Here is a 57,671-nt window from a genome sequence, read left to right as displayed (position 1 = left end):
GCGAAACACAGTTCCCGGGCTTAAATGTAACGGTTCTTAGCCCCACCAGTGCTAGTGCCGGAGTCAAAGAATCTTGACGGAAAGCCACGAATTCTCGGGGTGTAAAAACGATTCCCTAAACTTTTGACGCATCCCGACCGGTATTGCCGGTTTAAACCGAACTGTGAGCCTGACAAATGCGATAATAAAACTATGCGTCGCCCAAGTTTATCTCCTCGTGACCCGGATTCTACTCGGGGGGACAAGACTACCTCGGTGCGTTCCGGCTCGGGGGCGAATGCCCCAAAAAGCTCGCGTCCCAGCTCGGGGGCGTTTTCCCGGATGGCACCTCATGACAAGGCACCCCACGACAACACCCCCCACCCCGAACATACCACCGACACCCGGGGCAATTCCCCGCAATCGCGACTCGCGCTACAGCCTCCGCCGCCCGCCGCCCCCGGCTCGACGTGGCTGTCGCGAGTCTTGGTGTTGGCGGTTGTCAGCCTGGCCGTGTTCCTGATGGTGTTTTCCCCGCTGAAATCGTGGATGGAGCAACAGCAGCACGCCCGCGAGCTCGCGGCGGAGATTGCGCGCACCAAGGCCGAAAACGAAGCTCTGGAAGATGAAATCGCGCGCTACCAGGATCCCGAATATGTTTCCCGCCAGGCGCGCGAACGCCTGGGTTTCGTGAAACCCGGCGAGACGACCTATGTGGTTGTCGACCCGCCCGGCCAGACAAAACCCAAGGTCGCCAGCGGTTGGGTCGAGAAGGACGCGAATGACCTGCCATGGTTTGGCTTGATTGTCGAAGGGCTGAAGGTCGCCGGCACCGGCAAGTCCGCCGGAAAATAGCGCGGCGGACACATCACAAGCGGTACGGCGCGGGGCGACACAAGCGGGGCGGTACGGGCGCGGCGGGTTTGTGCGTCTGGTTTTTGGCGCGAATTCACGAGGTGCCATTTGAATTTCTCCCTGTCACTCAAATAGTTCCCTGTCAGAATTCTGTAAGCTGGCAGTGTGGCAGAGATTCGACCGGCAACCGAGGCAGACCTGGAAATCATCGCGGCACAACTGGGGCGTGTCCCGCGCGGGGTGCTCGGTATCGCCGCATATTGCAATTTGACGACTCCACCGAACGCTGCCCACGCGGCACCACATCCAGCGGTAATAGCCACGACCCCGCGTCTGCCTAATGGCGAGCCTTTCCCCACGTTTTACTATCTGACTTGCCCGGCGGCGGTGGCAGCCTGTTCCCAGCTAGAGGCTGCCGGCGTGATGCGCGAGGCCGAGGCGCTGCTTGACGACCCGCAACACCCGGAGTTCCGGCTCGCCTATCACCGGGCTCATCGGGCGTATCTGGCGGCACGCAGGGTGGCCTCACCCGCGCCCGTCCCGGAGATTGCGAATTTTTCGGCTGGCGGGATGCCGGATCGGGTCAAGTGTTTCCACGCCCTGCTGGGACATGCTTTGGCGGCCGGTTTGGGGGTGAACCCGGTGGGCGACTGGGTGTTGGCGCGGCTGCGTGCCGAAAACTTGTGGTCTCCCGAAACCTGTGATTGGCATCCCGAGCCTTGACCCTGGCAGAAATTCAGGATTTTTTGGGGGTGAGCCTCAAATATATCGAGGCTCACCCCCATTTTTTCCTGAATTTCTGCCACGCCCCCGCCTATAGCGCGATTGGCGATAAAATCGGCAGGTGTTGCCTACCAGGGTGGCGCCTCGTGAATCCCCAAAGAAAGGAAACCCATGCGACTGGCAGTAATAGACTGCGGCACCCACTCGATTCGCCTGTTAATCAGCGATTTTGACCCCACTCACCCCGAGGTTTCCCCCCGGGAAGTCCTGCGGAAAACCCAGATTGTGGGGCTGGGGGCAGGCGTGGACAAGACCGGGCATCTGGCTCCGGAGGCTTTGAACCGCACCTTTACGGCGGTCGAGGATTACGCGGCGCGGATTCGCCAGGCGCAGGTCGACCGGGTGCGGATGGTGGCGACTTCGGCTTCGCGTGACGCGGATAATTTCTTTGAGTTTGCCACCGGGGTAGAGGCACGGCTGGGCGTGTCACCGGAGGTTATCTCGGGTCGGGAGGAAGCCACGTTGGGTTTTTCCGGCGCGGTCGCCTTGCATCCTGGTTTGGCCGCGCCGGCGTTGGTGGTGGATATTGGTGGGGGTTCCACCGAGTTTTCTTTTGGCCGGCCGGGGGCGTCGGGGGTGGTTACGTCGTCGGATTCATTAGGTGCCAGCCCGGATATTGAGGTTACGCCGGATTCTGGACTGGCAACTCATGAAACGGTAAAACCTGCCCTGGAGGCGGCGATTTCCATGAATATGGGTTCGACCCGCGTGACCGAGCGGTATTTGCGCCCCGCCGAGGATTCGCGCGGTATTCCCAGCGCGGATGCCGTAGCGCAAGCCAGCGAGTTTATTGACGCTTTGATTGCCGAGGCCGCCGAAACCGTGCCTTTGAGCCAGGCTCGCACGCTGATTGGGGTGGCGGGTTCGGTGACGACTTTAACCGCGCTGGGTTTGGGTTTGGAGACTTATGACCGGTTTCGGATTAACGGCGCGGTGCTGTCCAGCGCGAAACACCGGGAACTGGCGCGGGAGCTGATTGTGATGCCGCGCGCCAAAAAAGCCGCCCTGGGACCGATGCACCCCAAGCGGGTGGATCAAATCGCTGGTGGCGTGCTGGTTTGGGAACGTATTTTGGCGTATTTGGAATCCCAGCCCGACCCGGATTCGGGTGCCGCCCCGCGCGGGTCGTTCCCGGTGTGCACCAGCGAAAACGACATCTTGGACGGCCTGATGTTTGCCCTCGCCGGCACTGCCAGCGCGAGCGCAGGCGGCGCCGTGGAACGCGGCGTGTAAATAAGCTATTCCGCGTGGGTTTTGCGGTAAGAAATCCGGATTTTCAGCGCAATCGCACCGATAATAACCGAAGCAAACGTCCCCATTACCACCCCGATAGACCCGGCCTGAGTCAGCACATTGTCGCCCCTAAACGACAGGTGTGAAATCAGCAGGGCGACGGTGAATCCTATACCGGCCACAAAAGAAATCGGCAAGATATCCGCCAAGCGCACCCCCTTTTCCAGATGCAGGGGCGTGAATTTTTCCATCACGAAGACGCTGCCGAAAATCCCCAGGAATTTCCCCAGCGGCAAGGCCAGCATCACCGCCAGAGCCACCGGGTTGGTCAGCATTTTCCCCACCCCGCCGGGGGTGTCCACAATGTTGACCCCCGCCGCGAAGAAAGCGAAAATCGGCACCGCGAAGGCCGCTGAGATTGGGGAAACCTTCATAGAGAACCGCTCGACCAGATTGTGTACCTCGCCCTCACGGCGGTCGGCGGGCACGACCATGCCCAAAACCACCCCGGCAATCGTGGCGTGAATCCCGGAGGCCAACATGAAATACCAGGTCAGTACCCCTAGCGGAATCAGCAGCCACCATTTCACAATCCGGCGCCGACACAGGAAACTAAAGACCGCCGCGCCGCCCGCCACGGGGATTAACAGCAGCAAATTCGGCGCTGTCCCATAAAACAGCGCAATCACAATAATCCCACCCAGATCGTCGGCCACCGCCAGAGTCAACAGGAAGGTTCGCGCCCCCGAAGGCAACCCGCGTCCGAAAATCTGTAAAATCGCCACCGCAAAGGCGATATCGGTGGCGGTGGGAATCGCCCACCCGTGCCAGGCCGCGTCACCGCTGATGGCGGTGACCGCCGTGTAAACCAGCGCGGGTCCGGCCATTCCGAACATAGCGGCGATAATCGGCATCCCGGCAGTGCGCGGATCGTGCAAGGATCCATGGGTGAATTCTTCTTTCAATTCCAGCCCGACTGTAAAGAAGAAGATCGCCAGAATCCCGTCGCGCGCCCATTCTTCGACGCTCAATGACAGGTGGATGGACTGCAAGAATGACTGTCCGCCGCGAGCCACCGCTTCGCCCAGGCCGGGGTCGAGCATCAGAGTGGCCAAGCCGTGATAAGCCTCGCGGATTGGCCCGTTGGCACACAGCAGCGCCAACACCGCCGCACCAATCAGTATCAACCCACCCACAATATCGTCGGACACAAATCGGGCGAAACGCTGATATACCCCCAGTTTTTTACCCTGAGACCCGGCATCCTGGTCGTAGTCGGTGGGGGCGGGGACGACTATGTCAGGTTCACCAAATATCCCTTCATGAGGTGTTTTCGGGGTTGACGACGTTTCGTTTAGGTTTTTCGACTTGTCTTCGTCCATAATGGAATTCTAGTTGCACTCGTGGCTTTTCCCCAAGTTCCACCTGGCGGGGTTTCGCGACGATTGCAAGGATTTGCCAGGCCCCCGTAGCCCAACGGTAGAGGCAGCTGACTTAAAATCAGTTCAGTGTCGGTTCGAATCCGACCGGGGGTACAGGTAGGCAATGTTGCTTCTTTTTCGCGAGGCGCTCGGGGGCGAAACGGCCGGGCTAGCTATGTTTTGTCCAGTTTTTCTAAGTGACAAGTCGCTAAGAAAAACTCTGGTAAAACATGAATCGCCCTACGCCGTTTCGCCCCTACGAGCGTCTCGAAGCAGGCGCAAGTGATTGCTGGGAAAGAGACAGAAATTTGAATCTAAGCAGATGTTGAACATGGCAGCATGGCAACCCCGAGGGATGGGCTCGGGAAAATATGCAAAACAAATTGGTTAGTTTACGAGGCCGTTTTCATAGGCAAAAATTACGGCCTGCACCCGGTCGCGCGCCCCGATTTTGTTCAAGATGTTTCCGACGTGGGTTTTCACGGTGGTCATAGAAATGAACAGTTTATCGGCCAGTTCCTGGTTGGTCATCCCATGGGCGATTAGTTTCAACACCTCGGTTTCCCGCTCGGTCAGGCTGGCCAACGCCACCGCATCGGCGCTCGTCGCCCCCGCCCCGGCCGCGTCTGCCCCGGCGTTTTCGTCGGGCAGTTGCGGGGCGAACATGTCCAGCATTTTCTTGGTAATCCGGGGGGAAATCGTGGCGTCCCCGGCGGCGACGGCACGGATTGCAGCGACCAGTTCCTCGGGTTTCGCGTCCTTTAACAAAAACCCGGATGCCCCGGCGCGCAAGGCTCCAAAAGCGTATTCGTCCAGGTCGAAGGTGGTCAAAATCAGCACTTTCACCTCGGGGTTTTCCGACACAATCTCGCCGGTGGCTTCAATGCCGTTCATATTGGGCATCCGCACGTCCATCAAAACCACATTCGGTTGCAGCGCGCGCACCATCCCCAGCGCGGTTTTCCCGTCGGCGGCTTCACCCACCACTTCGATATCGTCGCAGGCCTCTAACACCATCCGAAATCCCATGCGTATCAAGGCCTGGTCGTCGACCAGCAGGACTTTAATCTTTTCTGTCTCTTCGCTCATATTTCTTTTCTCTCGGTTTCATGAGGGGATAACCCAGGTTTCAGCTTTATTTTCGCATTGCGCCTCCCAGTGGAGGGTGGCGGACACGCGCCACCCACCCGGGGTGGGACCGGCGGTAACGTGACCGTCATACACCGAGGCGCGTTCGCGCATCCCTACCAGTCCTTTGCCACCCCCCGGGTTGATTCCCGCTAAAGACGTGGCGTTGTACACCGAGATTTCGATGCCATCACAGCTCACTTTCAGGCGTACTTCCACCGCAGTAGAAGAGGGAGCGTGGCGCAAAATATTGGTCAGGGATTCTTGAACTATCCGGTATATCGTCAGTTGCAGCGGGCCGTCGGCAGGGACTTCCCCGCCGCTGATTTCATAGCTTATCGGCAGTCCGGCCGCCCGGAACTGGTTAATTAGCCCGTCGATTTCCCCCAGGTCTGGCGTGGGCGTAAAACGGACTTCTTCGAGGGAAGAGGCCTGGCTGGGTTCCGGGTTGGCGGATAAATCCGTCGGGACTTCGCTGGGGGTGCGTAACACCCCCACCAGTCGCCGGGTCTCGGACAGGGCGTTGCGTCCGGTTTCACTCATGGTTTCCAGGGCGGTTTTCGCTAAATCCGGGTTTTTGTCTATCGCGGCCGCCGCCCCGTCGCTCATGGCAATGATTACGGTCAGGGAATGCGCGACGATGTCGTGCATTTCCCGGGCGATTCGCGCCCGTTCGTCGGCCACCGCCAACTGTTCGGATTGTTCGCGTTCCAATTCGAGCTGCTTGTTACGCAAGGTCAATTCGGCAACACGTTCGCGTCCCATCTGGGCGATTTTTAACAGCAGCATCCCCACTACGACCAGCAGGGATATCAAAAGTACGAGCATCCCCCGGGCTGTCCCCTCGTGATCAGTTTCAAAGAAACCAACCTGGACGACCACCAAAACCCCCACCCCGAACAACGCCAGCAAAGTCACCACCAGCAGCAGGTTCACTACCAAAACCCGCACCGGCCGCACTGACTCTGTTTCCGTCCCTTTTGCCTTATTCCTCATGCTCTTTCGCCTCTCGCCGCTGTCTCGCCTGTTACTTTCACGCGCCCTTCCTCGGCTCGATTCCCACCCCATTGCCTAATTTTTCTCCACTTTACTTAAGTTTACAGATTGCCTTAGACCCAAAATTTCTCTATCTTGCCTCTCGGGATTTACGCCTTCAATCGGTGCCGGGCGAAGCGAGTGCGGGATTACTGCCGCGCGTAGCGAAGGCGCTCGTCGGGGCGCCGGGCGGAAGAAGCACCTCATGAACCCGCAAAATCCCCCTAGGGTAGGAGAAGATTTTAAGGTGAAAAACCACGAATTCCACTAGAATGATGGTGCTATAGATAGAAACCCAAGGAGAAAAATGACCAACCCTGTTTTCACTCGAAACAAAGTGTTCACCGAGCGCACCCCCGCCGGCTACCCCGGGATGCCGGGCTATCAGGTCGGCCAGCCCGGCGCCCCCTCCGCCTCCACCGGCGGGTCGCGCGCCACCTATCCCCCCTCTGCTTATCCCCAGGAAGCCTTTCCCGGCACCCAACCAGAGGCCGCTGCGGCGGGAACCCGCCCGGTAACTTTGGACGACGTGCTGATTAAATCGGTGTTTACCTTCGGTACGCTGCTGGTGGGCGGGGCGCTGGCCTGGTTCGTCACCGCCACCAATCCAGGACTGGGGGCGACCCTGTCGCTGGGCGGCATGGTAATCGCCCTGGTGTTGGGCATGATTAACGCTTTCAAGTCGCGTCCTTCCCCCGCGTTGATTCTGGGTTACGCCTTTTTTGAAGGGCTGATGCTGGGGGCGGTCTCTCAGCTGTTTTCGGCGGCCTATGGCGGGGTGGTTCCCAAAGCGATTGGCGCCACGATTGTGACCGCGCTGGTGATGTTTGTCCTGTTCAAGACGAATATTGTGCGTAACTCCCCAACCTTGATGCGCGTGGTGTTCATCGGTATAGGTTCCCTGTTCGTGTTCTATCTGGTGAACTTTGTGGTTTCCCTGATTTTCCCGGCGGCGAACTTCTATAACGCGACCTTGTTCGGTTTCCCGCTGTGGATGGTGGTTTCCCTGGTGGCTATCGCCTTGGCAGCGCTGTCCTTGGTAACGGATTTCGACTACATCTTCCAGGCGGTGGAAAACGGTGCCCCCGCCGAAACCGCGTGGACTTGCGCCTTTGGCCTGATGGTAACCCTGGTGTGGCTCTACATCGAATTCCTGCGAATTTTCGCCTATATTGCCTCTACGGCTTCCGATAACTGAATTCGGTTTCACCAGGTGCCATTCGGAATTCTAGTTAGGTTCAAATCCTGAACTGGCACCCGATGAACCCACCAAACCGCCCCGCCAAACCGGTAGACTAACACTATGACTGTCAACGTACGCCCCCCCGAGGTTCAAGACGCCGCCGGCATGGGGGTCGCACACGCCCGCATGTGGTTGGCGCTGTATGGGAAGTTCATCGACCCGAAATACCTGGGGCGTTTCGACGAGGCTGTGCTGGTAGACCAGTGGCATCGCCTGCTGACCTCCGACCCGGCCGGAAGACGAATCGCGATTGCGGTGGAACACGGACGGGTAATCGGGATTGCGATGACAGTGCCCACGATTCGCACCGAAAACGTGACCCCGCCGGCGCGTGACCGCGAGGTTTCCATGCATTATTTGATGCCCGAATACCAAGGCCGGGGCATTGGTCGGCGCCTGTTGGAATACGTGATTGGTCCGCGTGAACCCGCGCAACTGTGGCTGCCCAGCGGGTACGAGGGCGAAAAACGCGCCCACCGGATTTACCGGCGCGCTGGGTTTTTATCTGACGGAGCCGTGACCGGACGCGAGGTCAACTATGGTTTGACGCTGAACCGGATGGTTCGCTGATGAAGAACAAAAAGAAACCAGCCCGCCCGGACAAATCACGGCCAAGGTCAGCTTCCAGCGACGCGGGGAATTCGATGGCACCTCGTGAACCCCGCAAAACCGGGATGAGTAAAGCCATCAACCCCACCCACAACCTGTGGCTCGAGATTAAAGCGCGACGCGACGCAAACCACCAGCAACCCGATCTCGACGCGGTAGAGCCGATTGCACCCCCGAAGGTGGAACACGGCGCCCAGGCCGCCGCCGAAGTCTCGTGGCGGGTACGGGTCGCGGCCGCCTGGTCGTGGCGCCTGATTGCGATAGTGATAGTACTGGGCGGGGTGACCTGGGGGATTTCCAAAGTCAAAGTGGCGATAGTCCCGGTGGCGGTGGCACTATTATTGACGCTGCTGTTGGAACCCTTGAATGGGCGGCTGCAAAAGTGGCGTTTCCCCAATGCCCTGTCTGCGGCCGTGTCCTTGATTGTGGGAATCAGCGCTCTGACTGCCGCGATTTGGGTGTCCGTCTCGCAACTGGCATCCGGAGCCCCAGCGCTGGTACGCAAAGCCGGCGGCGGTTTCGGCAAACTGATGACCTGGCTTTCTGACGAGCCGTTGGGGTTAAATTCGGAGGACATTGACCACTACGCCAAGGCGCTCAGTCGGCAGCTCGGTGGCTTACTAGAGAAGTATTCTTCTTCGATTGCCTCCTCGGCGTGGTCGGTGACATCCTCGGTATTAAACCTGGTGGCGGCGATATTCATCTCGGTTTTCTGTCTGTTTTTCTTCCTGAAGGACGGGCGGCGCATCTGGGTGTGGTTTATGCGCCTGTTGCCGGTGCCGTTGCGCGAACCGGTGCACGAGGCCGGGATTCGCGGTTGGATTACTTTGAAAGGCTATATCAAGGCTCAGGCCATGGTGGCCGGGGTGGATGCGGTGTTCATCTCGATTGGTGCCGCGTTTTTGGGAGCGGGTTCGATGACGATTCCGCTAGCATTGCTGATTTTCCTGGCTTCCTTTATTCCGATTGTGGGGGCGGTTTCTACCGGGGCTATCGCCGTCTTGGTGATTTTACTGGATCAAGGCCTGGTGAAAGCCATAATCATGCTGATTGTGATTTTGGCGGTGCAGCAAATCGAGTCCAATGTTTTGCAACCCCTGCTGATGTCCAACGCGGTCAACATTCACCCGCTGGTGGTGCTGTTGGCGATTACAGTGGGCGGCTATTTCGCCAGTATTATCGGAGCCTTGCTGGCGGTGCCGATTGTGGCGTTCCTCAACACGGTGGTGCTGTATCTGACTGGGCACGACACCATGCCGCAGCTAGCCGACCAGCACGACCGGGTGGGCGGTGCCCCCGGCACTATTCACGCCCAAATCCAGGCTTCCTATAAATAAGCCCGCCTCACGCCCCGTCGTTACGCCTTAACTCGGCGTTGATTTCCTCGCAGGCTTCCGCCAAGGTCGGGCCTTGCGCCAACCCTATATGCCACCAGTCCCAGCCGTCGCCATCCACTTCGGTGATGCCGACGGCGAGCCCGGCTTCGCGCGGGTCATCGCATTCGCGCCCTTCCAGAATAATCACGCCACGCTCCAACAGGGTGGCTTGGATTTCGCAGGCCGTCCCGCTGCCGGATTCAACCGTCGCGAAAATCGGGGTGCTTTCCCCGGTTACCTGCGCTATCGCCCGCAGCCCGGCGGGGTCGTGAGCCAGCGGCTCGCCGCTGTCCACAAAGTTTTCTTCGCTCACACTCGCAACGTGGCCGTTTTCGGCGGCGCGTCGCGGCCGGTGGCGCACCCCGGTTTGCTGCCAGGTCGGGGTGCCTTCCGGCGGGGTGGGGCTGGCTTCGAATTCAGCCGCCCCGGCGAGTCGGTTTTGCCTGACCGGGAACAGGGACTGCACGGGTTGTTCTTCCTCGCCGCTGGCGAAGGGCGAGACCGGGGAGCTCTTGGCGGATTCCATAATGGAGTGGCGCGATATCGTGCCGGTTTGCAGTTCGGGTGCCTCGACCGGCGCGGGGTGGTTTTCGGTGGCGGGTTCATGAGGTGCCATTCGGGATTCCGACCCAGAGCCAGAATCTGGGCCGGTCGGGGTTGTGGAAACCGGGCTGGGGGGATTGACGGCGGCACCGGGGTCGGCCAGTGGCGCCTCGTGAATCCCGGAAGAAAAGTCCGCGGCCACACCCGAGGTGAGCACAGGGAGGCGGGCGGCGCGCCCGGACAACAGGTTTGTGTCGCGACTGAACAGCGAGGCGGCGACGCGCTGCACGTCGAGGAAACGGCGGCCGTTAGACATTTCGCGCACACTGACGTGGTGGACTTCCAGGCCAGAAATGGTCAGCGCGTCCAGGGCGGGGCGCACCCCGGGATCGATTTCCGCTGCGACCAGAATCAGGCGCGGTCCGGCGTTCAGGTTCGGGGGCATCGCGTCTCGGAACTGGGTCCAGCCGGAGCGGAAAGCGGCGACCCCACCGGGATAGGCCGAGGCCAGGTCGTTCCACCCCAGGTTGGATACCGCGCCGAGGCGCGCCAGGGATTCGATTAGGGTTTGCGCGTCGAGTTTCTCTATGACTTCCACCAGTACGACTTGGCCGGAGCCGTCCAGAGCGGTGAGGCGTTGGGAAGGGCGCTTGGCTTGCCCGGGTTGCGGGGTGGGGCTGGGCGGGGTCGACGCGTCGGCCTGGGCAGAGTGACCGGGCTGGTTGGGAACATACCCGGGGGCGGCCTCCGGGGGCATTCCGGCGACGGGAATCCCAGCGAGGTCGTTCCAGGTCACCGGAAAGAGGGGACGTGAAATTACCTCTAGGACTTGGTTTCGCACGGATTCCAGGACTTCGCCCTGAGCCTCGCGGCCTACCGCGTGGCCGAATTGGGCGGGAATCAGGTGGCCTTGGTCATACTCGAAAAGGGACATGTCAACCTCTGTATTTTTGTAAGCCCGGAAGCGCCTGGAATCGGTTCACCCCGCCAGACACTGTTTTATCTTCTGTCACTATCATCTCACGTTTTCACTTTTGTTACGTAAAAGTGGCATATTTTTAGCTCACTAATCTGGCTTGGGTTTCGTAACCGGTGCGATATCGGTCACAGGCGCCTATATACGGAAAATGTTGCCAAAATCGCACCGGTTAGGATCGCGCGGGGGCGGAACCCAACAACAATCGTGCCAGGTGTACCCCGTTTCGTCCGGCCAGCTGGCTGGCTTGGGTGCGACAGCTGAACCCATCGGCCAGGAACACGGCATTGGGGTGTTCGCTAAACGCCGGCAGCAAGGAATGCGCCGCGACCCGCTGGGATACCGCCAGATGCCCAGCTTCCATCCCGAAGTTTCCGGCCATTCCACAGCACCCCGACAGTTCGGTGACCTGTGCCCCGGCGCGTTGCAACAGTTCCCGGTCGGCACTCCAGCCCATAACCGAATAGTGGTGGCAGTGTGGCTGGGCGACGACTTCCACGCCGTCCAGGTCTGGCAAATCCCACTGTTCTGGCCCGCAGTTCCCGCCCGGCCCGTAAACCGGGTCGGTCAACAGTTCCGCTAGCGTCCGGGTCGCCTGGGCGATAGCGGTGGCTCGCGAATCGTCGGGCAGCAGACGCTCCAGATCGTCGCGCAGGGTCGCGGTACAAGACGGCTCCACGCCCACAATCGGAATCCCGTTTACGGCCAGCGGCCCCAGAATCTCGCACAGGCGCCGCAGGTTGCGCCGAGCTCGGTTCAGTTGCCCGGTGGTGATATAGGTCAGCCCGCAGCATGCCTGGCGCGGCACGAACACGCGGTACCCGGCCGTTTCCAACAGTTGCACCACTGCTTCGGCACCGTCGGGGTCGATTCCCTCTGAGAACGAATCGGCCCACACCGCCACCCACGGCCTTTCTTCCGGTTCCCTCTGTTTCGCCGCTCGGTTCATTTCGGTCACGCTTTGGTTTCCTTGTTCACGAGGTGCTATTCCGCATTTATTCTTTTCTCGTATTACGGAGCCACCATCGCCTTCGGCAGTGTTTCTTTCGCATGAATCCTCACGAAGACCGTGTAGAAGGCGCGACACGATACGGTGGTCGCGTCGGGGGCGCGACGCAAACGAGAGGCTGAGGGGGAGCTCGCGCTGCAAAGCAGCGCGAGCGGGGGATACTTCCCCCTTTGCCTCTCGTGCGCGCGCCCCAAGCGACAAAGCGGCGCCGCGCCAGACGCTGTGCTGCTCACGACGCAACCATTGCCGAAACGACTGCGTGGCGAAGGTCGCCATTTGCCGCGATGGCGCCAGCCCGAACAGCCTAAATACCAAGCGCCGCAACCAGTCAATCCCAAACAGCCCGTTGGCCAAGCGCGCCCCGCCGGGCACCCGCCGGGCGAGCCGCAACCAAAACGGCAGCCAGCCCAACAGAAAATGCGACCCGGGTCGAGCCCAAAACCGCCCGCGATACGCCCGGAAAAACGCCTCGGAGCGGAAAGCGGACATATCAATCCCGGTGGGGCAGGCCGAGGAACACGCCTTGCACGCCAGGCAGAGATCCAGCGCCCGCAACAACTCGGGGTCGCGGAAATCCCGAATCAACCCGCCGTTAGTGACTTCCTGCAGGGCGCGGGCACGTCCGCGAGTGGCGTCTTTTTCTTTCCCGGTCGCCAGATAGCTGGGGCACATCCACGCCCCTTTGATGTGGCTCATCGCCAGGCACTTCCCCACCCCGGTACAGCGGTGAAACGCGGCAGTCAGGTCTTTATCTTTGGGAAAAGCGAAACCGCTGGGGTCAGGGGCAATGTCCCGGGCGGAGGCCAGGCGCAGGTGGCGGTCGAGGGGGTCGGGGTCAACCAAAACGCCGGGATTCATGAGTCCCCGCGGGTCAAACAAGGCTTTTACCTTAGCAAACAGTGCGATCAGTTCTGGGGAATACATGCGGGGCAGCAACTCGGAGCGAGCCCGCCCATCCCCGTGTTCCCCGGAAATCGAACCGTGATACTTGGCCACCAAATCTGCGGCGCGTTCCAAGAAATCCCGGGCACGCCCGTCATGCGCGGCCGCTCCCAGCGGCAAACTGAGCCGCACATGCAAACAGCCGTCGCCCAGGTGCCCATACAGCATCCCATCCACCCCGGTTTGGCGCATCAACGCGGTGAATTCCTGTAGATAGGCCGCCAGGTTTTCGGGGGGCACGGCGGCATCTTCCCAGCCAGGCCAGGCGGGTTGGTTGCCTTGGGGGTGGTGGTTTGTCATGGCGGATTCACGAGGTGCCATCCCGGAATTCTCGCCAGGCTCACAGTGGGGGGCGGCGCCGGGGTTCTCGGATGGCGCCTCATGAACGGCAACTCCCGAATCCGGCGTAACCTGCGAGACCGGAGTGCGACCACCCAAACCGGCTCCATCAGCGCGGATACGCCACAGCCGGGTGGCTTCGGTGCCGGGCGGATACACCCCGCAAGCGCGCGTGTTGGCAGCGGCGGCCAGGTCGCGGGCGCGCGCCAAGGTTGTTTCCAGGGGCTCGTCGGCACCGCCCATCTCTACCAGCAGCCAACCTTGCCCCGCCGGCAGGTCGGGAATCTGGCCGGCACCAGGCTTGGCGCGCAAAGTATCCACTAGGCGCGAATCCATACCCTCGACAGCCAGGGGTTTAAACGTGTTCACGAGGGGCACATCCGCTGCGGCGGCTATCATGTCTGGGTACCCCAACACCACCAGGACAGGGGCGGCGGGCAGTTGCACCAGGCGCAGTTTCGCCGCAAGTATCGTCACCAGGGTTCCCTCGGTTCCGGCCAGGAATTTGGCCAGGTCACGCCCTTTTTCAGGCAACAGGTGTTCCAGGGAATACCCAGATACTTGCCGGGAAAACCGCCCGCATTCGGTGCGGATTAAAGCCAGGTTATCTTGTACCAAGCGTTCCAATCCGGGCACCGCGTCCAGGGCGCCTTCCCCCCGGCCAGCGGTAAACTCGCGTCCAAAACCATCGATAACCTGCATCTCGATGACATTATCCGCGACACGCCCCCAGGCTTGGGCGTGGGGGCCACAAGCATTGTTGCCAATGGAACCGCCAATCGTTGCCCGAGTCCACGTCGACGGATCGGGACCGAAACGCAGCCCATAGGGTTCCCCGGCCGTCTGAATATCAGCCAGCACCACCCCGGGTTCGACAGTGATGGTGTGCGCCTCGGGGTCTAAATCGATAATCCGGTTACAGCCCGCAGAAGTGTCGACCACCAGCCCCGGCCCAATCGAGTTCCCCGCACACGAGGTGCCCCGCCCGCGCATCGTCAGCGGCGTGCCCGATGCTAGGGCATCCAAAACCACGTCGCGCAATTCGCCCAGATTCGCGGGCTTGGCGACCCGCGCCGGCGGAATGCGATAGTTCGACGCATCCGAGGCGTATATCGCGCGGGTCAGCGGGTCATCGAAGTATTCCATCCGTACTATTTTAACCCGTCCTTCCCTACGTTTTCTCCCACGTCTTTCCTGGCGTGCAGAAACCGCTGCGCGACCCAATCGGGGTGCAACTCCCGTCGCCACACCCGTCCCACTAGCCATTCCCATCTAATCTCCCACAACTTGCGTCTAACCCCATGGGTTCGGCTTCATGAGGTGCTTGCTTGGGTTCTGGGCGTAAGTTGGGGGATGCCAAGCGTGGCTTGGCATCCCCCGTCTCATCTTCAAAATTCTGAAGTCTTGGGCTTACGCCTAGGAATCCAGATAACACTGCGGTGGCATCGTCTATGCCCGCGCCGCAGACGTAGAATCAAGGTAGGAAAAGAACCTTGTTTCTACGCTGGCGGGGGTGGTCTTTGACCGCCCCCGCGCAGTCTTTGTTTCGTTGCTTGTGTCGCTTCGCGTTTTATCGCTTGTTTCGCTTTGGCTCGCGGTCGGCGGCGGTGCATGGGCGGAGCCCTGAGAGCACCGCAGTCACCGTGTGGAGGAGGTCAGCGACAGCAACGATTTGCTGTCGCCGCCGGAACTCCACCCGCTGCGCGCGCTCCCAACGCTTCGTCGCTACGCGCGGCGCGGCGGGTGTGCGGCACAAGTGCGGGACTGAGGGTGCGGAGTTTCGGCGGCGATATGCGGGTACGCCGCGCAGCGCATCGCAGCCAGGGAAATAGTTGCGAAATAAGGAAGCGGCCAGCCTAGGTAGGCTGGCCGCGATTTCCTTAATCGTCCTTCTTGTTATTCCACAGCTTCTCCTTTATCAGGATTACTGCTAGAATCGAAGGAGGTAAGGAAATCAGAATCTGGATGAATGCAGTCATCTGGATGTCCTTTCCTTAAAGCCCCGGGTGCAACCGGGGCTTTTACCATGCGTCAAGGCAGGCTGCCTTGACGCAGCCAGAGCCTTTCCCTGGCTAGACCAGGATACAGTTCCAATCCGCGACCACCAAACAGTTTTCCACAGCCTGTGGAAAACTGTGTATGCGGTGGCGATATGCGTAACGGTGTGCGGAGGCGGTGCAGCGGGGTGCGGCGCGTGGCGGCTGTTACGGCTTAGCCGTTTAAGGTGCTTCGACTAAAACGGCCAATCATGCCCTTTTTTAACGTCTCCACAAGCGACTGCGCCGATATGCGGGCTACGCCCGCGCGCCACTGCAGCCTGTGGAAAACCCGAGATTGTGTTGCAATACCACAAAAACCCCAAAATAAGACACATAATTCTGCCGCTTACCCTAACCCTGGATCGGAGGGGCGTCCCTAACGGTGGAAAATTCGGAGTCAAGCTGCACTATGTGAACAGGGCAAGGCCATTTTCTCCACCATTCGGGACACAGTTCGAACAGCACCTCACGCAGCAGTGCTAAAGTAATACTTTTTATCACTCTACCCGCCCAAAGTGACAATTTTTATCACTTTGATTTATCACTTTGACAGTTTTGCGGATGGCACCTCATGAACCCGCCGCAACAAGCGGAGGCGGCGCAGTAGCTGGCGAAGGCGATTAAGCGACGGCAACGATTTGCCGTCGCCGCCGGAGCACTAAAACACCCCTTTTGTCCCGCGAGCGCCCCCGTAAGCCGGCGAAGCGACACAAGCACCTCATGAACCCGGTGACCGCAAAACAATATCGCCCAAATCCAGGCAAACCGCTGTAGAATAAGGAAGCGGCCGACCTGGATAGGCCGGCCGCGATTTCCTTAATCGTCCTTCTTGTTATTCCACAGCTTCTCCTTTATCAGGATTACTGCTAGAATCGAGGGAGGTAAGGAAATCAGAATCTGGATGAACGTGGTCATCTGGATGTCCTTTCCTTAAAGCCCCGGTCGTCCCCGGGGCTTTTACCTTTGCTTTAAGGCGGCTGCCTTAAAGCAGCCAGGCCTCTTGCGCTGGCTCAGCCAGAATATCGGGTTTGAGTCGCACCACAAAACCACTTTCCACAGGCTGTGGAAAACTAGGCGGCGTTATGGGGCTTCGTCGCGCACCGCCGGGCATCGAGGTGCTTTTTCACCAGGCCGACAGCAATCGGCAACACCGAGAACACGATGATAATAACCGCGATAACTTCCACGTTGTCGCGAACCAGCGGGATGTCGCCCAGCAAAACCCCCGCCACCACGAAAGTTAGAGTCCAGGCTATCGCCCCAGCCACGTTCCACAGGGTGAAACGCGACCAGTGATAACGGCCGATTCCCGCCGCTATCGGCACAAAAGTCCTGATGAAGGGGATGAAACGCCCCAGAACCACCGCCGGCCCGCCCCATTTGGAAAAAAACACCTTAGAGGACTTCAAGTACTCGGTCTTCAAGATTTTCGCGTCGTCCTTAAAGAATTTCTCGCCAAAGAACAGGCCAAACCAATAGCCCACCTGTCCGCCACAAATCGCGGCGGCGATAACCACCAGGCAGATGACAGTCAAGCTCATCGGCATCCGGTTTTGCAGCAACCCAATCGCGAAAAGCATCGAGTCGCCAGGCAAGACCGGGAACAGCACGCCGGATTCGATGAATACTATCAGGGCGATGAAGGCTACCATCCACACCCCGTAGGTGCCCAAAAGGTGGTTGAGCAACACCTCGGGGTCACGCAGCCATTCAATAAAATCTTGGGTTAATAACACGGGTTACAGTTTAGCTGACTGCGGCGAGAGTCTCATATTGCCCGCCCGGCGCACCGGTTCAGCGCGTCACCGCGTACGCCACATCCAGGTCACTGACGGCGGCCTGGCCGCCGACAATCACCCCGTGGCGCCCGGTGACGTCCCACAAATCCGCCAGCAACGCGGATTTCGACCCGGCAGGCGGCACCAACAACAGCATCGCGCCCTGTTTCACCGCGTACGCCCCGGCGGCCAGGGCGTCAGGAAAATCACGGCCGGACACCAACACCAGTCCGTTTATCCCCCCGGGGGACTGGATTCCAATCGCCAGTTGCATCGCAGTTTCATAGCGGTCGCGTCCCACGTATACGTGGCTGGATTGCAAGCCCAACGCGTTACGGGCGCGGTCAGCCGGACCGCCGACAACCACCAGCGGCACCCCAGACTGGGATTCCAGGTATTCCCGGCTGGCGTCGGGCAATTGCCCGCCGGCGGTCAACACCAGCGAACCGTGCATATGCCCGGCCACTGCCCCGGCGGCCAGGGCATCGGGAAAGTTAATGCCGTCAGCCAGCATGACATAGGACGGGGCACCCCCAGCCAGTTGGTCGCGATATTGCGCGACTTTCACGGCGGTTTCAAAGCGGTTAACCCCGACCAGTTCCACCAAATCCATCCCCCGCGACGCTATCAACGCCCGGTCAGCTCCGGAAAGACCGACGGTTCCACCCACCCGCACGACGCGTTTAAATCCATGCTGTTGTATCACCCGCAGGGCATCTGCATCCAGCCGGTCACGGGAATTCGACAGCGCCAAAGCCGATGCTGTCACCCCGGAAAGTTGGGTGGCGGCCAGGCCGTCGGCGGCATTCAACCCGGTGGTGACCACCAGGGTTTCGGCACCGGGGGTGGCGTCGACGGCGGCGGCGGCGGTGGCCAGACGGTTGGGACCGGCTATGCGCATCACGTTGGGCGGCAGGGGTTTAGGTGTCAAGGCCTGGCTTTGCCCCGTCACGGGCACTCCCATTTGCGCCAGCCACTGGGCGTAAGGATAGAGCGAAACCGAGGCGTTTAAAACCAATTTCTCGCCGGTGTTTAACACTAGTTGGGTTTTAGAGCTGGTGATTCCTACGACTTGCCCGGCTTGGTTGTACATCGGCCCGCCCGAGTCGCCGTGTTCGATTGACAGCGGCAGGGTCGCGATGGTTTGCCCACTGGGCGGCAGCTGCCATTTCACGGCGTTGGCCGCATCCAGGGTGGCGACATTGGCACAATGGTTAGATTTGCCTGGGATGGTGGTGGATTCGCCTTTCAAGTCGAGGTTTACGGCGACCAGATAGTTTTGCCCGCAAATCTGGGTTGGAGTGCCCGGGTTAAGGACAGTGGGGTTTACCGGCGCGATGGGGTGGTTGCTGGGGTTAGTAATCAGCACGGCCAGGTCGGTGTTTCCGGGGGTCGCCCAGGTTACCCCTCTGGCTACGGGCGGGGTGCCGGGGACTTGGGAGTTTTGAGGATAGACTCGCACCGGTCCGTTGGGGAATTTCTGGAAGCAGTGTTTCGCGGTCAGAACCCGGTCTGGCGCCACCCACACGCCGGAGCACGCCGAGAATACGCCGACTTCCGGACCTATCTGCAGTTGCACGGTGGCGGGGTGCGGGTCGGGCAGTTGCCCGGCTTGGGTTTCGCCGGTTTCGGGGGCGCTTTCGGCTGGGGTTTCACGAGGTGTCGTTAGGGGGTGCCATTGGGTTGGGGCGGCGGATTCACGAGGGGCTTGCCCGGGTGCGTCGACCGCCGCTGCGGTTCCAGGCTGGCTTAATCCAGATAATCCCAGCAAAGCTGTGAAAGCGAGCATCGCGACAAGTCCGCGTTTTGATACAGTCTTTTCCGCCATGGTTTCCATTATTACCTACTCGGGTTAGTTTTTAAACTTCAGATACCCGCGGATTTTCTTTTCCCGTCCCTTTGGTATAAATCTGCTTGAACACTAAAATTAGAGTATGTACATCCGGCTGGCTAGGTTTCTTGCGTTGCACGCACGTTCAATTCTGGTCTTTTGGGTTTTAGTGGTGGTGGCTTCCGCTTTGGTGGCGACCACTGGTTTCGGTAATCCTTTGTGGAATCGTCTGATTTCGGATGTCCCCCAAGCGACCCCATCCGAATCCCACACGGGACAGAAGCTGTTGGAATCCCATTACACAAAGTCTTACGGGGTGTTGGCTTATGTGCAGGGTGTGGATTTTCGCACCGAGTTCAAGTCGGCCGAAAACACCGCTCGGCAGTTACGAGATTTAAAGGAACAGGCTGAAAATCATGGCGCCCAAGCGAAAACCCTGGGGGATCAGGCTAAAGCTGCGGGTGGCGAGGCGCAGCGCCTTGGCCTCGAAGCCCGGCAAGCCGGGGCGCGGGGGGATATAGCCAAGGCTGGGGTCTTGGCGGAGCAAGCCCAGTCGGCGGCGCGTCGAGCCCAGGATTTGGCGGGGCAAGCCCAGTCGGCGGGCGGGCAGGCTCTGGTTTTGGGGAACAAAGCGAAAGCCCTGTCGCAGCCGGATTGGCCGGTGGCGCGTTCGCTGCACGAGGCGCTAGCCCCCATCGAAGCGGAGCTTAAAACCATCCCCCAGGTGAAATCCGTGGCGTATCCGTTTGTGGAATACAATGCGATGCTCGACCCGCAGGCACGCGAACTTGCCGCAAAAAATCGCCAGGGTTTCGTGGTGGCGGTGTCCCTGGATTTAGCGGATGGTGGCCAGCCCGGTAAGTATCCCAGTGAAAAGATGCTAAAGGTTGTGCGCCACACGGAAGGGATTTTGGGCAAGGTTCAGGCGGCGGTGGCTAAACACGTCCCGGACAACGCGAAAGTCGCTCCATTGCGGGTGCGGATAACCGACCAGGATTTAGTGAACAAGGCGGGGATTCAGACCCTGAAAGAAGATTTGGTTCGCTCCGAGTCGATTGGGATTCCGATTTCTTTCCTGGTGATGGCGATAGTATTCGGCGGGTTCCTGGCGGCTTTGCTGCCGCTGGGCAGTGCCGGAGTTGCGATTTCTATGTCCCTGGCGTTGATGCTGGGCATGACCTATATCTTCGAACAACAGTCTTTTGCTGTGAACGTGATTTCCGTGTTGGGGCTGGGGTTGTCGATTGACTATGGCCTGTTGATTGTGTCGCGTTTCCGCGAAGAGCTGGCGCGGTTAAAGTCCTTGCCGCAATCCGAGTGGAGCCCGGATTTCTCGGCAATAAAGAAGCCGAAAACGGTGGCGCGGCTCCAGCATCTTGACCCACGTCACCTGCGTGCCCTAGAGATTACGGTGGCGACGGCCGGGCGCACCACGTTTTTCAGTGCGCTCACGGTGGCGATTGCGGCTTCCGGAATGTTGTTCTTTCGCGCGGAATTGCTGAAATCCCTGGGGATTGCGGGGTTCTCGGTGGTGTTGCTGGCGATGATTGCCGCGATTACCCTGGTCAGTTCACTGATGTTCCTGTTCGCCGCGAAGTTAGAGCGGCCTTCCATCCTGGCGCGGATTCCCGGGTTGCGTTGGGTGGTGCGGCGCGCGGCGGTGGATACGGTCGCCTTGGGTGACGGGACGGCGATGGTTTCGTCGGATTCATTAGGTGCCAGCCCCGTCGCGAGCAGAACCTCGTTGGAGTCTTCCTTGGATTCGGGGAAGCCGACTCGTAAATCCCTGTTTGACCGGGTGGCGCATGGGGTGGCTCGCCGTCCCTGGCTGTCCTTTATCCTGTCTGCCGCTGTGTTGGTGGCGGCTTGTTTACCCCTGAGTTACCTGCCTTTGCGTAACTCGCTGTTCGATTTGCTGCCGATTCACAACCAGCAGCGCCTCCTTTACGAGGATTTAGCGCAAGAGGTGCCGCGGGTCGGTTTGCCGCCACTGCGGGTGGTGGCCAAGGACACCCCCCCGGAAAAGCTGGATAAGTGGATGGCGACTCATGTAGCCGACCTGAAAGGGGTTGCGCATGTGTTCGCCGCCAACCCGCTGGGAGACACGAAAGACTCGGCGGCAATCGTCCAGCTAGAAACCACGGATCCGGGTTCGCGCGCCGCCGAAGACGTGGTCAAGGCGGTTCGCGCCCAAGCCCATGATTTTGAGCGCTTCGTGGTGGGTCAGGCCGCGAATCAAATCGACTTCATTGATTCCCTGGTCGAAGGTTTGCCGTGGGTGTTGACCGTACTGGTAGCCATCACGATTTTCTTGTTGTTTATGATGAGCGGCTCGGTGGTGATTCCTATCCAGGCGCTGGTGATTAACACTCTGTCTTTGATGGCTACCCTGGGGATTAGCACTCTGGTGTTTGTGGACGGTATCGGGGTCGGCTGGCTGGGGGCAAAGCAGCTGCCCGGCCTAGAATCTTATGTTATCGTAATGCTGATGTGTTTCGGTTTCGGACTTTCAATGGACTACGAGCTGTTCTTGCTCTCACGCATGAAAGAGGTCTGGGACGAAACAGCCTCCGCTAAACGTTCGGTTATCGAAGGACTGTCACGCTCGGGGCGGATTGTGACCTCGGCGGCCACAATTCTGGTCTTCGTGTTCCTGTGTTTCGTCACCGGCAATATGATTGTGTTGAAACAGGTCGGGTTTATCCTGGCGGTGGCGGTGGCTTTCGATGCCACGATTGTGCGCATGGTTTTAGTGCCATCGGTGATGGCCCTGTTTGGACGGGCGAACTGGTGGGCACCCGGGCCGTTGCGACGCTGGCACAATAAAGTTTCCGAAAAGCTCGGCCACTTGGAATAAGCCCAGAATCGCGGCTGGCACCTCATGAACCCGGCACAAACCGAAATCTGCCTGGCCGAACAACACCACCGAAAGGGGCACCTCGGGGACGGGGAAGAAAACTCTTTTGAGGCATTCCTAACGGTGGTACAGTGGCATCAGTTCGCAAAGTAATGTCGAAAGGAATTTATATGTCTCTACCGCCAAGCCCAAGCGAGCCCCAAGGACACAGCCCCGCCGATATGCCGCCCCCACCCCCCGCAGGAAACGGTTTCGTACCCCTCTCCCCTGGAGCAAACGGGCAACCCAACCAACCGGGTCAATCCGGGCAACCCGCTGCGCCGGCCTATCCACCCCCCGCTTATGGACAGCCGGCCTATGGGCAACCCGGGCAACCCGCAGCTCCAAGTCAGGGCGGGCAACCCGGGCAACCCGCAGCTCCAAGTCAGGGCGGGCAACCCGGGCAACCCGCAGCTCCAAGTCAGGGCGGGCAACCCGGGCAACCCGGGCAAAACGGTGCCATGCCCTATGCCCAAACCGCTTACGGACAGGCTGCCCCGGGTGGGCAACCCAATCAAAACGGTGCCATGCCCTATGCCCAAACCGCCTACGGACAGGCTGCCCCGGGTGGGCAACCCAATCAAAACGGTGCCATGCCCTATGCCCAAACCGCCTACGGGCAACAACCAGCCTACGGTCAGCCCTACTATCCCCCGGCGGGTGGTTCCAAGCCAGATAGCCCCCTCGTCCAAGCCCTGAAAGCTTTCTTCCCCACTTTCCTAGATATTCACCGGGCCAAAACCCTCGAAGCGCTACAGCGCAACGCGGCCTTAAAACACTGGTGGTGGGTGACAGCACTGCTGTTCAGCCTGGCCGTGGGGTTGAGCTTCTCGGTGAACGTGGCGCGCAACCCGCACATCATGGCCAGTTTTTCGCCCTTTGGTAACCCTATGCCGTATTGGGTGCTGACCTTTGGATACTGGTTCCTGTGCTTCTTTGTGTTCACTATCCTAACCTTCCTGATAGTGCTGGTGCGCGTGCTGCTGGTCATGGCCACCGCCGGGGTGCAACACGCCAAATTCGGCTTCGTCCCGGCCGCCAGCACCGTGAGTACTGGCTTGGTGCTGCCGACCCTGGTTCTGGGGGTCATGCTGGTCATAGAACTGCTGCCGCTGCCATTTATCACCCCGCTGCTGGTGTGGCTGCTGCTGATTTTCTTTTCCGGGGGCATGTTCATGCTGGAATTGGTGATTTCCACGAGCCTGCGCGCCATTCCCGGCAACACGCGCAGCGACGTGCTGTGGCACGGGGTCTTCTATACCCTGTGGATAGTGTTCGCGACACTAATTGTGGTCTTCGGTTTCATACCCACCTCCACTTCCGCCACCTTTAACTCCGGGAAAGAAATAATGGGCAGCCAAATAGAACACGGGGTCAACGACCTGCTGGGCAACTTGTTCCAACCACGCTACTAAGGAATTAGGATTTTCACCGGCTCACCCCCTCGCACGTGGCCGGTGAACTAAATGGCGCCTCATGAAACCGTTGCCGTTTCACGAGGCGCCATTTGCCACCCTGGCGACTCATGCCCCCCAAAGCAATAACCAAAATCGAACTTACGAAAACAACCGAAACGGAAACTGCCGTGACCAGCATCCTAAGATATCTGCTACTGTATCCAGGCCAAGGCTGATAAACTGAGCGGGGAAAATCCCGCTCGGCGGCCAGCCCGCCGTTTCGTTACTAACCAGGAGAACAAGTGCGCATAGGAATACCCAAAGAGCCCGACGGGCAGCCGCTGGTATCCGCCACCCCCGACACTGTGGGGAAACTGGTCAAACTGGGCTACGAAGTCGTAGTCGAAACCGGGGCAGGTGCCACTGCCTCGTACCCTGACCAGCAATATCGCGAGGCCGGAGCCGAAGTGGTTGGGCCCCAAGAAGTGTGGCAGGCAGAAATCATCACCAGTTTGGACACCCCCCCTGACAGCAAAATCGAACAAATCCGCGAAGGCAGCGTCCTGATTGCGCGCCTGGGCGTACGGGCTAACCCCGCGATTGCCGAGGTTTTCGCGCGGCGCAACGTGAGTGCGATCTCGATGGATGCCGTGCCACGAATCACCCGAGCCCAGTCCATGGACGTGTTGTCTTCGATGGCTAATATCGCTGGTTACCGCGCGATTATCGAGGCCGCTAACGCTTTCGGGCGGCTGTTTACCGGCCAAGTGACTGCCGCCGGCAAAATGCCCCCCGCCAAGGTGTACGTGATTGGCGCCGGGGTGGCGGGTCTGGCCGCGATTGGTACCGCGAACTCGATGGGAGCGGTGGTTCAGGCCACCGACGTGCGCGCCGCCGCCGCCGAACAAGTTGAGTCCATGGGGGCGACTTTCGTGGCAATCCCCGCCCCCGCCCAGGAATCCTCGGATGGTTACGCCCGCGAAATGAGCGAGGATCAGGCCAAGGCCGCGCTACGTTTGTACACCGAACAGGCCGGAGCCGCCGATATTGTCGTGACCACCGCCCAGATTCCGGGTCGTCCCGCGCCGTTGCTGTTTACGGCCGAGGCCGTCGCCGGAATGAAACCCGGGTCGGTGATTGTGGATATGGCCGGGGGGAACTGCGAGTTGACGGTGCCCGGCCAGGTCATCACCACGGATAACGGGGTGACTATTATCGGCTATACGGATTTGGCAGGGCGTCTGCCGGGTCAGGCCTCGCAGCTGTATGGGCAAAACATTGTGAACCTGTTGAAACTGATGACCCCCGGTAAGGACGGCCAGATTGTTTTCAACCTGAATGACGAGATTGTGCGCTCGATTACTATCGCACACCAGAAGGACGTGTTGTGGCCGCCACCACCGATTGCGGTTTCGGCCGCGCCGACCGGTGGTGCGGGCGCGGGTGGCGCGGGTGGTTCCGGTTCGGCTTCGGGCGCTGGAGTTCCCGCTTCATTAGGTGCCAGCGTGGATATAGCCGCGCCGAAAGGGCACGCGGCTCGGAATTTCTGGACCGGGATAGCCGCGATTTTGGGCGTAGCGTTAATTGCGATAACACCTCATGAAATGTTGCCGTACTATATCGTGCTGGCCTTGGCGATTGTAGCCGGATTCTATGTAATCACGAATGTGACGCATTCGCTGCATACCCCGTTGATGAGCGAAACCAACGCGATTTCGGGCATTATCCTGGTGGGCGCAATTATATCCTTGGCGCAATCAACTTCGATTGTAGTTACGGTGCTGGCGTGTCTGGCGATTTTGATTGCTTCTATCAATATTTTCGGCGGGTTTTATGTCACTCACCGCATGTTGAAGATGTTCCAGAAAGGGGATTAAGGCATGTTAGCAACTATCGTGAACTTTGCTGGAAATTCTGACATGTCCAGTCTCGAATACTGGACGGGGCACGTGGAGTATTTCGCGTACCTGGTGGCGGCGCTGCTGTTCGTGGCGGCGCTGGCGGGTTTGTCACGCCAGGAAACCGCGCTGCGCGGCAACAAATTCGGGGTGGCCGGGATGGCCATCGCCCTGGTATCCATTATTTTCGTGGCGCTGGCAACCCAAGACGCGGGCGCGACAACGGTCACCCCAATGCCCGTCACCGCCTTGTTGATTGTGGGATGTATGGGGCTCGGGGCGATTATCGGGCTGCACAAGGCGAAGACTGTTCAGATGACCGGGATGCCCGAGCTGATTGCGCTGCTGCATTCATTTGTCGGGCTCGCGGCGGTTTTGGTGGGTTTCAACACTTTCATGGAGCTGTCCGCCACGACCGATCCGGGACTGGTGGCCGATATGGGCTTCCATCTGGGCGAGGTCGGCATCGGGATTTTCATCGGGGCGGTAACCTTTACCGGCTCGATTATCGCGTATTTAAAGCTTTCAGGGAAGATGAAGGGCAAACCGCTTACTCTGCCGGGGCGAAACTTTTTGAACGTGTTGATGCTGTTGGCGATTGTGGCCATGATTGTGTGGATGATTGCGGCTCGTCGCATGGTGGAAACCGCCGCCGACCCGGTCATGCTGGAACAACAGTGGATTGCCCTGGGCGTGTTGACCGCGATTTCCCTGGTGTTGGGGCTGCATTTGGTAGCCGCGATAGGCGGTGGGGACATGCCGGTCGTGGTGTCAATGTTGAACTCTTACTCTGGGTGGGCTGCTGCCGCCGCCGGTTTTATGCTGTCCAACCCGCTGTTGATTATTGTGGGGGCTTTGGTCGGTTCCTCGGGTGCCTTCCTGTCCTACATTATGTGTAAAGGCATGGGACGGTCTTTCGTCTCGGTGATTCTGGGTGGATTCGGCGAGGGTGCTGGCTCGGCGCGCGAAACCAAGGATTACGGGGAGCACCGCGAGATTAAGGCTTCCGAGGCCGCTGACCTGCTGAAAGGCGCCAAATCTGTGGTGATTACACCGGGTTATGGCATGGCCACCGCCGGAGCCCAGTTCGCGGTCGCCGATTTGACCAAAAAACTGCGTGACCTGGGGGTACAGGTACGCTTCGGGATTCACCCCGTGGCGGGGCGTCTGCCGGGGCACATGAATGTGTTGCTGGCCGAAGCCAAGGTTCCCTATGACATTGTTTTGGAAATGGACGAGATTAATGACGATTTTGCCGACACCGACGTCGTGTTGGTAATCGGGGCTAATGACACCGTCAACCCCGATGCCTACGAGCCGGGTTCCCCGATTGCCGGGATGCCGGTGTTGCACGTGTGGGAGGCCGGGCGCGTGATTGTGTTCAAGCGTTCCATGGCCACCGGATACGCCGGAGTACAGAATCCCTTGTTCTTCAAGGACAACACCGACATGCTGTTTGGCGACGCCAAGGCTTCCGTCGAGGAAATCATCAAGAACCTGTAGCTTGGATGCGGTGGCGGCTCCGGGGAGAGACCCGGAGCCGCCACCGCATTTAGCTCTCAACTCAACACTCATGTAGCTCTCAATAGTTGAGAGTTAATTAAGAGAGTTAAGTTGAGAGCTGGCTTAAGAGCTTTTATGATAGCTACTATGCAAATGCCTACAACGGAAGCGCTGCTGTCACACCTTTTAGCAGATTTACGACTGAGCGGGCAGGACACCCAATGGGTTGAGGTCAAAGCGGCATCCCAAGGACTACCAAAAACTGTAGCGGAAACACTTTCGGCATTTAGCAATGGCTCTGGTGGCATTCTGATTCTTGGCATAGACGAGCACCAAGGGTTTATCCCCTCCCCCGGTTTCAAAGCCAAATCTGTCTACGATGCCCTGGCCGGGGTTTGCAGCAACAATATGACCCCACCGGTACGCGCCAATATAGCCCTAGTTCCCTATGAAAACAGGCAGATCGTGGTGGCGGAAATCCCACCCCTGCAGCCCCGCGATAAACCTTGTTTCGTAACTGCTAAACAGGTATATGGCGGGTCATTTATCCGTACCGGCGATGGTGACCGCCGGCTGTCCCCCTACGAAGTTGACCGGCTTCGTGAAAATAAGACCCAGCCCTACTGGGATACTGAAGTCGTTGAAGAAGCCAGTATATCTGACCTTGATGGCGAGCTTCTCTCTGGTCTTTTGCATCGTGAAAAAAGCGCCCACCCCCGCATTCTTGCCAAGCTGCCTGATGACGAAGTTTTAAGCAAGCTGCGAATCACTGGAAAAGGCCAAGACGGCAATTTGCACCCTACTCTCGCGGGACTTCTAGCCCTCGGGTTATTCCCGCAAGAGTATTTCCCCCGTTTGACGGTGACTTATGCCGTCTATCCGGGGTCAACCAAGGCTTCTATGCCATCAGGTCAGCGGCATCTCGATTCTGGAACTTTGGCTGGATCCATACCCGTACTTATCGCTGATGCCCTCACAGTTGTCTCGAAAAATATGCGAGTTGGTGGGGTTATTCGCGGTGCCTTGCGTCATGACTTGGTGGATTATTCTTTACCTGCGATCCGTGAAGCCTTAGCCAATGCGCTGATGCACCGCGATTACTCACCCGTGGCTCGAGGAACCCAGGTACAGCTAAACATGTATGCCGACCGACTCGAGATTCTTAATCCCGGGGGTCTTTTCGGCACCGCTACCATAGATTCCCTGGGAAAAACCGGACTTTCCTCGGCACGTAACCAGTTCTTGTCTCGACTGTTAGAGGTAACCCCCTACGCGGAAGGTGGTTTTGTGGCTGAAAATCGGGGAAGCGGTTACCATGAAATCCTTTCTCAGCTTGAAAAAGAATCCCTGCCGCGTCCCCTTCCAGTTGATCGGCTTGACAGTTTCAGCATTACTTTTGAGCGCCGGCGGATGACCCCTGCCGAGAAAGGAATTAATGCGGAGCTGTCCTCGAAAGACAAAATCCTCGATTATCTAGCCACGCATCCTACCGCGAGCAGCCGAGAGCTAGCCGAAACCGCTGGCATAAGCATCGGGGGCACCCGCGCGATTCTCAACAATCTGATCAAGACCGGTTTAGTCACCCGCACCGAGCCCCCCACCAGCCCTAAGCAGCGATATAGACTCCTAACGTGAGAGGCTGTGCTACATTCAAGGTAAGCCCGCTATTCCTGCATTCTAAGGTTCCGGACGACTAACTCACCCAAGCTCTCAACTCAACACTCATGTAGCTCTCAATAGTTGAGAGCTAATTAAGAGAGTTAAGTTGAGAGCTGGCTTAAGAGCTTATGCGATATTCTCAACCCAGGAGGCCTTTTCGGCACCACCGAAGAGCCTAGTTAGGAATCGAAAACCCCAACCGCAACCAACCGGTGATACTCCATCTCGACCCGCTGCGCGGCTTCGAAGACATCCACCTGTGGATTCCACATCCGCTCCGATACTGCCAGCAGACGTGGAAACAACATTTGTGCCATGTCGGCTTCATCAAGGATGAATTCTGTCCACAGGCAGGCCTGCACTCCCACGCACCTGGAGTTGGCAGTTTCCTCCCAAGGGGCAGCAAGAATGTCACTTACGGATATCCCTGGCAGCATACCTTTTTGCGGCGAGGATGCCTTGGGATCAATCCGGTTCAAGTAAAGTGTACGCGCATCAGTGAAAACGAATTCCTGGTTGGTATTCCGAATCCGTTCCAGGCCTTCCGCCTCGTTCCAAACAAACACGAGGAAATCTTCATCACCGGTCAAGGCACAGATTTCATCCCAGGCAGCCAGGCGTTTTCCTCGTCTCTGTGAAACCTCTAGCGCCTGGTCAATAAACCAGCTCTGCAGCTGTGCCACGCTGGCCACGCCTCTTTTCCTAACCCAATCCAAGATTTCTGGGTCGGCTTCCCACTGCTTATAGGCACACTCGTCCCCGCCGATGTGCATCCACACCCCCGGAAAAAGCGTGGCGATTCTCCACGGATTTTACCCCCGAAGTCGCGCAAGTTATCAAAGCACAAGCTCTGCCGCTAATCGCCGAGAATATCCACGTGTGTCTCGCCGGCGATAATTCCCCCTCCCTAAGTCGAGCCGGAATCGAATCTCTCAGATCCAGTGTCACCGTCCGAAATCGCGTCCCCGGCCTACACCACTAGCAAGCCAGCTCAGCACAGTTCTGCGGCCAACACCCCGGCCGCAACCAACAGTAACAGCACTCCGAAAGCCAAGGTCAACGCGAATTCCGGAACTTTGCGTGAAGCCGGAGCCCCAATCAAACCCCCCAACATGGAAGCCATCGCAAAGGCTATAACCGCCGGCCACTGCACGACCAAGGGCGTGCCAATTCGGGACAGCAACCCGGTAATCGAGGCCAACAGCATCACTAGCAAAGACGTGGCCGAGGCTTCTCGGATATTGAAACGCAGCACCAAAACCAGCATCGGCACCACGATAAAGCCGCCGCCCACCCCGAAAAAACCAGTCAACAGTCCCGTGAAACTCGCCGCCGTCAACAGTCCTATCCAACCGCGGACCTGGGCTTGGCTCCGCTGCCTTGGTTCGACCGCGCCGTTTATTGTGTTGTCTGTTGTGTCGGCGGCGGCGCCGCCTGTGCCGCCAGCATTAGCGTCGCGCCCGCTCCCAGCCACCGCCTCGCCATTCACAGCTTCCTCAGTTGCTGCCGCACCATTGCCACTACTCCCCCGCTGCGCAGTTCTAGCGCTCTGCCACGCTTTCCACAGCATCACCATGCCTACCATCACCAGCAATACCCCAAACAGCAGCATCAACACCCATCCGCTGACCCAAAACGATAGCCGTGAGCCCAAAAATGTTGCCAGCGTGGAACACAGGCCGAAAATTAGCCCATCTTTCCACCGCACTCGATGTTCCCATGTCCGGGGAATCAAGGAAATCAGGGCGGTGGCGCCCACAATAATCAGCGACCCCGCCCCGGCGGCGTGCGGGTTTTGCCCCAGCAGATACACCAGCGCCGGCACCGACAAAATTCCCCCGCCGGCTCCGAGCGCACCGACAATGCAGCCAACACCGAGCCCTATCACCAAGGCTAGAAGCAGGGATTCCATGGTTCTTCTTTCTTTCTCGACTATTTTCCCATCACCGCGTCTGCCGCACTACCTTCCGCAGTGCGGCTCGCAGGGAAGGCTTCATGAGGCGCCAGCCCCATTGACGCTTCTTTGGGATTCCTGGCTGGCCATCAAAGACTGCGCCATAGTCAATAAATCCGGCATAATATGACTGTAAAATGCCTTGTAACCAGGGCAAAGATAGTTTTGGGCTGACCCCTCATGAACCCCCACAAAACGATCCTTGGGACACCCGCCGTTACACAGTCGTAAAAATGGGCAACGTCGACACTCGACCGGCAGTTCCTGGTTTTTTTTGGCGGCAAAACGCCGCATCATCGGCCCGTGCGCCAATGACCAGAAGTCCGTCTCGGCAATATTGCCCACCAGCCAATCCGGCTCCACCCAGTGGTCACAGGCATAAACATCGCCGTTAAATTCCAAGGCAAAGTTATTGCCGCATTGCGGGGCGTGGACGCACACCGAGTATTGCCCGAACAGCGCTCCCAGAGCGGCATCGAAGTCCTGGACGAAAACCTGCCCGACATCGCGGCGTTTCCACTCGTCAAAAATCGTGTTCAAAAAACGCCCGTAGCGCTCCGGCGTGGTGGAACGCGAAGTGACCGCATCACCTTTTTGCTGGTAGAGAATCTGGGTTTTATCGTTTCCCTTCCCCAGCCAACCGTCACGTTCAACCCGCGCCAACGCCGCCGCATCCACCCGCTCCACAATGGGAATGAACTGCAGGAACTCCGCGCCCAAAGTATCGCGAAAATACCGATACACCTCCAGCGGGTGCGACTCGTTCCCGTTATGTACGGTACACAGGATATTGCATCGCACCCCACGTTCTTGCAACAGTTGCCACCCGCGCACCACCATATTATGAGTCCCGCGCCCGCCCCGGTTCACCCGATAGATGTCGTGCAGCTCGGCAGGACCGTCAAGGGACACCCCCACCAGCACATCGTTATCCGCCAAGAATCGCGCCCAGTCCTGGTCTATCAAGGTGGCATTGGTTTGCATCGCGTGGGTAACCCGTTGACGGGGACGGCGATATTTTTCGCACAGTTCCAACAGTTTTTCATAAAAAGGCAGTCCCCGCAGGGTGGGCTCCCCGCCTTGCCATATCATCGTGACTTCGCCATCGGGACTGGCCGCGAGGTATTCCTGGACGTATCCGTCCAGCGTCTCGAGGCTCATCTGTTGACGTTTTGTGTGGTACAGCAGTTCTTTGGACAGGAAAAAACAGTATTGACAGTTCAGGTTACACGCCGCCCCGGTAGGTTTCGCAACGACTGAAAACGCCAGCTGCCGGCGCTTTTGTGTCCGTGAGGGCACGGCAGCAGCGCGCGGGTTACGCGCTGCGGTCACTGGAGTGGCGGATGGCGCAGCGGCGGGTCGGGTCAGGGTTGGGGTTGAGGTTGGGGTGGTCATCATTTCTCCTGTTCATGAGGTGCCAGTTGGGATTTCACGGGTGTTGCCGGGTGTTGCCGGGCGTTGCCTGATCTCAGCATCCGGCAACACCCGGCAGTCCCCACCAGCAACACTATTTCGCGATTTCGTCCCAATCGGATTTAGCGGTACTGACCAGGGGAATATCGAAATCAGTCATGGCTGCCATCCATTTCGCGAAAGCGCTGTCCCCGCGTTCTTTGAGCTGGATATAGAGCTCACATGCCATCTGGCGGCGGATTTCGTCATAGGCCGGGGCGGCATAGACATTGTTCATCTCGTCCGGGTCGCGTTTCAGGTCATACAGTTCGTTGATGGATTCATGAGACACAATCAACTTGTAGTCATCGTTTCGCAACATCCGCTGTTGCACCGGGAAGTGCAGGCCGTGGAATTCGCAGACGATGTCTTGGCGCCAATCAGCTTCGGGCTTGCCGGCCGCCAGGCGTACCAGAGATTTGCCATCCTCGACCCGGCTGGTGTCACCCCCTGCGATATCAATAATCGTTGCCGTTAGGTCAAGCAGATTGACATATTCACGGCAACGATTACCGTGGGTCAGTCCAGGAATACGCACTATGAACGGAATACGATAGATTTCATCGTACATAGCCGGTCCTTTATCGTTTAGCCGGTGCGATCCGGTGAATTCGCCGTGATCGGCACAGAAGAACATGGCGGTGTCATCCATCAAATCCAGTTCCCGTACCACTTCAAGGATGCGCCCAATCTCGAAGTCAATCATGGCGACATACCCCCAATACACCGCAATCAGTTTGCGCCACTGGTCATTATTAAAGCTGGAGGTGGACCAGTAAGTGGCGTAATTTTGCTGAATCGGAGGCTTGCCTACCAGGGTATCCCCAAAGTTCTTGGGCAAAACAATGGATTCGGGGTCAATCAAGTCAAACCACTCATCGGGCAGGAAATACGGCAGATGCGGACCAAAGAAATGTACATCAAGGCTAAAGGGCTTATCCGATTCCCGGTAGTCCTTGGCATATTGACGCAGTTTGGCGATGGAAACATCAGCAATGAATCGCTCAAAGGTGGCTTCTTCGGGTTGGTCGAGCCGGGCGGCAATGATATGCCCGTCCCGATTACCCGGCAGTTTCCCACGCCAAATATCGTGGGCTTTCACGGGTGGCAGGTGGTTTTCTTCCAACCACGCGGTGTACTTCTCGTTATTGACCGGATTTTCTGCCCCCCAATAAGTATCATCGTCGCAACCGAACTTGTCGGGAAGGTTAGTGCCACAGTGATACTTACCCACCATACCCACGTTGTACCCATCGTCGCGCAGTTGCTGAGTGTAAGTCCAATCATCCTCGGGAATCGCGGTGGAGTAGGCGATATTCCACTCCGGATTCGCCAAGGTTAGGTGTTTGAAAGGCAGCTTGCCGGTCAGCATCGAAGAACGCGCCGGAGTACAGATAGCAGTAGGTGTGAAGCCTTTTTCAAAAATACAGCCATCTGCCGCCAAAGAGTCAATGTTTGGGGTTTGGGCGTTTTCATTGCCCAGACATCCCAGGGTGTCAATCCGGTGTTGGTCGGTCATGAAATTGATAATGTTATGCACATTACTTGGCATAAGTGAGTTGTTTTCGCTCATTTTCTTTCCTTTGGTTAGTAAATTTGGTTCACTCTGTTGGGTTGTATAAATTCACGAGGTGCCATTGGCTATTTACCCATGTCCTCTAGGGATTTACCTTTGGTTTCTTGTACGTACTTTTTGGTGAAAATCACAGCCAGAACCCCAAAGAAGCAGTAAATCCAATAAGTGGCGGACGGCGACCAGCTAACTAGGTAGGGGAACAGCAGCACCACTAGCAGGTTAAAGAAGAAATCCGCTCCGGCCGACAGCGACATAGCACTGCCACGTATCTGGTTGGGGAACATCTCGCCCATCAGTACGGAAAAGATTGGTCCCCAAGATGATGTGAAGCCCAGCAGGAACAGGCACAGCGAAGCAACCGCCAGGAAGCCCAGTATCGGGCTGGAGCTGATATCCGAACCGTTTTTTCCGGTCGGTGCTACCAAAAATACCGTAGCGACGGTACCCAAGGCGATGAACATCAGGGTACCGCCGTAAATCAGCATATTCTTGCGCCCTACCCGGTCAACCAGCAAAATCCCGGTGGTCACGCCCACAATTTTGAAAACACTCAAAATCAGGGTTTGCAAAAAGGCGGCCGATTCAGGGATTCCCACGGCCTCGAAGAGCATATTGGAATAGAAGAATATCCCGTTGGTGCCGGTCAGTTGCTGGAAGGCTGCAATCGCCATACCTACCATCACCAAGGTGCGCCACTTGGATTTCAGTACGGCAAGTATTCCGAGGGTAGCATTTTGTCCTCCCAGAGAGTCTTGGATTTCTCGGATTTTCCCAGAAATATCATTTTGTCCGGTTAACTTACGTAAAACTTTGTCGGCTTCTTCCAGCCGGTTCTTGACCACCAGGTAGCGCGGGGATTCCGGAATCAAGGGGGTCAGAATCATATAGACCAAGGCTGGCACCAACAGGCACAGGAACATTACCTGCCAGGCTTTCAAGCCAAGGAAAACCGCAGCAGTGGAATCCCCAGCCACCTTAGTGGCAATCAGGTTGACAATAGCTGCCGAAAACAAGCCCAGAATAATGGCCAACTGTCGAAAGGAAATCAAGCGTCCACGGATTCTTTCCGGCGAAACCTCGGCTACATAGCCGGGAGCGACGGTGGTGGCTGAGCCGAAGCCCATGCCGCCAATCACGCGGCACAGCAGCAGGAAGGGGTATCCACCTAACCAGGGGCTGAGCGCCCCGAATATGGCTTCAAACAGCAGAGCGGGACCGACCAGAATCAGCACCCCGCGCCGTCCGATGTGATCGGACAGTCGTCCGGCGATGCTAGCTCCTATCAGGCCTCCGATAATCCCGGCGGCTCCGGCCACGCCTTTGGCAAAAACATTCAGGTTAAACTCGCTGCCGACGGCTCGGATGGCACCGTTTAGCACCATGCCTTCAAAGCCGTAAAACAGCGGCCCCAGGGTCACAATCAGCGCCAGTATGGTAACATACCGCTCTACTTTCTTCTGCGGCGGCGAGGATACAGGTACATAGTCCATCTTGTCTCTCCTTTGAGTGTTGGGTGACGGATAACGTTAATGGTGTCCCCATCTTACAATTATGTAATGGTTCCTTACAAGTAGTTGCTCGAGGATTTTACTCTCATATTCCACTCCCTTCTGGCGATAGGATAGCTAGGTGGAAAACGACAAATACACGGGGGATTCATGACCAAGTCAACTAGAATTTCCACGCCAGACGCAGAGCTAAGTAAATCCACAGCCGATATTCGAGCACGCAACGTGTGGTCTATTTTCCGAGCGCTTTTCCCCCGCAACTGTTTATCCCGAGCCGAACTAGGGCGACGTATCGGGGTTTCCCGCATGGCAATTGGGGAAATTACCAAGGAAATGTGTGACACTCGTATCCTGACCACAACCGGCTTGGACGCCCGCCCTGGTCGCGGTAAACGCTCCACCATGCTGGCTATCGACACTTCGTATTGGCGCCTGATTGGTATTGACCTGTCTCAGCCCTATGTGCTGGTTGGCGCTCTGCTGGACTTGGTGGGTAGTGTAAGCGAGCGAACCGAAATCGTTCACGATGATTCTTATGACAGCCGCGCCAGTGACATAATCGCCCTGGCCAGACGGCTCCAAAAACAATCTACCTCCCCCATCTTGGGGGTGGTAATTACAGTTCCTGGTATCGTCGACGCTAGCGGAACCGTGCTGCTATCGATACGCCTGGGCTGGAAGAATCTCCCCCTCCAGACGATAGTTCAGGATGCCTTGCAGCTGCCAGTATTAGCCGGCAACACTATCAATGCCACCCTCGCTGCGGAGCATTCCAACCGAGCTTTTACCGATAATTCGATGCTGGTAAAAATCGGAATGGGGGTGGGTGCCGGCTTGTACATCAACGGGGAAATCGTACGGGGCGACAGTTTTGCGGCCGGCGAAATCGGCCACATAACCGTCCAAACCTCTCAGGCCAACGGCTCGGAATGCGGTTGTGGCAAAACCGGATGCCTGGAAACCTTTGTCAGCGATAAGTCGATTCGGGCGCGCCTCGCCGCCGCGCCCGAACGGCGCACCGAAATCCTTTCCGAGGCGGGACAAATCCTCGGGCAGACGCTGGCCATGACGGTGGGACTGCTGGATTTGCGCAATATTTATATCGACGGGCAACCTGACCTGGTGGGTAACACCTTCTTGGATGCCTTGCAACAGGTTCTCGACCACGCGCTCACATCTGAATACCGTCGGGTACCCGAGGTGTGTCGCTGTCAGCAGCTCCCCGACCGTCCCCTCAAAGGTCAGACACTCCTCGCTCTGCCCACACTGCTACCCACCGTGCGGACACATTTTCAGGTTCTGAGCAATTCCCAATAACATCGCCACAGGTTAAAGCGTTATCTTGATATCGAGATACCTGTATTTTAGGAAAATGCGTCTACACCAACTGTAGTAACCCTAAATATCCCCACCCGGATTCAAGTTCGCACTACACTCACTCTCGCTGGCAAAATTTTCGCGGCTTCACCCGAATCGCGAGATTTCGGGAGTGAGAACCATTCACATTTATGTGTGCCATAGGACATATGAAAATTTGGACATACGTGGTAGCATAAATTCCGTCAATGTCGAGCTTCCCCAATCGGGAAGAAAAGGAGAATATTCCGATGGCTTGTTTCTTAGTTCCCGCTGCTGAGGCAGTGGTGATTACGGCCGTTAAAGCCGGCCTCGAAAAAAGCGCCGCCGCAAACAGCGACCCCACCCAAACCAAGCGCCGCCTGGAACTGGTGCAAAAAATTTCCTGGCTGGCGAATCTGCTGTGGGGCGGGGCGGTTTTACTAGCCTTTGAACACCTGTGGCACAACGAGGTCGTACCCTGGTTCCCCTTCCTTACCGCCGCCGCCGACCCGGGAGACACCGCGCAAATGCTGCACGAAATGTCAACTGTGGGAGTCACCATGGCAGTGCTGGTCACGGTCGTGTGGGGCGGAGCCGTAGTGGCCACCAACGCGATTCGTCGCCGCTCCCATACCGAAGCCTAGGCCGGCGATAATCCCGAAACCACCCTAAAAGAAGGAAAAAACATGACCTTGCTGATTACTGTTATCGCCGCGATTATCGCCACTGCCGTGTGGTACGCCCACGCCCCACAGTCCCAGATGCGCGTTGGGATGCTGGCCTGGATGTATTGGGGGGCAGCGATTATGTGGTTCGTAGACGCGATTTTCGAATACGTCGAAGACCCCAAGGGCTACTTCACCCCCCAGCCCGTGGAAATGCTCAATGACACCTATCTGGGGCTGTCGGTACTGGCGCTGGGTGGCATTATCTGGATTGTGACCTTGCTGGTCACCGACCCGCGTGGTGTGGTGGCTAAAACCATGAACGCCCTGATCGAAACAAAGCTCGCGAAAAACACGACAAGTGCCGACCAGACCCCCGCTGCGATGCCACAGGCGTAACCCGCATATCGACACCGTTATTAGTGGAGCCGCCTAGGACGGCAATGTTTTGCCATTCTAGGCGCAACGCTTTGGATGTCGAGGCCACAACCGGGCGCGTGGGCTGGCCTCTCAAACCGCCCTGATAGGCTGGATTTATGCACGAGTTAGCACTGGCGCGTTCGATTTTTCGGATTGCTGACCGGGCGGCGGCAGGTCGCGCGGTCAGCACGATTTACCTTGACGTGGGGGTGTTGCGTCAGGTTGTGCCGGACGCGTTAGATTTTGCGTGGGGGTGCATGAGTCGCCAGTCCGAGAATCTCGCGAAGTCGAAACTGCGGATTAATCTGGTTTCCGCAGTAATAACCTGCGAGGAATGCGGGGCTGACACCCCGATTGACGACAATCTTATCTTTGCGTGCGCCACTTGCAATTCCACGCGCTATCACGTGAAAACCGGGGAAGAATTCATCCTCACCGAGATGGATGTATCCTAACTGGCACCTCGTGAACCCGCGAGAAAGAAACCAGAAACAGTGTTAAACTAAACAAGAGTAAATGTAACCTCAGCAAAGGAGCCAACAATGGGACGCTTTCACCGTCACGACGACGACACTCACACTCACGAACACAGCCATGTCCTTGCCGATGGCACCGTAGTGACGCACACTCACGAACACAGCCACGATGATGGGCACCACGATGGACATCATTCGCACGAGCACGAACACGAGCACGAGCACGAACATGAGCACGAGCATGAGCACGAACATTCCGGCCACGATGTCCACGAAGAATACGGCGATCATTCCGGCTATCAAACCGGTGCCGAACGAGTGAGCGTTTTAGAAGATATTTTCGCCGAAAACGACGAGCTAGCCGAACAAAACCGGGGCGACCTCGACCGTAACGGGGTGAAAGCTGTGAACCTGATGTCCTCGCCGGGCTCCGGGAAAACCGAGTTGCTGGTGGCGACGCTGCGGGCGCTCCAGGGCGAGACACGTATTGGCATTATCGAGGGCGATATTGAAACCGACTTGGATGCGCAGCGCATGGACGGACTTGGAGCCCAGATTTCGGTGTTGAACACCGCCGCCGGATTTGGGGGGGAATGCCACTTGGATGCCCCGATGGTCGCCCACGCCCTGGAACGACTGGATTTGAGCCGGCTGGATTTGTTGATGATCGAAAACGTGGGCAACCTGGTATGCCCGGCCGAGTTCGAAGTCGGAGCCCACTTGCGTGCTATGGTATATTCAGTTACAGAAGGCGAGGACAAACCGAAGAAATACCCCGTTATGTTCCGGGCGGTGTCCTGTGTGGTGGTAAACAAAATCGACTTGCTGCCATACCTCGATTTCGATATGGAGCTGTTTAGGCGCAATCTGCACGAGGTAAACCCGGATGCCACTGTCATCGAGCTCAGCGCGAAAACCGGGCAAGGTGTCGACACCTGGGTTCAGTGGCTGCGGGAAAACGCCTTGCCAGGCAAAAAAACCTGCTCCTAAACAGCCCCTATAGGAGCCTTCCCCATCCGCAGGTTGCGATTGTAATGACATACGGGGCTTAGTTTTCTGGTTTTTCTTATACCCCGGCATGTCCTGAAACTGTTTCGCTTATCCCCACAGCATCCCCATCCCCAGAAAACAGATTTTGAATATACAATCTCGTATTTTCCTTGGAATATCAAAGATATAGCGGAGGAGGGGGGATTGTAGAACAATCCTTGATATTTCAAGGGAAAATACCCGCTGAAAAATTATGCTCCTAAATAGCTCCTAAAATTTGTAGCGCTCTCATTCCTACTCAACTGCCGAAACGAGCATCGGGTCGAGTATGGTAGCCATTTTTGCTAGCTGACTATCTAGATTAGCCTCGGTTTTCCCTTCCAGATTTTCTTTTTTCCGCCATGTCGCCCACCGATTTTGATACACATCCCCGTATCCATCCATGAGCCCAGCAATCGGACGGAGCTCCACTCCCCGATGACGAGCCACCGCTTTCAGCGCCGCGACTAGAGATGACTCATCTAGTCCGGCACGATATAAATCAAGAATATCCACGTAATCCTTCCAGCGGGTTGAAGTAATGCTTCGCTCCAGAATTGTCACCACTTTCTCAGCCATAATCGCTTCAGGCGGATAGGACAACACCTGCAAAGACTCCCCCGGTTCATGCGAAATAGTTATCCATTGCGGATTAGGAACTATCGGGTCACCCGTGGAAACATCCCATGCAAACACGCCTTCCCAAGAACTAATCCGGGCGGGCATTTTCAGGCGTATCCCTGGATAATCATCGGTCTCACGAATCTCGCGAGTAGTCAAACGTTCCGGGTCGAAAACCACCCCGTCACCAATATCAATCCGGGCGATACTTGTGGCGATGGTGCGCAGCTCTGCCGCATCCACTGTGGCAGACACCGCATTAGAATCAATATCCTTGGTAAACCTACGTCCCGTATAGACCCCAAGCAGCAAGCCACCTTTCAGCACGAAGTCCTCACGATAGGGCGAAGCCGCTAGCCGAGCCAAAAATCCTTCCAACACATAGTGAACATAAATCTCTTGCGTAGGGGGTTGAATCCCGTCTCGCCTCGCGACCTCCCGCGCTCGCTGGCACAATAAACCCAGAATATCCATGCTGCTTAATTTAGCGCCTCCAGAATATCCAACAGCGGACGACGTGCTCGAGGCAAACGCATCGCCAGGCGCATCAACAGTGCCCTATCCCCGCCCCGAGCCAGCAACTCATGCAAAGCCACAGTCGCAGTCTCGTAACCAACCAGGGCGCGCAATCGGAAACAATCCACCACGCTACGCTCCGGGCCATAAATTCCAATCATCCGCCCGTCACTACCAGGAATTTCTAACTCTCGGCGCTCCTCGCCGAAAGAATCTCGGTCAAAATGATGCCACGCAAGCGGACTTCTGGTCGCGGGTTTACGCGCCCCCTTCCAGATAGCCACATGCACCTGGTCGGGAATCTCGTCAGTCAAATCCCAATACGCCAACGCCGAAGTTAAACAAATCGTGGCCTCCGCGCGGCGCGTAACGGCTTCCAGCCACTCAGGCTGCATGAGGGGCATCCCCGCAGGAACGTAAATTCCCCGCGCCACCCGCTCCCACTCACCCCGAGCCAAACCGCGATACAAACTACTGCGCTTCGGCGCAAGCGCGTCCAAAACCAACACCACGCCGTCCTCTTTCACACTTCCGGGTAAAAACGTATAACTCTATTATAGAGTAGTACAGTTTTACCCAAAAAGCCTGGCACTAAACAGCCCATAGATTTCTGCTGGAGCTCGGTCAAGCAAATTACGCGCTGCGGTACTTTAAGAAGCCCAATACCAACTCATGCCTGGCCTAAATCCAGCATCTCCACTAGATTATTTTGACACGCCACCACCGGCACAGCAATAAGTGTCGTGTTGTGCTGGCAGCACTGTGATTGTTAGGACTGAGGTTACCCTGGTTTTGTGGACATCGCGGTTAGGGATTTGGTGTCTCGCTGGGAAGGGAGGTCACTATGTCTGAAGTGAGGAAAACAAGACGGAGGTTTACGCCGGAGTATCGTGTGGAGGCCGCGTGTTTGGTGGTTGAGTCGGGTAGGCCGATTGCGCATGTAGCCCAGGAACTCGGGTTAGTTGAGCAGACGTTGTGTAGGTGGGTGCATAGCTACCGACAGACTGTGGAAAACGAGCCAGATGGCGAGTTAACGGTCGATGAACGCGCCGAACTGAGACGATTACGCCGGGAGATCGAGGAACTACGCAAGGATAACGAGTTTTTGGGAAAAGCGGCCGCACAACTTCTGCGTCGAAGCGACCACCGGTGAACGGTTTGAACTGATGGCACAGGAGTTGCGCTAACTTTGAAATCGTGCGTATGGCAAGACTCTTGGGTGTGTCTAGGTCGGGCTACTATGCCTGGGCGCATAGAAAAGCACAAGGACTATCTAAAGGGGCTAGGAGCCAGGCCGTGCTTGATGAGCGGGTGCGCGTGTTTCATGCCGCGTCTGACGGGGTGTACAGGGCTCCTCGGATTACAGCTGATTTACATGTTCGCAGACGCGCTTCCACGCCGCTTAGGTGATGGCTAAAACCCTACGCGGGGATTTCCCTGGCCGGGTGGTGTTCCACGCGGATCGTGGCGCCCAATACACCAGTGAGCAAATCCACAAGGTCACTAAACGACTCGGGGTTGACCAATCCATGGGACGCACCGGGGTGTGCTGGGATAACGCGATGGCTGAGTCGTTTTGGTCAACCTTGAAAAACGAGTTCTACCATCGTTTCACCTGGCCAACCAGAGCCGAGGCGAAACAAGGCGTTGCTAGAGAAAAATCCCCCACCCCCAGAAAACCCTACAATACCAACAAAAAACCCGCCCTACCAGCAGTAGGACGGGAACCGTCGCAGAGGATGGGGGATTCGGCGTGAGAATGGTTATTACGTGCGGATTTGCTTGTTTAAATCTGCAACGTGGGCTATATGAGGGCTTACGGAGCGGAAAAAATGGACACTGTGGAAAGGAATTTATCCGCATAGGATACGTTCTCTAGAACTATCCTATACGGACAACTGTACAACCGAACCACTTAATGGTGTAATTAAGTGTTCCGTTGTACATAGGGGTGAGTCATGGGAAACGCTTTAGCTACGGGTCAAGGAGGGGTGGTGACTACGGCGGAAGTGACTGAGGCGGGATTTCGCCGGGAGTCCTTGGGTGACCTCGTGAATGAAGGAAAGTTAGAACGGTACAGTCGTGGGATTTACACTGTCGTTGACGAATGGCCGGACGAGATGGTGTTGTTGCAGCGGCGGTACACGCGGATGGTGTTCTCCCATGAAACCGCCCTCTACTTGCACGGGCTAGCGGATACGGCTCCACACCGTTACACGGTGACGGTTCCCTCGGGATATAACCCTCGCAGTCTGGCGGACCAGGATTTGCAGGTTTACCGCTGCAACCGGAAACTGTATCCGTTGGGATTAACAACGACAGTCACTCCGTATGGCAATGGGGTGGCGGCGTATGACCGGGAGCGTTCATTGTGTGACCTGTTCAGGGGGCAGGACGTTGTGACGGAGCAGATAAACTTTGCCATGCGGGAATATCTGGATTCACCGGCGAAGAACTTACCAAAACTGACGGACTATGCGGCGAAGCTGCGGGTTGCCGGTCGGGTTGATACCTATTTGAGGACGGTACTGTGAAGAACGTGATGCAGCTGAAAGCCCTGGTGAAGAACTACGCCAGGAAGTACGGACTCAACGAGCCTGTCACTATGCAGGTTTATATGTTGCAACGCTTGTTGGTGCGGATAGTCGCGTCGGAGTACCGGGATGATTTGGTGGTTAAAGGTGGTTTCCTGATGGGAGCCTTGGCAGGCTTCGAGGCTAGGTCAACCAAAGACCTCGACACGACCGCTTGGCATACCGCAGTGAATGAAGAATCCGTGCGGCTGATGTTTACCGAGATTTGCGGTGTGGATGGTGGAGACGGGATTACTTTCAAAGTTGAGGGTATCAAAACCATTACTGAACAACGCCGCTACCACGGAGTCAAAGTGAATCTGGTTGCGGTTTACGAGGGGATGCGGGTTCCTTTGTCGGTTGATGTCACTGCTGGTGACCCGATAACACCAAATCCGGTGAAACGGGTATTCCCGCTGATGTTGGAAGGCGAGGTCGTGGAAGCTTGGTCTTACCCCACTGAAACGGTGCTGGCAGAGAAGCTGGAAACTGTACTGTCACGGGGAACCGCCACCAGCAGGGCGAAAGACTTTTACGACCTTTACGTGATTGCTTCCATTCCGGATTCTTACGATACCAGGCAGCTAAAGGAAGCGTTGCGGAACACGACGCAGGCCAGGGGAACTTCGCCTGTTATGGACGATGCGGCGGCTACGCTTCGGCAAATCGAACAGAGCAATAACCTGCGGAAGACTTGGCGGAGCTTCCAGGAATCCAACCACTACGCCGCAGGCATTACCTTTGAGGATTGCTGCCGAGTTTTGGGGGATTTTGTTGAGGAGTTGCTCTAATTCCAGATGCTGCTTATTCGACTTGGGGGGCATGACCCCTCACCCCCCCAAGTCACCACTCAAGTCGAGAGACTGTTAGAGAAGTTAAAAGCAGGTCAGGAATTGTCTGCTAAAGAACTAATAGACTCTTTGAGATTAGCGAGTTGTGCTTACTTCCGTAAGGCGTATATGGTACCTGCCCTAGAATCAGGCTTGATAGGAATGACTATTCCCGATAAGCCGCAATCGTAGAACCAAAAGTATCGAATTTATCGGTAACTGTATGACTTAATTTGCCGATTAAGCGTTCGGTGGTACACCCGAAAATTCTGGTGTTGATATTTACGCTATTGCTTTAACGCGGTGTTTTTCAATGTATTCAGCAACATCTTCGTGGCTGAACCTGATGTACCCGTCATCTACGAATCCGATTTGGCGGCGGTCTTTGAGGAGATAAACCTTTGAGCGGGAAATGTTGAGAATTTCGGCAACCTCGGTTGCTTTAAGCAGTTTTTTGTTTAGCTCAGTCATGTTTTGTCCTTTCTCTTGTGTGAACTTATAGGCAGTCACCTTTCTTGTGTATCGAGCCTTTTTTAAGCTCTGGTTTTATTATGCAATATAAATGCGTTTGAACCAACGATTTGGGGTCTTAACCGCCCCGTACACCCCCTGTGCCGCCCTGGTCTCCGTCCTGGTCTTCCCGGTGTCCTTGTTGTACACCTCATAAGTCGCTTTCGGCAAGAACTGTTTCGGGTTGGACGCGACCACTACTGGTTTCGCTATCGTTAACGTGACCGGGGTGCCGTCGCGTTTCATAGTAATACGTCCGGAGGAGTCCACGAACCTGGTTTTCGCGTTGCCTTTCTCATCAGTAGCTGTTAACTTCACGGACTTCACACCCCCGACGGTCTGCCCCCAGTCGGAGACGAACCCGTTGGCGTTGCCGAACAAGGTCGGCCTAGACGGGATTAATGCGGACTTCTCATCTGTCGAGTTTTTCAGGTTAGAAAGGTTGGATTCGCATCTGACGGCTGTGCCGGAGATACCTACGCCGGGCACCGCGAGACAGTCGGACATGTTATAAGCGTAAGGCAGACCGGTACGCGGGTTAACTATTTCCTTTTCCGGTATTTCCGCCCCGACGCCTTTACGTCCCGAATCGTAGTAGAACTTGGAATCGTCGAAGTTGCAGGTGTTCATTAGGTCCATGGTCTGGTAGTACTGCTCTTTCGCTTCCTCACCGTTCAGATTATTGTTTACGATGGCGGTGCCGTCGGAGTCAATAGTCATTATCGGGTTGATAACTTCAGACCACACGTAGCCTTTCCAACGTCCGAACGCCCCCGGGGGGAACGGGATGAACTGGGATTGCACATCCACCCCGCCCTTCTTAGGCACCCCGTTCGCGGCGGCACGGTGCGTAGTAATGCCGTATTGGAGAGAACGCCCGAAAGTAATCGTGTTGTCCGACTTGCCGCCCTTGCCGAAGTTAGAAGACTGCCCGGCAGAAACCGAGTCTATCCCGTCCAGACCTTTAAAGAACGTGTCCGCTTTCGTCACGTTTTCCGCGTAGCCTTTCAGGGGGTTCACGAGGGGTTTCTCGAAGATTTCCCGGTTCTTCTTTAAGTCTTCCGGTTCTATCTTGTCGAGGTCAGCCCCGTCAATCATGCCTTTCGTGGTCGCCTTCCATACCCAACTGCGGTAGTTTTTGTTACCGATACGGGTGTTTTCGTTGCCCGAAGAAGTGCTCCATACGTACGAGGTTCCGTCGTTGCCGTTCTCGTCAGCCTGCGGTAATCCGCTTTGTTTAGACAAGGTGTCGGAGCCGAACTGTTTCTCTCTCGCCCCTTTCAGAATCATGTCCCGGTCTGCCTTTTCAAGGAACCCGGAGTCCACCATGTTCTTCAGGGCACCCTCCATGTCGCCGGTCTCCGTGTCCTGATGGAACACTGGTTTCCCGTCGCCGTCTTGAGTATATTTCCCGGTGCCGATAGGGGTGGTTCCGAGGTCGTCGCCGGGTTTATGTAGTCCGTCTTTAAAGTCGCCCCCGGCGTCCTTCATCTGCCCTTCGTTACCGAACTGGAAGTAGGAGTTGTCGCACGCCCATACTAAATCAGCACTGTTTCCTAAAACTCCCGTCTTATAGTTCAGTTTCGGTTCGCTTTCTCCCTGGAAACCGGTGCCGATACCTTTCGCGGCGTTCTTGTAAAACTCAGAGTTCTTGTACTCGTCGGTCTTGTCGTAGGGCACCCCGAAATCAGTCATCACCTGAGAAGTATCCGGGTCAGGGTCATTGTTCTTAGCCCAGTGGATGCGGTTCTTACCAGGCGTCATGTCGATAGACCGGTCGCCGAACTCAGTCTTCTTCAACAGCATGTCGCGGGTCTGATTATTAGAAGTCTTCGGCCCATCAATCTGGTCGCTCCACGCCTGGACTGCGGTCACACAGCGGCCAGCCGCACCCGCGTCAGTAGCGGAAGCCTTAATACTGAATTTGTAGATACAACCGGGACTCGCCATTACATAGTTGGGGTGGGACTTCCACCACTTATCCATCTCGCTCCATATTTGACCGCCACGCTTCACAGCAATGTACTTCGAGGATGCTCCGTCGCCGCCTCCTAAGTCGGCAGCCGCGTAGGCCCCGCCGTCCCAATTGTTGATAGAGTCCTCGGTTTCCTTGATGTAGTCCTCGAACGGCTTGTTCACCCCCGGAGAGTAGTAGTCGCAGGCTTCACGCCCGACCGGGGTTTGAGTCATGCCCGCACCCGCAACCGAAATCAGTTGCACGTCAACTTCCGGCTTAAAGTTGCGGTTCGGGAAATCCTTCGGGTACCTCTCAGTAAAATATTGATGCAGGTCACGGTCACCCATTTGCCCGTACTTGTATTTCAAAAACGCTTCAATAATGGAGTTGCCTTTCAGCTCCTTGCGGATGCCTTTCTCCTCGTTAGTCAACATCCATGGGCCGGGAGCCTCACACAGCTCACCTGCCCCCTGAACCTGTCCTGGGGCAAAATACCCTACGTTCAAACGGCGGTGGATGTCGGTGTAACGGTACGAGGCGATGCATTTGTCACGCACGCGTTCGCCGTCCACAATCTTGTAAGACCACTCGGTGCACTTACATAAACCCGGGATACCAGGCGTGCCACCGGTAGGCCGATTGGCGGGAACCATGTTCCCTGTGCCGGAGGGCGGGGCTTTAGGAACGTCTTCCGGTGGGCGTGGGCCGTTCGGGTCAGGTGCAACCTTATTGAATATATGACTATCCGGCTGGTCGCTGAATTCCAGATAGGCACTGCCTTGGGCTTTCCACTCGTTCCATTTACCGGCCAGCTTCGCAAACCACGAGGGCGGAGCTCCTTTCCCGCCGCCTTCCGTAGTGGATTTTAGACTGCCAGAGGCGTTCGCCTGGGGCAGGTCTGTCGGATTTTCGGTGAAAGGCGTTATCGAAGCCAGGGCAGTCACCGACAGTGCCCCCGCAGCAATTACCGCCAAAAGTTTATTTTTCAGGTTTCCCATTTCTATCTCCTCGCTTCCAAAACCAGGGTCAATCGAGTCTCACGTTCCTAATATCGTTCGATGCGGGTTTTTCGGGGCACCCAAGGTGCTGCGGGGGATTATTCGGGCTTTTCTGTTTTTGACTTTTCGCCGCAAAATAGCGGGAAAGGATTGCAATTCCAACGAAAACCGGACATAGCTCCTTTATTTTTCGCGGAACCGGCCTTAGAATTTTTATCAAGAGGTCGGAAAAGCCGACCGGGCAGGGAAAGGAGACGAAAATGAAGCACGGACGCAAGCGAATTGTCGGCTTTTTCGTTGGATTAACTTTAGCAGCAATGGGGGTGCCTGCTGTATCGTTTGGGGTCGGAAATAATCCGCAGTGGGGGCAGGACATCCCGACGGTGCAGATTTGGCTGGATGATACCTCATGTTCCGGAACAAAGATTTCTCCTTACCATGTACTAACAGCCTCACACTGTATTCACTATAAGGGTACTGAGTTTGAGAACTTCCACGGAGTGGTAATTACCTCAAATTCCGGCATGAAAATAGGTGATGCGGCTTCTTCTCGAATCTTCCGGAATGGCGGAAACATTTCGAAGGTTTCCGTATATCAAGGTGCTGACATCGCTTTGATTACTACTAAAGTTCCTTTATCTGGTACAACGGCTTCTATTACCTTACGTGAATCACTTCCAGACAGTGACATGACAGGGCAGGGAGTTTCCCTTTGTGGTCAACGTCTAGTTGATAACAGCGGAAATCCAATTGCTGGTGGTGAATACAACGCTTCGTGCTCTGTAGCCGATGGACGGGTTACGCTAAACAGCACGCACATCAATACCTTGTGGTCTAGTGGCCCAATCCCTATTTATTACGGCGACTCTGGTGGTGGCGTATTTTTAAATGGGAGTCTAATTGGTGTTATTTCCAAAGGTGCAGGTGTCACCTGGGAAGAAGCATGGCACAACGGAAAGCTTGTTGAAGTAGCTAGAGAGCAATACTCTCCCCAACCCCTAATCACCCGCGACGTGTACAACTGGCTGGTTGCCCATGGTGCCCAGGTGACTTTGGCTGCTGCTCCCCAGCAGCCCCAGCAGCCCAAGCCGCAAGGCATCCAGGTAGGCAAGTCGCGTATTGGTGGTATCACTCGTGTTTCTACTTCCACAATGCTGCTAGATAACGCCGCGAACAAGTCCGAGGTGGTGTTGGCTACGGGTCGCAACTTCCCGGATGGTTTGGTGGCCGGTGCCCTGGCTGGTGCCAGCAAGTCCGGCGTAGTCCTGACTATGGGAACCACCGCCATCGAGCCGGAGACTCTAAGCAAGTTGAAGTCCGTGGGAACCAGCAAGGTTACTATTGTCGGCGGAACCGGTGCCGTCAGCCAAGGTGTGGAGAATTCGCTGAAAGCAGCGGGCATCCAGGTTGAACGTATCGCCGGTGCTAACCGTTACGATACCGCCTTCCAAGTATTCGAGAACATGAAAGCCAGCGGAAAGTTGAAGCTGAATGCTCGGGGCGAGCCGTATGGTGTGTTCGTCGCCACTGGCAAAGACTTTCCGGACGCCCTGGCTGCCTCCGCAGTCGCGGCGAAAATCGGTACGGCGGTTATCCTGGCTGATACCCCGGAGCAGGTGAATCGCGTGGCGGGAACCTATCCGTACGCAGTAGGAGCACAAACCTACAAGTTGATGGCGAACATGAGAGTGTCTATGTCAGGAGGGTTCGATGGGAAAGACCGCTATGACACGGCGAACAAGCTGGTGAATTGGTCGGAATGGAGAGGCGGCGACACCGTAATGGTGGCTGTCGGCACGAATTTTGCTGATGCTCTTGCGGCTGGTCCGCTGGCAGCTTCCACCGGACAGTTGCTGGTTTTGGCGAATCCTTCGTCTGCGGTTCTCAAGGTTCCGGCTAGTACCAAGAACCTGGTGTTCATTGGCGGGGAAGGAGCGAACCCCGACAAGTATGCGGTAGTGAACTGACGTTGTGACTGTCAACAAAATCCCCCATCCTTTGCCGGATGGGGGATTTTGCTTTACGCCTCCCAGCAACCCGCCCCTTCCTGCGGTTTTACGGGGAAAGCAACCCCGGTCACCGTAAAAAGTGACCGGGGATTTGCCGTCTCATGATTTCGCCGTTTTCCTTATCGCCAGCCGCATCCCCGCCCCGCCCGCCGCAATCAGCAGCGGGGATGCCCAACTCGCCGCTGCCGTCTGCCGGAACGTTCGGGGTTTCGTTCACCCCGGCGACCACAGGATTCTTGGGCTCCGGGAGCGTGGTTTCGGGCTGGCGTGTGGTGGTTGCTCCCTAGGTTCCGTGAGCGGATGACTGGAAAAAAGTCTAGGTCATCTCCCCGGCTGCTGGAGCAGCCAAGGAAAACGACCCAAGCCATTATTGAGATATATTCGGCTTCTAATAGTTAGGAGCCCTGTCTACACAGTATATTAAATTATCAATATAAGCGAACATTGCCTATAAGAATAATCTAAGATTCTAGCCGCTTTTTTAGAGTCCTGCACCACCATTTGTGGCACATCCGCCCATACTGTAGGTGCGGTTTTGTCTTTAACCGCTTGGGCGGGGCTTTTTCTTTTAAGCTGTTTTGGGGTAGGACACGACTTGTCACGCCGCTGTCCCGGATGTTTCAATGTTTCATGAATTTTGGGAGACTTCCGTGAAGGCTTGCCTGGAACGTAACGTTTACTTTTCTTCCTAGTAGCAATCATCTTTAGATACGGGGTAAATCCGCGTGAAGCAATATTAGCAGCAGCATTCACATCCCTATCGGCGGTAAAACCGCAGGTGCAGGCATAGATGCGGCCAGGCGTAGTTTTCCTGCGGTTGCCGCAAATAAAGCAGTTCTGTGACGTGTACGCAGCATTCACCCGTAATACTCTGGAGCCGTTTTGTTCCACGTAATGGTTTAACCAGCGGTTCACCTCTCCACGATTCCACCGCCCGGTAGCCATAGTGTTGCGTATGTGCGACAAATCTTCGACTACTACGGCACAGTTGTACATATATGCCGTATCAGCTATTTCTTGTGCGACGATTTTCGCTAGCTCTTTGCGTTTCCGCGACAGTGAAGCACGTTGCTGTTCCAGTTCTTTCCAAACACTGTAAGAAAACCGTTTGTCCAGTTTCTTGTGCAAAAAAATCACTTGCCGGTGCGTAGCATTTACTTTATTCTCTAAAGAATGTACTCGGCGGGAGCCATCATGCGATTCAATAATTTTCCCGCCGCTAATAACTACCCATGTTGCCGTGTGCTTCTGCCCTAAATCTACCCCAACCAGGAAGTTTTGGTTTAAATCACGCTGCTGATACGGATTAGATACGGCAAAATCAAAGAAAAGTTCTCCGTCTTTTAATCGGACGGTCGGCAACGCGAGTTTCCCGCAGTACCGTGGCGGAATATTGAACCCAACCCCAACCCAATGACCGTCTATCACCATCGCCAAAACGCCCGGTTCCAACCATTTTGCGTAATACTGTCCGGCGAAGCCTAAATTCATGCGATATGGAACGGTCGGCGGTCTATCGCTTGCAGTTCGTTTCCATCCGGCGGAAACATAACCATCATATTCGCCATTCGATGCGTCACGTCTGGCTTTCCAAGACCTGAGAATTTCTACAACGTGCCCACGGAACAGGAATTCAAATCTGGATGAGCCAGGCTTCCCCTTTAACACCACACCTTTAGGTAGTTTTATTCCTAAATAATGCCCCGCAGCGGCTGGTTTCAGGTGAGAGAATTCCTCTATTTCTCGAAAAATCCCGTCTTCTAAAGAATTTATCTGCCATTCCACCAGGTCGTGCAGGGTTTCCACGTCACGCTTAAGCGAATCGGCACAGTCCAGGATTTCACCGGTTTTAATGTCGGCGAAAAACTTGGGCTTCAGCGTGAAACCCTGCCAGGTTTCATGCCCTGGCATTAATCTTGCCTTCTGCTTTGGCTAGAAACTGCCGCTTTGCAACGTATATTTTTGCTCATGGGAGCTAATATCGTTGCGTTTATTGTCTACGCAGTATGGGACTTCGGTTAGCTATTAATAAAAACTCCCTAAAAGCCGCCGGAATCCGCCCGACCCCATCCGCATTGTCTATGTGGCGTCGAGATAGGCAGAAATATCAAAGTCGAAGAAAAGACGGAGACAAGATGACTTGATAAAAGTCTTGGTCACTTTCCTTAGCTATTCGAGCAGCTAAGGAAGGTGACCAAGACATTATTGAATATATTTTTGGCTTCTAGTAGACAGGAGCCATGTCTATGAGCGCCCGTTTCGTTATGTCGGAGCGGGTGCCCCCGCACACGAGAATATCACGTCACGTTGTCGATAACCTCCGAGTCTTGAGGTGCCAAAATGACACCTCAAGTTTCCCCCGCCCCTCACGCACTAAACCGTAAACGGCGGGGGGTAACGTCACTTCATCTGTTTTCTTGATTTGCGTGCGACTAGCACGCCGAGTCCGGCCATGGCACCTACCAGTGCCAGCGAGCCGAGGGCGACGCCGGTTTTCGCAAGCATCCCGGCGGAGGCACGCGGCCCGATGTTGCCGCCGACGTTGTTACCCCCGGAGATGTCGGCATTAGGATACCCGTCCCGCAGCCCGTCTGGGACCTGCGGGGCGTTTCTCAACGCCTTCTCGATTTCTTCCGGGGTGCAGGCCACTATTTTGATGGTTCCGGTCTCAGTAGCCAGGTTCCCGGCTTTGTCGCGTGCCGTGAACTCCGGATGGTAGACGGTTCCCGGTTTCGCTTTCTTGCCTAGAATTCCGAAGAATTGGCGGTCTTTGATGAAGTCGGCATGAGAATATTTCAGCCCGTCTGGGGCTCCCGTCGTATTAGTAACTTCAACGGCTCCGTTGCGTGCCGAGTCCAGAATCTGTATCGGATAAGTAAGGTTCACCATTGCTTCGCAGGCGGGCAGGGAGAGCGTCTTCGGCATGACTATCATCGGCGGAGTGGTGTCTACAACATTCACTCTGACCTGTATGTCGGTCTTATTGCCTGCCGGGTCGGCAACACGCCAAGTAGAGTTGTAGACTCCCAGGTCACGCGGCTTTCCTTTCAACACACCGTCCTGGCTGAGTTCCGTATTGTCGGGCAGCTTCCCGGAAGCCAAAGAAACCAGGGGTTTCACGCCGGGATTGTTGTCTTTCACGTTGATTTTCAGTTCTATATCGGTTCCGGCTTCCACAGTCCACTGGATATGACCGTTCACCATTTTAGAACCTTCCCCGCCGGTCGCTTTCGGGGCGGTGGTGTCGATGATGTGGAACAGAATAGTAAACCTAGTAATGTTGCCCGACGGGTCTGACAGGGTGGCGTGAGTCGTATAGTCCCCGGTTTTAATCGGGGTGCCCGAAATGGTTCCGCCTTTACGGTCGGGGGCGAATTGCAGCCCGTCGGGCAGCGGCCCGAACTCCAGGCGTGTGGCCTCGCCGGAGTTGTCGCTGGTCTCCAACCTAATCGGGTTTATCGGGGTTCCAACTTCTAAAGTGTATTCCGCGTTGGCGTCCCGGGTATCTTTGCCGTCTATCGTGACGGTCGGCGGGGTGGAGTCCGTCACGATAATCACCACGACGGTTTTCGTCTCGTTGCCGGACTCGTCCTTAGCAGTCACGTCAACCCGGTATTCCCCGGGCTTGTCGGTATTCCCGGTGATGTTGCCGTCGGGGTCAATAGTCACCCCGGGCGGCAGTTGCCCCGGATTATCCACACTCACGGTGGTTTTACCGCCGGAGTTGTCGTTAACATTGATTTTCTTGTTGCAAGGCTTGCCGGTCTCGCATTTGAAAGGGCCGCCAGATATAGTCGGCGGAGTGGTGTCCACAATGTTTATCACAACCTTGTCCGTGTAGGCGTTGCCTGCACGGTCGGTGACTGTGACCGGGAACTCCCGTACTCCCGGGGTGCGGGCTATGACCGTCACTTTCAGAGTAGTGAGCCCCGTGGCGGGGTCCTGAACTACCTCAGTGGCGATGTTTTGGGTCGCGTTGTTTTGCGGCATCTGCCCCAGTTCCAGAGAGGGCGGGAAGCCGTCGTTGTCGCTGAATTGCAGCTCCACCTCGTTCTTAACGGAGGTTTCCCCGGTTAACTGCGGGTCGCCAACCATGGACGGCAAGGTCTTGTCCAAAACAGTCAGGTAGTACCTGGCACCAACAGAGGTGTTGCCCGACGGGTCGGTCACTTTCACATCTATCGGGTAAATTCCTGGCTTCTTCGTCATGCCGGAAATCAGCCCGGTGTCCTCGTCGTACCCTATCCCTAAAGGCAGCCCGCTGATGTCATACTTCAAGTCGGACTCGGAATTGTCTGTGGCGACAATCTGCCTGGTGTACACGTCCTCCGTGGTGGTGGTGTCGTCATTGAGCACATGCAGCCCGTCGACAACCAGAGGGTTGCCGTGTTCGTCTTTGATAATTTCGGGAATCTCGGGCGGGGTCGTGTCGATGACTTTCAGGGTGAACACTTTCGGATTAGTAGAGTTGCCCGCCAGGTCGCGAGAAACAACCGTCATCTTATTGACGCCGTTGTTCCTGGCCAGCTCCGGCAGAATAGTCCCGGACAGGGTGTAGGACACGTCATTCCATCCCAAGCCGCGAGGAATCCCTTCCAACGTCACTTTCGGCTTGTTACCAGAATTGTCCGAAACATTCGGGAACGTGTAGGAGAAGTTGTCCCCCGTGTTCGCGGTCTGGTCGGTGAACGTGATTTGCGGTTCAGTACCGTCCGAAATCGTTACGGTCATCAACTTGTTGCGGACGTTGCCCGCCGTATCTTTCGCGGTGACAGTCAGACGGTACGGGGTTTGCAGGAACGTGTGCGGTTCTAACCTGCCCGTAATCATCTTCGTGAACTTGTCATATTTCAGGCCGTCCGGCAGTGGGCGGGAGAAAGACACGTCCGGATTAATCCCGGAATTGTCGCCCGTGACCAGCTCGAAACTGACCTCCCGGCTGACCTGCCCAGGCTGCGGCTCCAGCCGGTCGGTTAAACCCGCGAAATCGGTGGTGCCGATGTCCGGCTCCGTGCCGTCCGCCACAGTAATCCGGAAAGACTTAGAGGACTTGTTGATTTCATGCGTCGGGTGCCCCGGAATGATGGTGTCTTCGGCGTTCACCGTCACGTCAAAGGTTTTCCCGGTTTCGGACGGGTCGATGTTCCCGGTGATACCGCTCTTAGTCCAGGCGAGCCCTTTCGGCAGACCAGTTACTGAACTGACGATATACACCCCGGAATTGTCGGTGATTTGGAACGGAATGTTCACCTGGTTCTTGCCGGGGGTGATTTTAGAATCCGTCTTCAGGGCTTTGTCTGAAATGGGCTGGATGACCGGGGCGGTGGTGTCGGAGACGTGGATGTTGAACTTACTCACCGTTCCCCTGCCCGTAGTATTAGCCCTCTCGAAGCTCACGGTGACCGGGTAAATTCCTGGCTTTTTCGCGGTGCCGCTGAATGCAACAGTAACCCCACGCCGGTCGGAGCCGGAATCCCTGGTCACTGTATAGGTGACGCCTTGAGGCAAACCGTTTGCTGTGGCCGTAATTGGGGTGGCGTTCACCCCGCTGTTATCGCCGGTCGCCGAGGCGTGGATGGAATACGGCTTCATGTTGGGCGACCCGGTGCGGTTAGAACGGGGCGGGGTGTCCTGCCAGGGAGGACTTGGAGCGGCGGTTCCTTGTGCCGGGGCGGGTTGTGCCGGGTTTGTAGTATCGGGCGGTGATGTTGGCGAACCTGGCGGCGATGTCTTGCCGGCTGGAGTTGAGGTTGGCGAGTTCCTGGCGTGCTTTCTTGGCTCGTGCCATTCCTATCTTGGTTTCGTCGCGGTCGTAGTTGGAGGTGTAGAGATTGTAGCGTTTCTGCTTCAAGACTTTCCTGGTTGTTCCGTTCAAAGACCAGCCGGGGGTGTCCTTGCTTTTCCTGGAGTTGGAGATTACGCGGGAGGTCGCACCGAAATTGGCGTGGCAGGCGGCAGTGCAAGTCTCGCCTTTCACGCATTTGGGGCAAACCAGCTCTTTCGCTGCCTTGTCCAAGCGGCGGTAGTGCTCGTTGATGAGGGTCGGGTCGTATTGCTGGGAGGCAAGGAATTGTCCCCAGGATTTCGCGGAGTATGAAACGTATTTGCCTGTGTACTTGGTGCGTTTCTCGCGTTCCGTACTGTCTTTCACGGGCTCGCATAAAGATTTTTCGCCCCACCCGTGCCCGTGTGAGTGCTGGTTCAAAGCGATTTCTGTGATTTTTTCGGGCTTCGTCCCTTCAGACTGTTTCACCCTGAGTACTGCGTGGAGATGCAAGGCACCACGTGCTTGCCATTCCCATACTTTGAAAAAATCCAGGGACGGGTATTTTTCTCTCAATGCCCGATAAGTGTTGCCCCAAAGAGAGGCAGCAGACTTGTTCCAGGCGACCTGCCCTGCATAATCGTAGGAATCCGGGTCTAACGGGACTCCTTTGAACCCCAGGTCTTCCGGGGTGTGGGTTTTGCCGCAGCCGCATATTTTCAGTTTGTCGTGGTCTTTAGGGACGTAGTGAACTGCCCCGAACGAGGGTGCAGTGAGCGTCAGGAAATAAAAAACGTAGCCTTCCAATGCCTCTGCGGGAAGATTTTTCCCTGACAGGCAGCCGCTGTAGTTGATGACCAACCAGTCACCCCTGTACAGGTAGGCACAATGAGGGCAGACTGAGACGAGGCGAGAACCGCAATTGTAGTATTTCCCTTTAATGATGCGGGGATTCGAACAGTACTTATTAGCTTTCCTGTACAGTTCTTTCGCTTTGGATGCCTGATTGTTAGACATTCTCCCCACCTTCCCAGAAGTACATGTAGAGGCGGGTTTTCGGGCGGGAAACCGCCACATGCTGCAAATTCCTTTCTTGGAATCCCGTGAGTACGCTGGGGTGTACCAAGCTTCCCATGGCTATGGCGTGCACCGAGTCCCATTCCATGCCTTTAGCGGAGTGAATCGTGGAAAGAATGACCGTCCCTCCCTTGGTCGTGCGGGGTGCGGGGGCGATGAAGTCTGGCTCGTCGTCGGGGTTGTTTTGCCGGTAGAGAATCCCAGCAGCGTCAAGGATTTTTCCTGCCCTGCGTAGTTCAGCATGGGTAGGGGCGAGCACCGCAACGGTTCCCGCCTCCCGGCTGGAACGTATGTTGTCTGCGAAGAGCCTGTCCCAATCCTTATTGCCGGGGTCATAACTGTGACGTTCCACGCTCCCAGCGAGCCTGGGATTCGCGGCAGAAACGGTTAACCCGTCGGTACGGGCACGGTTGACCACCTCTAGAATTTCAGGAGCGGAACGGAAGCAGGTCGTCAGATGGTATTCTTCCCATCCTGGGTCGGTGAACCAGCGGATTCCTGCACCGGAGTAGCCGAAAATCTCCTGGCACGGGTCGCCCACTATGACCAAGCGGGAGCCCCCGGCCAGCAGCCGGATAAGGTGGGCGAGCAGCGGGGTCAGGTCTTGGGCTTCGTCCACGATGACCGTCTGCCAGCGTTGGGATTGTGCCTTGAGGAAGTCCGGGTTGTTTTCCAAGAGCAACACCGCGAGATACACCCACATGTTAAAAGTGGCAAGCCCATTTGCAACCATTTGGCTGTAAAGGGACTCGGTTAATCGTGGGAGTTTCGCCGCTGCCAGGGTGGAAGACGAAGACGCAAATCCTTCCAGGGAGAACTCTCTGGCCAGCAGGAAATCCAAGCCTTTAACGAGGATTTTCCGGTTGCTTGAACTGTTGGGAACACCAGCATCAACCAGGCAGTCGCCAGCCAGTTCGTCAATTGCTTCTTCATGGTTGATTTCAGGGATTTCAATGCCCGGAAACACCCGCAGGATTTCCAACGCCAGGGAATGAACTGTCCGTACTTCTACCAGAGGATTCATGATACGGCTATAAAACTCCCTGGCGGCAGCGACAGTATAGGCAAGCACCAGGCAGCCCTCCGGGTTTCGCCTGGCTAGCTCGGCCATGGTGTGAGTCTTGCCGGTGCCGCCACCAGCAAGAACTCGCACCCGGTCAGCGTTCGATTCGCAAACTGCTTCTTGTTCCTGGGTCACAGTGCAGCTCCTTCTTTTGCCTGTCTGGCCTGTTCGGCGTAGCGTTTCAGGATGTAAGGGGGAACATACGAGAATTTGACGTTCCGGCGGAATCCGTCATGCGTGACCACTACTGCCTGGCCGGGGTTGTCGGCAGGGATTGTGTATGCCAGGGAAAGAGTGTTTTCTGCCGGATACCCAAGGACTGCTTGTTCTGCTTCGCGGGTGGCGACGTGGAAGCAAGCCCTGATACCTATGTTGTCCCTAATGCTGGTGGGTATAGCGTCGGCGGTGGGTTTCTGGGTAGCAAGAATCAAGAAAATACCTGCTGACCTGCCCTTTTTTATCAAGTCAGCGATAATCGCGGTGATTTTCTCCTTGTCTTGCTTGCCTGCACCTTTAACATCGAGAAAAGTCTGCACCTCGTCAATTACCAGGCAAATCAGGGGGCAGTTTCTGCTAAGCCGCTTGTCCCAAAAGTTAGCGACCCCGAATTCTTCATATATGCCAGACTGCCTGCGGTACATCTCGGCCTGTATAGACTCCAGACGCTCAAGAACAGCATCGAAATCGCTACTGTCGCCTATGTAAGACTGTGCCATGTCTTCTGTCCAAGACCAGTCCGCCCCGCCTTTGGCGTCAATAACATGAACCTGTGTATTCGGAGAAGTCAGCAAGGAGCCGACAACGACCTGCATACCAGCGGATTTACCCGCTCCGGGCATTCCCCCGACCAGCATTCCCGACTG

43 protein-coding genes, 1 tRNA gene and 1 pseudogene (1 of these 45 running past the window's edge) are annotated in these 57,671 nt (G+C 56.6%); 23 read left to right on the top strand and 22 right to left on the bottom strand.

Annotation, left to right across the window (positions count from 1 at the left end; translation table 11 throughout):
- Positions 1 to 192 precede the first annotated feature (192 nt).
- The 3 genes from HMPREF0577_RS10310 (at position 193) to HMPREF0577_RS10300 (ending at position 2,850) form a co-directional block, all read left to right on the top strand.
- Positions 193 to 834: an FtsB family cell division protein gene (locus HMPREF0577_RS10310; RefSeq protein ID WP_248613790.1), complete on the top strand. Its 642-nt coding sequence runs from the start codon at positions 193 to 195 to the stop codon at positions 832 to 834.
- Between the two features lie 165 nt (positions 835 to 999).
- Entirely contained in the window at positions 1,000 to 1,557 is a 558-nt protein-coding gene (locus HMPREF0577_RS10305) for a DUF501 domain-containing protein (protein WP_004013834.1), read from the top strand.
- 171 nt (positions 1,558 to 1,728) lie between these two features.
- The gene (locus HMPREF0577_RS10300; protein ID WP_004013833.1) at positions 1,729 to 2,850 is read left to right on the top strand and encodes a Ppx/GppA phosphatase family protein; all 1,122 of its coding nucleotides are present in this window, start codon (positions 1,729 to 1,731) and stop codon (positions 2,848 to 2,850) included.
- Between the two features lie 5 nt (positions 2,851 to 2,855).
- On the opposite strand, the gene nhaA is transcribed toward HMPREF0577_RS10300, so the two are convergent.
- Positions 2,856 to 4,232, bottom strand: a complete 1,377-nt coding sequence (gene nhaA, locus HMPREF0577_RS10295) for a Na+/H+ antiporter NhaA (RefSeq protein ID WP_004013832.1) — start codon at positions 4,230 to 4,232, stop codon at positions 2,856 to 2,858.
- Positions 4,233 to 4,312: 80 nt separating this feature from the next.
- Here nhaA and HMPREF0577_RS10290 point away from each other — a divergent pair.
- Positions 4,313 to 4,385: transfer RNA gene (locus tag HMPREF0577_RS10290), tRNA-Leu, on the top strand.
- 273 nt (positions 4,386 to 4,658) lie between these two features.
- On the opposite strand, the gene HMPREF0577_RS10285 is transcribed toward HMPREF0577_RS10290, so the two are convergent.
- Together HMPREF0577_RS10285 and HMPREF0577_RS10280 are read right to left on the bottom strand one after the other, a co-directional pair.
- On the bottom strand, positions 4,659 to 5,360 hold the full coding sequence (locus HMPREF0577_RS10285) for a response regulator transcription factor (protein WP_004013831.1): 702 nt from the start codon (positions 5,358 to 5,360) through the stop codon (positions 4,659 to 4,661).
- An 18-nt stretch (positions 5,361 to 5,378) separates the two neighbouring features.
- A complete protein-coding gene (locus tag HMPREF0577_RS10280) occupies positions 5,379 to 6,395 on the bottom strand; it encodes a sensor histidine kinase (RefSeq protein ID WP_004013830.1) in 1,017 nt (338 codons plus the stop codon).
- A gap of 346 nt (positions 6,396 to 6,741) precedes the next feature.
- On the opposite strand from HMPREF0577_RS10280, the gene HMPREF0577_RS10275 reads away from it, so the two are divergent.
- The 3 genes from HMPREF0577_RS10275 to HMPREF0577_RS10265 all read left to right on the top strand — a co-directional run bounded on the left by HMPREF0577_RS10275 (position 6,742) and on the right by HMPREF0577_RS10265 (position 9,623).
- The gene (locus HMPREF0577_RS10275) at positions 6,742 to 7,632 is read left to right on the top strand and encodes a Bax inhibitor-1/YccA family protein (RefSeq protein ID WP_004013828.1); all 891 of its coding nucleotides are present in this window, start codon (positions 6,742 to 6,744) and stop codon (positions 7,630 to 7,632) included.
- A 105-nt stretch (positions 7,633 to 7,737) separates the two neighbouring features.
- The gene (locus tag HMPREF0577_RS10270) at positions 7,738 to 8,247 is read left to right on the top strand and encodes a GNAT family N-acetyltransferase (protein WP_004013827.1); all 510 of its coding nucleotides are present in this window, start codon (positions 7,738 to 7,740) and stop codon (positions 8,245 to 8,247) included.
- Complete coding sequence (locus HMPREF0577_RS10265; protein WP_004013826.1) at positions 8,247 to 9,623, top strand: AI-2E family transporter; 1,377 nt, start codon at positions 8,247 to 8,249, stop codon at positions 9,621 to 9,623. The genes HMPREF0577_RS10270 and HMPREF0577_RS10265 overlap by 1 nt, the downstream gene beginning before the upstream one ends.
- A gap of 7 nt (positions 9,624 to 9,630) precedes the next feature.
- Here the strand turns inward: HMPREF0577_RS10265 and HMPREF0577_RS10260 are convergent, their stop codons facing one another.
- The 4 genes from HMPREF0577_RS10260 to HMPREF0577_RS12015 form a co-directional block, all read right to left on the bottom strand.
- Positions 9,631 to 11,139, bottom strand: coding sequence for a hypothetical protein (locus tag HMPREF0577_RS10260; RefSeq protein ID WP_004013825.1), 1,509 nt, complete (start codon positions 11,137 to 11,139; stop codon positions 9,631 to 9,633).
- Between the two features lie 214 nt (positions 11,140 to 11,353).
- The gene (locus HMPREF0577_RS10255) at positions 11,354 to 14,617 is read right to left on the bottom strand and encodes an FAD-binding and (Fe-S)-binding domain-containing protein (protein WP_004013824.1); all 3,264 of its coding nucleotides are present in this window, start codon (positions 14,615 to 14,617) and stop codon (positions 11,354 to 11,356) included.
- A gap of 1,963 nt (positions 14,618 to 16,580) precedes the next feature.
- On the bottom strand, positions 16,581 to 17,246 hold the full coding sequence (locus tag HMPREF0577_RS10250) for a VTT domain-containing protein (RefSeq protein ID WP_004013822.1): 666 nt from the start codon (positions 17,244 to 17,246) through the stop codon (positions 16,581 to 16,583).
- A gap of 58 nt (positions 17,247 to 17,304) precedes the next feature.
- Complete coding sequence (locus HMPREF0577_RS12015; protein WP_256585140.1) at positions 17,305 to 19,116, bottom strand: cell wall-binding repeat-containing protein; 1,812 nt, start codon at positions 19,114 to 19,116, stop codon at positions 17,305 to 17,307.
- Positions 19,117 to 19,222: 106 nt separating this feature from the next.
- On the opposite strand from HMPREF0577_RS12015, the gene HMPREF0577_RS10240 reads away from it, so the two are divergent.
- From HMPREF0577_RS10240 to HMPREF0577_RS10220, 5 genes are all read left to right on the top strand, one after another.
- Entirely contained in the window at positions 19,223 to 21,976 is a 2,754-nt protein-coding gene (locus HMPREF0577_RS10240; RefSeq protein ID WP_004013820.1) for an MMPL family transporter, read from the top strand.
- 170 nt (positions 21,977 to 22,146) lie between these two features.
- Positions 22,147 to 23,430, top strand: a complete 1,284-nt coding sequence (locus HMPREF0577_RS10235; protein ID WP_004013818.1) for a hypothetical protein — start codon at positions 22,147 to 22,149, stop codon at positions 23,428 to 23,430.
- A gap of 284 nt (positions 23,431 to 23,714) precedes the next feature.
- The gene (locus HMPREF0577_RS10230; protein ID WP_004013816.1) at positions 23,715 to 25,289 is read left to right on the top strand and encodes a Re/Si-specific NAD(P)(+) transhydrogenase subunit alpha; all 1,575 of its coding nucleotides are present in this window, start codon (positions 23,715 to 23,717) and stop codon (positions 25,287 to 25,289) included.
- Between the two features lie 3 nt (positions 25,290 to 25,292).
- Positions 25,293 to 26,813 (top strand): NAD(P)(+) transhydrogenase (Re/Si-specific) subunit beta, encoded by a 1,521-nt coding sequence (locus HMPREF0577_RS10225; RefSeq protein WP_004013815.1) that lies wholly within the window; start codon positions 25,293 to 25,295, stop codon positions 26,811 to 26,813.
- Positions 26,814 to 26,960: 147 nt separating this feature from the next.
- The gene (locus HMPREF0577_RS10220) at positions 26,961 to 28,448 is read left to right on the top strand and encodes an ATP-binding protein (RefSeq protein WP_004017725.1); all 1,488 of its coding nucleotides are present in this window, start codon (positions 26,961 to 26,963) and stop codon (positions 28,446 to 28,448) included.
- A 203-nt stretch (positions 28,449 to 28,651) separates the two neighbouring features.
- On the opposite strand, the gene HMPREF0577_RS10215 is transcribed toward HMPREF0577_RS10220, so the two are convergent.
- From HMPREF0577_RS10215 to HMPREF0577_RS10195, 5 genes are all read right to left on the bottom strand, one after another.
- Positions 28,652 to 29,272, bottom strand: coding sequence for a family 20 glycosylhydrolase (locus HMPREF0577_RS10215; protein WP_256585203.1), 621 nt, complete (start codon positions 29,270 to 29,272; stop codon positions 28,652 to 28,654).
- Positions 29,273 to 29,463: 191 nt separating this feature from the next.
- Positions 29,464 to 30,384 carry a sulfite exporter TauE/SafE family protein gene (locus tag HMPREF0577_RS10210; RefSeq protein WP_004013812.1) on the bottom strand — a complete coding sequence of 307 codons (921 nt, stop codon included), beginning with the start codon at positions 30,382 to 30,384 and terminating at the stop codon, positions 29,464 to 29,466.
- 81 nt (positions 30,385 to 30,465) lie between these two features.
- Positions 30,466 to 31,758, bottom strand: coding sequence for an anaerobic sulfatase maturase (locus HMPREF0577_RS10205; protein ID WP_345908469.1), 1,293 nt, complete (start codon positions 31,756 to 31,758; stop codon positions 30,466 to 30,468).
- A gap of 175 nt (positions 31,759 to 31,933) precedes the next feature.
- Positions 31,934 to 33,451: a sulfatase family protein gene (locus tag HMPREF0577_RS10200; protein ID WP_004013810.1), complete on the bottom strand. Its 1,518-nt coding sequence runs from the start codon at positions 33,449 to 33,451 to the stop codon at positions 31,934 to 31,936.
- Positions 33,452 to 33,519: 68 nt separating this feature from the next.
- Positions 33,520 to 34,944, bottom strand: coding sequence for a sugar porter family MFS transporter (locus HMPREF0577_RS10195; RefSeq protein WP_004013809.1), 1,425 nt, complete (start codon positions 34,942 to 34,944; stop codon positions 33,520 to 33,522).
- 168 nt (positions 34,945 to 35,112) lie between these two features.
- Between HMPREF0577_RS10195 and HMPREF0577_RS10190 the strand changes: the two genes are divergently transcribed.
- The 5 genes from HMPREF0577_RS10190 to hypB all read left to right on the top strand — a co-directional run bounded on the left by HMPREF0577_RS10190 (position 35,113) and on the right by hypB (position 38,851).
- A complete protein-coding gene (locus tag HMPREF0577_RS10190) occupies positions 35,113 to 36,279 on the top strand; it encodes an ROK family protein (RefSeq protein ID WP_004013808.1) in 1,167 nt (388 codons plus the stop codon).
- Positions 36,280 to 36,527: 248 nt separating this feature from the next.
- Entirely contained in the window at positions 36,528 to 36,944 is a 417-nt protein-coding gene (locus tag HMPREF0577_RS10185; protein WP_004013807.1) for a hypothetical protein, read from the top strand.
- A 42-nt stretch (positions 36,945 to 36,986) separates the two neighbouring features.
- Complete coding sequence (locus HMPREF0577_RS10180) at positions 36,987 to 37,364, top strand: hypothetical protein (RefSeq protein ID WP_004013806.1); 378 nt, start codon at positions 36,987 to 36,989, stop codon at positions 37,362 to 37,364.
- A 137-nt stretch (positions 37,365 to 37,501) separates the two neighbouring features.
- A complete protein-coding gene (locus HMPREF0577_RS10175; RefSeq protein WP_004013805.1) occupies positions 37,502 to 37,840 on the top strand; it encodes a hydrogenase maturation nickel metallochaperone HypA/HybF in 339 nt (112 codons plus the stop codon).
- A gap of 87 nt (positions 37,841 to 37,927) precedes the next feature.
- Complete coding sequence (gene hypB / locus HMPREF0577_RS10170; RefSeq protein ID WP_036342846.1) at positions 37,928 to 38,851, top strand: hydrogenase nickel incorporation protein HypB; 924 nt, start codon at positions 37,928 to 37,930, stop codon at positions 38,849 to 38,851.
- A gap of 294 nt (positions 38,852 to 39,145) precedes the next feature.
- Here the strand turns inward: hypB and HMPREF0577_RS10165 are convergent, their stop codons facing one another.
- Positions 39,146 to 39,985, bottom strand: a complete 840-nt coding sequence (locus HMPREF0577_RS10165) for a nucleotidyl transferase AbiEii/AbiGii toxin family protein (RefSeq protein WP_004013803.1) — start codon at positions 39,983 to 39,985, stop codon at positions 39,146 to 39,148.
- A 5-nt stretch (positions 39,986 to 39,990) separates the two neighbouring features.
- Complete coding sequence (locus tag HMPREF0577_RS10160; RefSeq protein ID WP_004013802.1) at positions 39,991 to 40,554, bottom strand: type IV toxin-antitoxin system AbiEi family antitoxin domain-containing protein; 564 nt, start codon at positions 40,552 to 40,554, stop codon at positions 39,991 to 39,993.
- Positions 40,555 to 40,871: 317 nt separating this feature from the next.
- Between HMPREF0577_RS10160 and HMPREF0577_RS12110 the strand changes: the two genes are divergently transcribed.
- The 5 genes and pseudogenes from HMPREF0577_RS12110 (at position 40,872) to HMPREF0577_RS12100 (ending at position 43,622) form a co-directional block, all read left to right on the top strand.
- Positions 40,872 to 41,180 (top strand): transposase, encoded by a 309-nt coding sequence (locus HMPREF0577_RS12110; protein ID WP_004013801.1) that lies wholly within the window; start codon positions 40,872 to 40,874, stop codon positions 41,178 to 41,180.
- Positions 41,181 to 41,436: 256 nt separating this feature from the next.
- Positions 41,437 to 41,679 (top strand): annotated as a pseudogene (locus HMPREF0577_RS12105) (integrase core domain-containing protein); the annotation flags it as partial.
- 306 nt (positions 41,680 to 41,985) lie between these two features.
- The gene (locus HMPREF0577_RS10145) at positions 41,986 to 42,561 is read left to right on the top strand and encodes a type IV toxin-antitoxin system AbiEi family antitoxin domain-containing protein (protein ID WP_004013799.1); all 576 of its coding nucleotides are present in this window, start codon (positions 41,986 to 41,988) and stop codon (positions 42,559 to 42,561) included.
- A complete protein-coding gene (locus HMPREF0577_RS10140) occupies positions 42,558 to 43,391 on the top strand; it encodes a nucleotidyl transferase AbiEii/AbiGii toxin family protein (RefSeq protein ID WP_004013798.1) in 834 nt (277 codons plus the stop codon). Before HMPREF0577_RS10145 ends, HMPREF0577_RS10140 begins: the two co-directional genes overlap by 4 nt.
- Before the next feature lie 6 nt (positions 43,392 to 43,397).
- Positions 43,398 to 43,622, top strand: a complete 225-nt coding sequence (locus HMPREF0577_RS12100) for a Fic family protein (RefSeq protein ID WP_004013796.1) — start codon at positions 43,398 to 43,400, stop codon at positions 43,620 to 43,622.
- Positions 43,623 to 43,712: 90 nt separating this feature from the next.
- Here HMPREF0577_RS12100 and HMPREF0577_RS10130 read toward each other — a convergent pair whose 3' ends face one another.
- Entirely contained in the window at positions 43,713 to 43,901 is a 189-nt protein-coding gene (locus HMPREF0577_RS10130; RefSeq protein WP_004018319.1) for a helix-turn-helix domain-containing protein, read from the bottom strand.
- Between the two features lie 78 nt (positions 43,902 to 43,979).
- The gene (locus tag HMPREF0577_RS10125; RefSeq protein WP_004013794.1) at positions 43,980 to 46,895 is read right to left on the bottom strand and encodes a hypothetical protein; all 2,916 of its coding nucleotides are present in this window, start codon (positions 46,893 to 46,895) and stop codon (positions 43,980 to 43,982) included.
- Positions 46,896 to 47,155: 260 nt separating this feature from the next.
- On the opposite strand from HMPREF0577_RS10125, the gene HMPREF0577_RS10120 reads away from it, so the two are divergent.
- Positions 47,156 to 48,862 carry a cell wall-binding repeat-containing protein gene (locus HMPREF0577_RS10120; RefSeq protein WP_004013793.1) on the top strand — a complete coding sequence of 569 codons (1,707 nt, stop codon included), beginning with the start codon at positions 47,156 to 47,158 and terminating at the stop codon, positions 48,860 to 48,862.
- Positions 48,863 to 48,971: 109 nt separating this feature from the next.
- Here the strand turns inward: HMPREF0577_RS10120 and HMPREF0577_RS11510 are convergent, their stop codons facing one another.
- The 6 genes from HMPREF0577_RS11510 to HMPREF0577_RS10095 form a co-directional block, all read right to left on the bottom strand.
- A complete protein-coding gene (locus tag HMPREF0577_RS11510; RefSeq protein ID WP_155812138.1) occupies positions 48,972 to 49,121 on the bottom strand; it encodes a hypothetical protein in 150 nt (49 codons plus the stop codon).
- A 203-nt stretch (positions 49,122 to 49,324) separates the two neighbouring features.
- On the bottom strand, positions 49,325 to 50,815 hold the full coding sequence (locus HMPREF0577_RS10115; RefSeq protein WP_004013791.1) for a zinc ribbon domain-containing protein: 1,491 nt from the start codon (positions 50,813 to 50,815) through the stop codon (positions 49,325 to 49,327).
- Positions 50,816 to 51,304: 489 nt separating this feature from the next.
- On the bottom strand, positions 51,305 to 54,496 hold the full coding sequence (locus HMPREF0577_RS10110; RefSeq protein WP_004013790.1) for a putative Ig domain-containing protein: 3,192 nt from the start codon (positions 54,494 to 54,496) through the stop codon (positions 51,305 to 51,307).
- Between the two features lie 19 nt (positions 54,497 to 54,515).
- A complete protein-coding gene (locus HMPREF0577_RS11920; protein WP_004013789.1) occupies positions 54,516 to 55,685 on the bottom strand; it encodes a replication initiator in 1,170 nt (389 codons plus the stop codon).
- Positions 55,678 to 56,943: a DEAD/DEAH box helicase gene (locus HMPREF0577_RS10100; protein WP_004013788.1), complete on the bottom strand. Its 1,266-nt coding sequence runs from the start codon at positions 56,941 to 56,943 to the stop codon at positions 55,678 to 55,680. Before HMPREF0577_RS10100 ends, HMPREF0577_RS11920 begins: the two co-directional genes overlap by 8 nt.
- Positions 56,940 to 57,671, bottom strand: the 3' portion of a protein-coding gene (locus HMPREF0577_RS10095) for an FtsK/SpoIIIE domain-containing protein (protein WP_112664856.1). Its footprint extends 618 nt past the window's final position; the window shows 732 of its 1,350 coding nt (coding positions 619-1,350); the start codon falls outside the window, past its right edge; it ends in the stop codon at positions 56,940 to 56,942. The genes HMPREF0577_RS10100 and HMPREF0577_RS10095 overlap by 4 nt, the downstream gene beginning before the upstream one ends.

The sequence above is a fragment of the Mobiluncus mulieris ATCC 35243 genome (genome assembly GCF_000160615.1).
Classification (GTDB): domain Bacteria; phylum Actinomycetota; class Actinomycetes; order Actinomycetales; family Actinomycetaceae; genus Mobiluncus; species Mobiluncus mulieris.
This window is presented reverse-complemented; position numbering and strand designations above follow the sequence as displayed.

Coding starts and splice junctions, on each gene's coding strand:
- HMPREF0577_RS10115 (WP_004013791.1), bottom strand. CDS start 50,815: ATGCCAGGGCATGAAACCTGGCAGGGTTTCACGCTGAAGCCCAAGTTT.
- HMPREF0577_RS10125 (WP_004013794.1), bottom strand. CDS start 46,895: ATGGGAAACCTGAAAAATAAACTTTTGGCGGTAATTGCTGCGGGGGCA.
- HMPREF0577_RS10270 (WP_004013827.1), top strand. CDS start 7,738: ATGACTGTCAACGTACGCCCCCCCGAGGTTCAAGACGCCGCCGGCATG.
- HMPREF0577_RS11920 (WP_004013789.1), bottom strand. CDS start 55,685: ATGTCTAACAATCAGGCATCCAAAGCGAAAGAACTGTACAGGAAAGCT.
- HMPREF0577_RS10145 (WP_004013799.1), top strand. CDS start 41,986: ATGGGAAACGCTTTAGCTACGGGTCAAGGAGGGGTGGTGACTACGGCG.
- HMPREF0577_RS10255 (WP_004013824.1), bottom strand. CDS start 14,617: ATGGAATACTTCGATGACCCGCTGACCCGCGCGATATACGCCTCGGAT.
- HMPREF0577_RS10210 (WP_004013812.1), bottom strand. CDS start 30,384: ATGGAATCCCTGCTTCTAGCCTTGGTGATAGGGCTCGGTGTTGGCTGC.
- HMPREF0577_RS10180 (WP_004013806.1), top strand. CDS start 36,987: ATGACCTTGCTGATTACTGTTATCGCCGCGATTATCGCCACTGCCGTG.
- nhaA (WP_004013832.1), bottom strand. CDS start 4,232: ATGGACGAAGACAAGTCGAAAAACCTAAACGAAACGTCGTCAACCCCG.
- HMPREF0577_RS10240 (WP_004013820.1), top strand. CDS start 19,223: ATGTACATCCGGCTGGCTAGGTTTCTTGCGTTGCACGCACGTTCAATT.
- HMPREF0577_RS10300 (WP_004013833.1), top strand. CDS start 1,729: ATGCGACTGGCAGTAATAGACTGCGGCACCCACTCGATTCGCCTGTTA.
- HMPREF0577_RS10265 (WP_004013826.1), top strand. CDS start 8,247: ATGAAGAACAAAAAGAAACCAGCCCGCCCGGACAAATCACGGCCAAGG.
- HMPREF0577_RS10175 (WP_004013805.1), top strand. CDS start 37,502: ATGCACGAGTTAGCACTGGCGCGTTCGATTTTTCGGATTGCTGACCGG.
- HMPREF0577_RS10220 (WP_004017725.1), top strand. CDS start 26,961: ATGCAAATGCCTACAACGGAAGCGCTGCTGTCACACCTTTTAGCAGAT.
- HMPREF0577_RS10260 (WP_004013825.1), bottom strand. CDS start 11,139: ATGTCCCTTTTCGAGTATGACCAAGGCCACCTGATTCCCGCCCAATTC.
- HMPREF0577_RS10280 (WP_004013830.1), bottom strand. CDS start 6,395: ATGAGGAATAAGGCAAAAGGGACGGAAACAGAGTCAGTGCGGCCGGTG.
- HMPREF0577_RS10225 (WP_004013815.1), top strand. CDS start 25,293: ATGTTAGCAACTATCGTGAACTTTGCTGGAAATTCTGACATGTCCAGT.
- HMPREF0577_RS10120 (WP_004013793.1), top strand. CDS start 47,156: ATGAAGCACGGACGCAAGCGAATTGTCGGCTTTTTCGTTGGATTAACT.
- HMPREF0577_RS10285 (WP_004013831.1), bottom strand. CDS start 5,360: ATGAGCGAAGAGACAGAAAAGATTAAAGTCCTGCTGGTCGACGACCAG.
- HMPREF0577_RS10200 (WP_004013810.1), bottom strand. CDS start 33,451: ATGAGCGAAAACAACTCACTTATGCCAAGTAATGTGCATAACATTATC.
- HMPREF0577_RS10310 (WP_248613790.1), top strand. CDS start 193: ATGCGTCGCCCAAGTTTATCTCCTCGTGACCCGGATTCTACTCGGGGG.
- HMPREF0577_RS10130 (WP_004018319.1), bottom strand. CDS start 43,901: ATGACTGAGCTAAACAAAAAACTGCTTAAAGCAACCGAGGTTGCCGAA.
- HMPREF0577_RS12100 (WP_004013796.1), top strand. CDS start 43,398: ATGCTGCTTATTCGACTTGGGGGGCATGACCCCTCACCCCCCCAAGTC.
- HMPREF0577_RS10185 (WP_004013807.1), top strand. CDS start 36,528: ATGTCGAGCTTCCCCAATCGGGAAGAAAAGGAGAATATTCCGATGGCT.
- HMPREF0577_RS10110 (WP_004013790.1), bottom strand. CDS start 54,496: ATGAAGCCGTATTCCATCCACGCCTCGGCGACCGGCGATAACAGCGGG.
- HMPREF0577_RS10235 (WP_004013818.1), top strand. CDS start 22,147: ATGTCTCTACCGCCAAGCCCAAGCGAGCCCCAAGGACACAGCCCCGCC.
- HMPREF0577_RS12110 (WP_004013801.1), top strand. CDS start 40,872: ATGTCTGAAGTGAGGAAAACAAGACGGAGGTTTACGCCGGAGTATCGT.
- HMPREF0577_RS10165 (WP_004013803.1), bottom strand. CDS start 39,985: ATGGATATTCTGGGTTTATTGTGCCAGCGAGCGCGGGAGGTCGCGAGG.
- HMPREF0577_RS10275 (WP_004013828.1), top strand. CDS start 6,742: ATGACCAACCCTGTTTTCACTCGAAACAAAGTGTTCACCGAGCGCACC.
- HMPREF0577_RS10195 (WP_004013809.1), bottom strand. CDS start 34,944: ATGGACTATGTACCTGTATCCTCGCCGCCGCAGAAGAAAGTAGAGCGG.
- HMPREF0577_RS12015 (WP_256585140.1), bottom strand. CDS start 19,116: ATGGCGGAAAAGACTGTATCAAAACGCGGACTTGTCGCGATGCTCGCT.
- HMPREF0577_RS10190 (WP_004013808.1), top strand. CDS start 35,113: ATGACCAAGTCAACTAGAATTTCCACGCCAGACGCAGAGCTAAGTAAA.
- hypB (WP_036342846.1), top strand. CDS start 37,928: ATGGGACGCTTTCACCGTCACGACGACGACACTCACACTCACGAACAC.